Here is a 57,671-nt window from a genome sequence, read left to right as displayed (position 1 = left end):
TAAAAAATTTTATGGGGATGATCCCGAAGCTCTGGACCGAGCCTGTCGGGCTCATATTCAATTTTACAACACCACTCCGCAGATGTCTGAAATCATCATTGGCATGAATTTGGCCATTGAAGAGGAAGAAGGCATTGCCGCTCTGGAAACAGCGACTTCTCTGAAAACAGCTTTAATGGGGCCGTTTGCCGGGGTTGGCGATGTTATCTTCGGCGTCATTGCCGGAACCATTTTCGGAGCGATCGCCGGCAACATGGCAATAGCCGGCAGTCCCGTAGGCATGGGAATTTGGGTGGCTTGGAATATCGCAGTCCTCTTCATGAGAACCAAGCTTTTCGACCTGGGCTATGCTCAAGGCGCTAAGCTGATTACGACCATGAAAGATCAATTAAATGCCATAACAAATGGTGCTTCGATTCTAGGTTTGATCGTGGTTGGTGCCTTAATCCCTTCGGTTGTCAAATTGAAAATTCCATATACTTTCCAATCTGGCGAAGTCATGTTATCCGTACAGGAAAATCTGGATAAAATCATGCCTTATTTACCGCAAGTCGTCTTGGTTGTGCTGTGCTACCGGCTTTCCAAGGTAAAAGGCATGACGGCAGGAAAGCTCATCTTTGTGGTGATGATCGGTGCAATTATCCTTTCTGCGCTGAAGGTGATCGGATGATGGAACGCAATCGTTACTTTGAAACTATTGAAAATTTGCTGAAGCGATTAGAAAACAGCCAGCGGGAATCCATTCATCAGGCTGCCGCTTTCATCGCCGACGCCATCATGGCCGGCGGAATTCTGCAATCATTCGGCAGCGGTCATTCCTATGCCGCAGCGATTGAGGTTGCGGGCCGGGCCGGCGGATTATTTGCAGCAAAAGTGATTAAAGATCCGGCGATGGGCATCTATGAAGTTCTTGAAGGCTCGGGTTCTATATTAATGCGGAAAGTCGAAGTCCTGCCTGAAGATGTGGTCATCATTATTTCCAATTCTGGCCGCAATCCTTTACCGATTGAAATTGCAATGAAAGTAAAGGCGGTTGGTGCAAAACTGATCGTCGTTACTTCTCTGGATGCCTCCAAAAAACTAACCAGCCGTCATAGCAGCGGAAAGCGGTTATATGAATTCGCAGATGTAATCCTAGATAATCTGTCAGTCGAGGGTGACGCCGCTGTCGCTGTCGATGGGCTGCCGGTTAATATCTGCGGAACCTCTTCCATCGCTGCTGCTGCGTTGCTTCAGGCAACCATTTTGGAAGCTGTTGAATTGATGTTAAAGCGAGGCTATACGCCGCCGGTTCGCCTCAGCGCCAATGTTGACGGTGGTACAGAACGCAGTCTGGAGATAGAAAAGCAATATAAACAGCGCATTTATCACCTTTAAACTATTCTATTTCCAAGAAACATCCGTCAGGCTTCTGATTATCCTAACGTGCTGAGTTCCTGTTAATCAGGATTTCAGCACTTTTTATTCATTTCTTTCGATTATCTCACATTCATGAAACCGCATAAATCGATCCAATGTCCGATCTAAAGCTGTCCGCAGCGCTTGACTGTCACGGATCCGCGGCTCCCGCCAGAATTGCTTTACAATCAGTTTTTTCTCTGCCGGTTTGCTTTCCAGTGCAATTCGGCCGACAAAGCGTTCTCCCCATAACACAGGCAGTACATAACTGTCATACTTTCGCTGCGCTTTCGGTGTATAAATTTCCCATTTATACTGGAAGCCAAACAGCTGCTCGATCAGCCGACGATCCCACAAGGCATTGTCCAGCGGACCTAGAAATTCCATACGTCTTCGGTATGGAGTTTCCTCATGTGCGCTTTCCAGAAAAGGCTGCGTTTCCCTCACTGCATAAAGCGGCTGATCCCACCCTTCAATGTTAACAGGAAAAATCCGCGCTTGTTTCAATAAGAGCTCAAATGCTTTCTGCCGCTCAGCACTTTTCATTTTCTCTATTCCCAGCCAGGCGTCGGAAGGACGGTTCCAGCATAAGCCTAAGGCACGAATCCGACGTTCAATCCGCCAAGCATAATACTCTGTTTCATCAGGAAAAGGATCGGATAGTGGATCTAATCCGGGAAATCGTTTTTCTGTCAGCTGATAGTATCGAATTGTTCCCTGACGATGGTGGATCACCACCTCACCCCGATAAAGCATCATTTCCAAAGCCACAGCCGCCAGCGAAGCTGTTCTTCCCCATACCCAAACTAGGTTTTCATTCCAATTCACATCCTGAGAACAGAGGATGGGATGGGTTTGCATAAAAGTCTTAATAGCTTGAATCGCAGTTTCAATTTGTTCAGTCACACGATGATATTCCATCGCTCTTCGACGTGTTCGGGCAAATTTCGGATAATCCCTTTGCGGATAAATCGCCATGTTTTTATCAAGGGCATCAATCAGCTGACAATCCTTATATAATAATGTTTCCAGCTGCCGTTTACGGTATCCGCGAACCCTGGCATGCAGCACCAAATCAGCATTCCTTCCGCAGATATCAATCGGATCAAATTGGAGGCAGCCCAATTGATCAATCAACATCAAAATATCAGCTTGGGTATGCCAACGATAAGGTCCCGACAAGCCTTGCCACAGCACATAGAATTGACAGGCTTGCTTTTGAGTTAATGTAAAATCCATAAATTTAATCCTCATCTATTATTACTTCTAGTTAATCACAAAGCAGAATATTTTTCAAGTTAAGATAAAATAATATTTCCTTAATTCTACCTATCAAATTAACAAACTAACTGAGATTTCAGATCAAAATTTACAGATCATAAATAAGCAAGCGACTACGTTATCACTTCCATTGCGCGTATAAAAGAACCGCAAGCATCCTTGTGCGCGGTTCTTTTGTAAATTCTTATGAATATGTGTTTTTTCTAAGGATTTCCCCTAATCCGGCGTAGTAACAAAAGTAAAAGTCTGACTTCTCTGATCTTTCTGATTCACGGCAGCGATCTGCCGCTGCAAATCTTCCGGTATCTGAATCTTATCTAAACGCAAAACAAAATCTTCCAGCGCTTCTGACTCTAAGCTGTCAATCAGCTTTGCATCCGCCTTGCTGAGTTTCATCCGCTGGCCTAATACGAATTGGATTAAGGTCCGCTGTCCTTCCAATTTTCCTTCTTCCTTTCCTTTTACAATCCCTTTCCCGTAGACTCTTTGTTCATCCAATTCATCAAATTTAGCCCGCATTCTGGCGATCGCTAAACTCGCGTCCCTTAAATAATCCCTTTTCTTCTCTTCCATCATCGCAATGATTTCCTCCTTTTCAATCAATTCCTGAATGATTCTCTGCTTCTTCTGCGCATGACTGAACCGAATCATATAGTGGATTTTCTCAGATATCCGCCATTCTTCTATCGGCTTCTTTTCCAACTTCTCCAATTTATCCATTTCCACCCACAGAATCCGACATTGTTCTTCTGCCATTCGTTCCCCCTTGATTTCGTGGAAAAATCGGTGAGGATGAAGATAATCCCTGCAGCTTTCTTTTATTTGCGGGATATGGTTGGTAATCATAACCTGAACTACCGGATCAAAATCATACTGATCCCCATCGAAAGCCGATCGGCTACAATTCGCGCCAGATAGCCTTGAGAGCGCAGCGATAAGGAATCGCTCATCTGATAATTCTGAATTTCCAGATTGACCCGCTGGATCCCGCCTTCATCCTCTTCCGTTTCGATAAGCAAATCAAATCGAATCCCTTTTTCATTACTGTGATCTTTTATCGGCTCCGTATTCTTAATATCGGCTCGGATAAGCCTGCACTGAAGCAGATCGGACAGATATGCGATCCTGATTCTTCGCGATCTTTCATCTTCCGAGCCGAAGGTATACCGAAAGACATCATTTTCGCGATAATCAAGGATCCTTAAGCGCTGAGGGGTTAGTGCAGGTGTTGGTGATGAAACAGAATCTTGCTTTAGAGCTTGTTTGCGAGGATAGTTTGAGTTTTCCGCCATCTTGAAGTCCTCCTGATATTAATATTGCGGAAAATCAGAAAAAGCCCCGCTAAAAATAGAAAAAACCGAATAACTTTCTTGAGTATCCTCTTACAAGATAATATTAACTCATTTGAGAGTGATATTCAATCTTTCCTCACCCTATCCGCAAAATAAAAAAACAGCCGAATGAAAACAAAACTGTCCTTGACTGTTTCTCTGCCTACTTTTCTATTTAATCTCATTTCCTTGAAGCCTTGGTTCTTCACTCTCGATACCCAGCCCTGTTTTGCCCTGAGTATCCAAGGCGGGATAAATTTTTCCCGTTCCGCCTTTCTTGTACAGCTTAAAGAAATGAAATCCTTTTCTGCTGCTTTACCCTTTTCCTATCTTTCTTTTTGCGGTGTTTTTTTCATCAATTTTTCCATCTGAATCCGAGCTTCCGTGTAATCAATGATGCTTTTAACAATTTTATCCAGCTCCCGATTCTCGCTGTAATCCGCGGGTGCGATAAAATCTGCCCGGTGATCGGCTACAAGCTGCTGCGCTGTCGCTTTCTTTTTATCTGAACCTTTGCCGAATACCGCTATCGACTTGCCGCCATTGACTGTCACTAACTTCATACACGGAACGTCGGTTAATCCATCGCCGATATAAATCATATTGGTAAAAGGAATGTCACGCAGCTGATCCGGTGTATACCGGTTGAGATCATTGTCATTGTTTTCATCCAGCACTCCCTTGTTGATGCGGAAGATATACTGCGTTTTCGTCGTGTAATTGACAACCGTAGCCGGCCAGACTGCAACACCGCTGGCGTTGTAGCAATACTTGCAGGCATAAATCTTCTTGAATTCCTTCACTATCGCGGTCCCTTCGATGATTTCAGTCAAACCCGAAGAAATGATAAAATGCTCAACTTCAATATTATGCAGCCGGCCATATTCATTCATTCGCCCAAACCACTTTTCCACACCGGGATACAGTTTTACATTCTTGCCTAAAGCGACAAAATCACTCCGGCGAATAGGTTGTCCCATCAGATTCGCCTTGTTAATCATCATGTACATGTACGTCAGAATTCCGTCCATCTTCTGACTTTCAGCCAAAGCGGTGACTTCACTCCAGAACTGCGCCGGTTCAATGCCTAACGACGGAATAAAACTGAACTCCTGCATATCTTTCGGCGATAAGGTCTTATCAAAATCATACATTATTGCCAGCTTCGTTGTTTTCAAACGCCATCCCTCATTTCTTGCTTTTCATTGTAGCATTATTTATAATATTTCTCCATGCTCATTGATCCATAAGAAAAACGGTATTCAATGCGGCCGAAGACAACAATGTCAGCTACCGCATTGCCGATGATAATACAATTGCGTTTTATTTTTACGACTGCGTAATAAAATTTTCAGCTGCAACGAGGATTTCCTCAGGCGATTGTTTATCTTAATTTCTCAGATTTCCCTTTGTCGAAAGCGAAAAAAGAAATCTCCAATCAATGAAGATTTCTTTCAGAATGATTAAGCTTCCAGCAATTTCATCAAGGCATGAACGTAGATTTCCGCCTGCTGAAGCAAACAATCAATCCGTACAAATTCATTGGCGTCATGAATATGACAATCCTCGCCTTCAAACTCGCAGCCGAAAGCAATGCAGTTGCGGATTCCTTTGGCATAGGTTCCTCCGCCCATCGTGATCGGCTTGGATTGATAATCCCCCGTCACTTCCTGATAGGCTTCTAAGAGCCGGGAAACCAATGGGGAATCGATTGGGAAAAACAACGGTTCTGTATGACTGCGGACGGTAATTTTACCCTTTGTTTCGGTGGCCATCGTCTTTTCAATCAGTTCAATAATCGGTTGGGATTTCATCGTCACCGGAAAGCGAATATCAATCGTTCCGCGAATTACCCCGTGATCCATCTGAATCAGACCATTGCTGAAGGTCAGCGGACCATACTCATCCGCTGTTTTGCAACCGCATCCCGCGCCATCGCAGCTTATACCAATTCGGCGGTTGTAGAATTCAACAAAGTCATCCTGCATTCCGGCTTCGGCTAACGCCGCCATCAGCTCGCCTATCGCATTGATGCCCAGCTTCGGCGTGCTGGCGTGAGCCGCTGTTCCATAGACGTCCACAATCAGATCGTCCTGATCCCGCTTAACTTCAAACGTTATCGGATGCTTTTCCAGAGCCGAGCGCAGCGCCGTTTCCGCGACCGCATCCTGACTGATGGTTAACGTACAGTGATTGCAGACTACATTGGAAGCAACGCCGCCGCGGATTTCCTTGATAGCCGTTTGCGTGCTTTCAAAGTCCAGCCCCAAGGCTCCTTTTTCTCCATGAACGCCGGGGAATGTACCGTCAGGCGTAAACCCCATGTCGATATGACCTTCTTTTTCCACATAATGCGCTAAGCACTTAGAGCCGTTTTCTTCGTTTGTCCCTAGGATCAGACGAATCCGTTTGTTCAGCGGAATCTCCATGTCCTTTAGAACTTTCATCGCAATCATGGAAGCCACTACCGCGCCCTTATCGTCACTGGTGCCGCGGCCATAAACCCGATCCTGATCCCGAGTCAATACAAATGGATCGGTATTCCAGCCCTCGCCGGCCGGAACAACATCCAAATGAGCCAAAACGCCGATTACCGATTCACCCTCGCCTATCTCAGCATAACCGGCATAATGATCCACATTTTTTGTTCTGAAGCCATAACCTTCCGCGATTTCCAGCGCCTTATCCAGACAGGCAGCAGGGACTTCGCCAAACGGTGCGTTCGGTTTGGCTTCTCCCTGAACCGAATTATAGGAAACCAGCTCTGCCAGATCCTTCAGCATCGCTTCTTCATAACTTTTTACCCGTTCCTTGATATCCATGTGATCCTTTCCTCCTGTTTTCTGTTTTTTAGTTTAGCACGTTTTCCCACATTCGCCAATGTCAAAGCTTTGATCTGAAAAAGCCTTAGTCCCATGGAAGGATGTTAAGCAACATCGCTCTCGGCTGATCCGCTCTTTCCGCTGCTTATCAAGATACGACACTGCAGGGATTGACAAAAATTCAATTCTGCGATCAGAAACCATGAGAGTTCAGCCTAGTTCCTGCCCGAAGAGCTGCACTGCATCTCAGCATGACAGCAGAAATCAGACGTCTTCTTCGACAAAATGAATCTCAGCATGATCCCAGTATTTCCTATAAACTCTGTCGTTTTGTCCATCAAGATTGATCTGATACATCCGAAAAGTAACGCCTAGGTCCTTCGGCTGCCATTGTTCTTCATAGGAATATTGATATTTCATTCCGATATTTTTCATCACACCTCCGCTTCGCGGATTGTTGCGGTCATGCGTTGCCGTAAGATAGGGAATGCCGTCTTTTTTCACCTGCTCGATCACAGCTTTCCCGGCTTCCGTCATGATCCCCTGATGCCAGAATTCCTTTCTCAAACCATAACCCAAATCGTGAGGTTCATCCATATCCACGCACAGATAGCCGATCGGATAATTATCCCGTTTCAGGCAGACAGCATAGGCATAAGCTTGCGGCAAAGCATACTTGGACGCATACCGTTTCTCAAAGAAGGCGCGGGCTTCCTCCCTGCTTTTTAACGGGAAACAGGGCAGGAATTGATTGACTACCTCATCACTGTAAATCTGATATATCGCTTCCATGTCATCGGCGGTAAACTTTCTTAATCTTAACCGTTCTGTTTCAAGTGTTGGTGTATTCATTTCTTCCTCCTGTTTCCCTTAAGTCATCCTGTCTGCCTGTTCCGTTTCCCAGCTATTGTCAGCTTGCGGAAAAATAGTAAACTTTTATGCTGCAGATCAACTCAGTTCAACGCAGTGGCTTTTGATAGACCAGCCGATATAGCTGGGATGCGTCGGCATTGGGCTCACAGGCCGTTTCCCAAATCACCAAAGGACAGTCTTCCGCCTGCAGCGTTTCCTGGATCATCGGCAGGTAATATTCATTGCCTTGATCATCGCGGACAAAGGCTGAATTTTCAATTTCAGTCACTTGGACATATTGTCGGATCAGACGCTGGCCTTCAGTGCGCTCATTAAGAACTAACGTCATTGGTGCCTCGTACGGCGCTTGTTCTTCCCCCATCCCATAGGCTCCGCGGATCAGCACATAACCCTCTAGTGTATCTGCATCATAGCGAATGCCATCCTGATCAAAAGAATTCAGGGACAGCGTTCGACCCAGCAGCGCTTGGGAAGCCTCCTCCAGATCCGTGATCTGGATCACCGCCAACAGATCATCCGCTGCGGCCTGGGGAAGGTTAAGTGAGATCGTCTCATTCCCGGCGGTTGCAGCCGTGCAGCTTAAAGTCGGCGAAGATCCCTCACAGACATAGGTCTTCACCGCGGCCATCAGCGTTAACATGACGGACACATCAGCCTCTATCTGAGCTGGATCGCTAAATTCCTTGCCTAACAGAGCCGCGAAGTAAAAAGCAACCTCATCGGGCGGCAGAGTTGGATTCAACTCACCGGTATAAAGCGTATACGTTGTCGCGGAGGATTCTTCTTTAAATCCGTTTGATGCCTGCGAATAGGTTTTCTGTTCAGCATATTCGTAATCCTGTGTATTCAGATAGACTGTTCGCAGCTCAAATAATGCTTTGTCGGCTTGTTGGCGTGCTTGTTCAATCTGATCCTGCTGCAGCTTGGCGGCTTGCTGGACGGCTTTTGCTAAAGCGGGGCTGACGCGCTCATCCGGAGCCTCCACCGGCCAGCGTGTTGTTTTGGTTGAAGTCGTTACCGCAGCGGTGCACGAAGCTTGAAAACCATCGCAGATCAGTTCCAGATAAGCCTGTTTTGTTACCCCCTCTTCCTGATATTCCACGAGTTGTTGGTGAGTATAATTCACCTCCACCGTATCGTTAACCGGATCCCAGATTAAAAACGGATGATCGCGATTCTCTAGGTAGAGAACAATCTGATTTTTAACGTTGCGCCATAATTCAAAGGGTCGGGCTACGCCTAGATCATCCGTAAAAATAGCGGCCTTATCCAATCGCTGAAACATCTCAAACATCGCCGCATTCGTCAATTTTGTTCCCGCAAGACGTTCGGTTTCAGGACTTGCGGAAGGGACCACGGCGGTCTCAGCCGGGGATTGGGCACAACCCGTGAATAGAACACAAGCTGCGATGACAGCCCATAATTTATGTTTCATCCGTATTCCTCCTCGCTTCCCATCAGTCGGGAAATTCTGTTGCCTTTATTATATCAGATTCCGCTTTGGGAATGGATGCAATCCCAAGATTTGTCAGAAAGCCGAAAGAAAACGATCCGCCGTTTCCGAATTGATCAGAAACCAACGAATCGTTGATCAAATTGACGATTTTTATTTTGAAGCCAAGGTTTTCGCTACGTTGTAGCCGAAAGTGATGCAGCGGCTGTGGGAGATGCAGTTGAGATTATGCGGATAAGTTCCGTGGAACATTGAACCGGAAACGTTGCCAATCGCATACAGACCTTCGATGACGTTGAATTCCGTATCCAGTACTTCGGAGTTGGGCGTTACCTGCAGTCCCCCGGCCGTACACAAAGCGGCTGCCCCTTCCAGGTTGGCATAGAACGGCGCGGTTTTAATCGGATGCATCATGCTCGGCAGCATGTGGAAATCGCTGTCCTCACCGGCTTCGCACATTGCATTCCAATGCTCAATCGTTTCGACAAAGGCTTCCGCCGGTACGCCCATCAAACCCGCCAGTTCTTCCAGAGTATCCGCTTTTAAGGCATTCTCACTGGTTGCCGCACCGACCCAGACTTCCTTCGGTCCATAGCAGGAGGAAGACGGCGTCCACATCTTGTTGATCGCATTGGCCGCATCGCCGTCGGTAATGTACCAGTTGATGCCGCCTGGCTGATTCTGCATTGCCAGCGCCAGATGATTGTATGGTTCATATTCCGGCGTGAACCGCTTGCCCAGCTTATTGACGCGCAGATAAGGCATTAACTGAGCAGGATCGAGCATCAGCGGATGCGGATATTCATCCTCGATCGCTCCGATCGCCTTGCCCATTTCATGACCGTCGCCGGTATTGGAGGCGGTTCCGTTCATCCAGTGATTCAGAGCCAGATCCCGCGGACGGCAGCATTCCTTCAGCTTGGTTGGATTAAACTCATAACCGCCGGTCGCCAGGACAACTCCCTTAGCGCATAAATACTTGACGTAGCCTTCTGCCGTTTTGGCGATGACGCCGACGACCTTGCCGTCCTCTTTGATCAGCTGGCAGGCTGGCGTTTCCATCAGCACTTCCGCTCCCGCTTCCTTGACTTTGTTTGTCAGCAGCTCCACGATTTCATTCGGCGCCATAGGAATGTTGATCGACGTATTCCAGGAACGGCTCAGCGAGGTTTTATCATACGGATCATAGAAGTCCGGGAAATCCCCAGCCGCAAAAGTCAGCTTGAAATCGTCATCCGGCAGCGCGAACAGATCGAGAAACCAGTTGATCGCTTCTTCCTGGGTATCGATCCACCGTTGATAAATTGCCTGATTGCCGTAGAACATCGAGTTGACCATCGCGTCATCCAGCCATTCCTGGGTATCAAACTGAACGCCGTATTTTTTGTGAATTCGATCCGTCAGACCGCCGATCGTCGCCGAACGGTAAGTCCCAACCTGACCTTTTTCTAGGACAACGGTTTTCAATCCCTGTTCAGCACTGGCAATCGACGCCGCAAAACCAGCCGGCCCCATGCCGCAGACGACAACGTCCACATTCTCCGTTCTTACGATTTCCCCCTCGGCAATCGGTTCCTTGACAAAGGCAACAACGCCTTCCATCGGAACATTCGGCTCTAACGCCTCGACGGCCGGCCAGCTGTTAGTGGAAGCAGAAACCGGATCACAGGGCGGACATTCCTGTTTTTCCGGTGTGGAAGCACAACCGCCTAACAATCCGGCAGCCGCAACGCCCAATGCTCCAGCCGCAGTTCCTCTGAGGAAATCACGACGGCTGATGCCTTTGATTTTGTTTGAATTTGACATACTTTCCCTCCTGTTTGTCATTTCTTTTTCCATTATAAAAGGCTTGTTTGTGAATTGACAAACAGATAAAAGTTAGGGGATACAACTTTTTATTGTAGCCCCTATCAGTTTATGATAAGCTGAAATCAACAAAAGGAGACCCTTGTGCATGAATCCGAAACAACTGCACTGCTTCATCACGGCTGCCCAAGAAGGCAGTTTTTCCAAAGCGGCAAAAAAACTTTACCTGTCCCAACAGGCTTTAAGCAAAACCATAGATAAGCTGGAAGATGAGCTGGATGTGCCGTTATTCATTCGCGGCGTTGCCGGACTGCAGCTGACGCGCTATGGCGAAGCGCTGCGGCAGTCTGCCTTTCCTTATCTGCAGATGCATGACAACATCATTTCTGATCTTCAGGCGATGAAAAACGAAAGTCCCAAAACCCTGTCATTGGGCTATCCGACGGGCTTGTTAATCAACTTCCCCGATGATTTTCTGACCCGTTTCATCACCGCGCACCCAGACGTTGATTTTCAGATTTACAGCGCGCCGGATGATTCCTACAATCGTTCGCTGCAGTCCAGTGAAATGGATATTTATTTCTGCACGATGCTTTACAATGCCCCGATGGTGCAGGTGCAGTATCACTACCGGCATCCCGTTTTTGCGGTTTTAAGCAAGGATCATCCGCTGGCCGCCAAGCCGTCTCTGTCGCTTGCGGATTTTCGCGGACAGAAACTGATCGGTCTGAATACTGAGAATGCCTTGAATACACACATGGAACAGGTTTGTCAGAAACAGGGCTTAAAACCGACGATCATCTTATCCCCAGCGGAAATGAGCCTGGTTTTTAAGCTGATTGAAAGCACGCACTGCGTCAGCTTTTTTTGGCAGTGATTCGATTCCCCTGCCATCCTCCATTGTCAAGCGGCCGATTGACGATCTTGATTTGGATTATGAATTCCTGATCATCACCCACAAAAATGCCCCAGTTACACCGATCATGGAAGAATTCATTCGCTACACCCGCAGTTTCTTTTAGAAAAATACAATTCTTATTTTCTTTCTGAGAATATTTTAATTACAATATAATCGAGGAAATAGTTATGAAAAAAGTAACCTATACAATCAGTGATCAAACCATTCGTCATTTAGTTCCACGCCTGCATGACCCCATGACACGCTTTACCCGCGCTGAAAATTATTATTTACAGCAGATCATCGTCGACAGCCCGGATCATCAGACTGTCCATGTTTTCGGCAGCTTTAAAACCTTCTACAGTGATGTATACGCCAGTCTGACTTTAACCAAAACCCAGATCCGCTACAGCTGCAGCTGCTCGGAATGTTCGCAGCAATCCGGCTGTACCCATGTGGCAACATTGTTAAGTTGGGTTAAGAGTGAAATGAAAGAACTGGAAGTTCCTTATGTCATGCTGCCTAAGCGGATCTCTGACGACTGGCCTGCTTTTACCGAGTTATTTGTTCCCACAGATAGTTTGATTGACCATAAAGAAGAACTGATCAGAAAGAACGAAGAGAAAAACCTGCAGGCACAGCTTCAGTATGTTGCGAATATCATTCAGATTCGCAAAGAAACTCAACTTCAGCAGCTTTATCCTTCCAAAACAGTTGGATCTGTGCGAATCGAGATCATGCTGATGCTCTATCGCCGCAGTTCTTTGTCAGCCTCAAGTCATATCTATTATTTAGCTGACTTCAAGGTCGGTCGGTCCAAAATGTATGTCATCCGCAGCCTTCCGGCGTTTTTATACCGGATCGATGATGGAGAATTCTACAGCTATGGAAAACAGCTGGAATTTGATCATAGGCTGGAAAATTTCACACCCGATGCGCAGAAGATCATAATAATGCTTCAGTGTTCATTAAGTACAATGGGACGAACGACTTCCAATGAACGTTCCTGGGTTATTGATGACGAAAACTTAGATGATTTTTTTGCCACGATGTCGTCGCTGGAAGATCCATCCGCTTGTTCTGTCATTGTGGAGAGAAAAGATCTTGCCCTGTCCTTCACTTTTGAAGAAAAGACCTTGGGGCAGATAACTTATTATCAACTCAGCCGCAAAAAGGCCGAGGACATCAAAATCACCGAGCACGGGTTTTATCAAATTACAGGCCGCCGCCTGGTAGGTCTGAGCGCAGAGCATCCGGAAGTCTTGATGGAACTTTGGAATATCACTCAAACGCCGCTGATCATGGCATCGGATCAGCTTTCGGATTTTATCCAACTCTATATCGAACCGAATCTCAAGCAGCTAAAAGTCAGCGGGCTGGATATTCAGCCCTACCTGCAAAGCGCAGAACAGATTCAGTTTTATTTAGATTTAAATGAGGATTGGGAGATTACAATCATGCCGGTATTGTCTGTAAATAACCAACGAGTTTATTTATTCGATGGACAAAAGCGGACGTTATCCTTGAAAGCAGCCTCGCTTGAAGCTTGGCTGAGTCAGGAAGCCTGCCGAATCGACCTCACACAGTATCACGCAGTGATTGCCGCTGATGCTTCTGTCACTTTTGTCCGAGCCGGAATCGATCAGCTGAAAACGCTGGGCGAAGTCTTTATCTCCCAACGGCTGCGGCGCTTCCAGGAAAAACGAAAGCTGAATCTTCAGGTCGGTGTCCGCGTGGAATCTGATCTTCTGCACGTCAGCTTTAAAACGGAAGGTCTGGATGGCGATGAGCTGCGTCAGCTGCTGAGTGCTTATCATCGTAAGAAACGGTATTACAAGCTTTCTGACGGCAGTATGATCGATTTAGAAAACAATCCGGAAATGGAACAGTTGGAACAGTTGGACAGACGCCTGCATTTAGATGACTGCCGTTATATCAACGGCGAATATTGTCTGGAAACGGCTCAGGCGCTGCGGCTGGAATCGCTGCCGGAACAATTTGCCTCAATTCAGTTAGAACGGCAAGCCAGCTTTGAACAGCTGATCCGCGCCTTTCATCAGGAAGAAACCGTCGGTCTGCCCGAACATTTCACCTCAATCCTGCGCGATTATCAGAAAGCGGGTTTTTACTGGTTGAAAAAGCTGGAACAGCTGAATATGAACGGGATTTTAGCGGATGATATGGGATTGGGCAAAACCGTCCAGGTCATCGCTCTGCTGGAAAGCAGCCGTCAGAAAGGCCGTCATTCGTTGGTTGTCTGTCCTTCATCCTTAGCGCTGAATTGGCAGGCTGAGGTTGCCAAATTTGCCCACCAGCTTTCCTGCCAAGTCATTCTGGGACCGGCGGCCGTCCGGGCGGCCATGATCGCCCAGATTGATCAATATGATCTGAGTATTACAACCTATGATTATTTGAAACGGGATATTGAACTGCTTCAGAATCAGTCGTTTTATACCGTCATTCTTGATGAAGCCCAGGTAATTAAAAACCAACGGACAAAAAATGCCAGCAGCGTCAAACAGCTGCAAGCTCAGCACCGTCTGGCTCTGACCGGAACTCCGATTGAAAACAGTCTGGCTGAATTGTGGTCAATCTTTGACTTTTTGATGCCTAAATTCTTATTCAATTATCATTACTTCCAACAAACCTATGAGCGTCCGATTGTGATTGATCATAATGAAGCAGTCAGTCAGGAATTGAAGAAACTCGTTGAACCGTTCATTCTTCGCCGAACTAAAAAAGCGGTGCTGAAAGAGCTGCCGGAAAAGATCGAGACGCTGTATACGATTGAATTCAGTGAAGAAGAATGGCCGGTCTACCTCGCTAATCTGGCACAGGTCAGCACTCAACTGAAGGCCCAGCTGAAAACAGAAGGCCCGGATCGCTTTATGGTCTTAGCGATGCTGACAAAACTGCGTCAACTGTGCTGCGATCCTCGTTTAGTTTACGAAGAGTTCAAAGAACCGGGCAACAAGATGAAAGCCTGTCTTGAACTGATCGAAAGCTTAGCTGAAAGCGGAAAGAAAATCTTGTTGTTTTCTTCCTTTACCTCGATTCTCGATGCCTTAAAGACCGAACTGGATGCCAGAAGCATTGCCAGCTATACGCTGCAGGGCAGTACCGCTAAGGAAGAACGGCAGCGTTTAGTCAATATGTTTCAAAGTGATGCAACACCTGTCTTTCTGATCTCACTGAAAGCTGGGGGTTCAGGATTAAATCTGACCGCTGCCGAAGCCATCATCCACTACGACCCCTGGTGGAATCTCAGCGCCCAAAATCAGGCCACGGATCGGGCCTATCGGATCGGACAGGAAAAAGCGGTTACGGTCTACAATCTGATCATGAAGGACAGCATTGAAGAAAAAATCGTGAAGCTGCAGCAGGAAAAGAAAAAACTGTCCGATGTCTTTGTCGAGGACAGTCATGGCAGTATTGCCGGGATGTCGGCTGAAGAAATGCTGGATTTATTCGCCTTGCCGGAAAGCGCCACTTCCCAACCGAATCAATAGCGTGAAAAGGAGCGAACAAGAAGAAAGATTCTTCCGATCGCTCCTTTACTTTGAATTAAAAGTCAATTTCAATGCCGACCGGGCAATGGTCAGAACCCAGAATATGACCATAGATCACACTGTCTTTCACCTGTTTCATCAACGCTTGGGAAACGATGAAGTAGTCGATCCGCCACCCGACATTCTTAGTCCGGGCTTGAAAGCGGTAAGACCACCAGGAATATTCGATTTTTTCAGGATATAAGGTGCGGAAAGTATCCGCAAATCCCAGGCCTAACAAATCCCGCATCTTCTGTCGTTCCTGATCGGAAAAGCCCGGATTGAAATGATTGGTTTTGGGATTCTTCAAGTCAATCTCCTCCACCGCTGAAATATACAGATGAAATTTTGGGGAAAAGTGGAAGATAAACGCCTCATTGATGATAAGACAAGTCAACTCCTGATGCAAAGATACGGAGTCTACCTATTGAAAATAGTGATTGACTGATACATCATCTACACCAGCACTAGGGACGTTAGGAAGATGAACAGAACCCTTTTCTCCATCGGCCTCGAAATAATGGCAAAGAATTCCATCGCAGAAGGCTACGCTTATCACGCGGATATCCTAGAGATACAGGAAAGGCTGGAGCAGATATGGTAGATACAAAGACACATGCTATCAAATCGACGCTGGAAAAGAAAATTGACAATACGGGAAGTCGTTTCCGCCTATGGCTGTATAGCTGAGACCGCATAACGAAAGAGTTTCCCCGCTTTTTGTCATTTTGAACAATATCAAAGGCATTCAAAGAGCCAGATTCGCGCATTGGACGGTTCTGAACAATCTGAAACAGATCACTAGAGTCATGTTTTTCCTAGCCAAACACAAGATTGACAGTAATGGCTAGTTGGAGGATCGACTATCGGTATTCACCAAATGGAAGGATCCCGTCTACGCCAAGATAAAGAATATATAGGCAAAAAGTGCAGAGCCTACCCTTATGATAAAACATGACCCCACCTGTCAAAAGCTAAACCCACTCTACGACCAATACAAGCTGGCTGAAGATAAAGAGAAATTCCTACGACGACACGAAAGTTTAATTACCCTGATTTGAAGCTATTGCCTAGGAACTGAAACACCTAGGCATCGTTCTGCTACCGACAGCCGAGAAAACAAATGCAGAGATCGCAGTCCCGAACACAAGGAAGGAAATAATGCCATTAAGCAGAATACAAATATACTGTCTGCCGTACCTATAGCAGAAATCACAAGAATTCATTTTAAAATGTGATTATTTTCAATCCTGTTATTGTAATTGTTGACAAGCTTGTATATAATAATATCAATATCGTTATTAGAATTAGCAACTAGGGGGATGCAATTATGTCTGATATAAATATTTTACTAGAAAACGCTGTAAATGAAACCGCAAAATTAAGCGATGGAGAAGTTTTTTTACTCCGTGATCTTTTTAAGGGATATGAGTGGAATCGTATATCAAGAAGTAACCGTTTATTATTAGGCACTTTGTTTTTGAACAAAATAAGCAGTGAGAATCTTGAAATTATAGCAAGTACAAAAACATCATCTGGACAACAAAAATACCTGATTATAAGGAGTAATCCCCATGCCTAACTATCTGGATATTTTTGCTGGAGCTGGTGGGTTATCGGAAGGATTTATACGAGCTGGCTATGAGCCTATAGCACATATTGAAATGGATAAGGCGGCTTGTTATACATTAAAAACGAGATTAGCGTATACATGGTTATCAGAACACCAAGAATCCGCAACATACATGCAATATTTGAAGAAAGATATAACTCGCAAAGAATTATATGATACGATTCCCGAAAGACTGCTAAAAAGCGTATTAAACTATGAGATTTCAAACGATAATCTGAAAGAGATTTTTCAAAAGGTCGATCGACTCCTTAACGGGGTAACCTTAGACTTAATTGTGGGTGGTCCTCCTTGCCAAGCATACTCTTTGGTCGGACGAGCTCGTGATGAAAATGGAATGGTCGGAGATTCAAGAAACTATTTATATATTTTGTATGCAGAGTTTTTGCGAAAATATCGTCCTAGGTATTTCGTTTTCGAAAATGTTACCGGCCTTCTTTCGGCTAAAGATACTGATGGTGAGCTTTACTTTGATAAAATGCGTCGATTGTTTAAAGAATGTGGGTACTCTATTGAATACAAACAATTAAACGCTAAAGATTACGGAGTTCTTCAAAACAGAACGAGAATTATACTCATCGGTAAATACGGTCAGCATGAAGGATTCTATCCCAATATACCTAAAGTTACGAACGACTATACAGTAGAAGAAATTTTTAAAGATTTACCTAAAATTAAAGCAGGAAAAGGAACATATGGTTTAATGCCGACGCTACATTATAATGGCAAATACTTATTTGATGCAAAAATCAAAGAACAGGATTTAGCGTCAGTTACCTTACATTGTGCACGTCCGCATACATCTCAAGATTTAAAAATTTATAAAAAAGTTGTTCAACTTTGGAACAAAGAAAAAAAACGGCTCAATTACACTGATTTGCCTAAGAAACTGCAATCTCAAAAAAATTTAGATTCATTTTTGGATCGCTTCAAAGTGGTTGCTTCAGATCTACCTTACTCTCAGACGGTTGTTGCTCACATCGCCAAAGATGGCCATTATTTTATTCATCCTGACCTTAAGCAAAACCGCTCCCTTACTCCTAGAGAAGTTGCAAGATTACAAACTTTTCCTGACAACTACTACTTTGAGTCTGCATCTGGGCGTCCTTCGCGAACAGCCGCCTTTAAACAAATTGGAAATGCAGTTCCAGTTCTTTTAGCTGAAAAAATCGCTACTGCTTTACTGGAGGTCTGGTAATGGAAACTCAGAAAAAAACAAACATTACTGAAATCGAAAAACGCCTTGAAGAGTTACGGACTGAAAAAGAGGAATTACTGCAAGCTGCTTCTGAAATTGAAGGAGCTTATCTGAGTTCCTATGAGATTCGACCTGCTGGTCGGCATGTTCTCACGATTGGTGAGGATCTTATTCAAGATCAATATGCTGCTATTGTTGAACTTGTTAAAAATTGTTATGATGCTGATTCTCCGGATGCTCTGATTGTTTTTCGTGGTATTCCTGAAGAAGATTGCCTAGAAATACGTGTTGAAGATCACGGTCATGGTATGTCTACAAAAGATATTATCAATAAATGGCTTGTGCCTTCTACAGATTACAAACTGAGCTCACGCAAAAGCCCTCTTGGACGCACAATGCAGGGGCGCAAAGGCATAGGGCGATATGCAGCAAGCATATTAGGTGATGATTTAAAACTTCAAACAGTAGATGTTTCTGGTGTTGAAACCATTCTGTACATTCAGTGGCAACAGCTAGCACAGTATCAGTATTTAGATCAAATTCAAGTTCCTATAATGACGAAACTAACAGACAGAAAACCAGGGACCATTTTAACTATACATTCTCGGTTGAGTAAAAATGATTATTGGACTGAAAAATCCTTTAAGAAGTTGCGTTTTGAATTAAAAAAGTTAATTCCTCCTAAAGCGGATGGCACGTTTGATACTAGTTTTGAGATTACTCTTTCGTTTGATAACTTCTTCTTAAACGAAGATGATAATGGAAGCGAAACTATAAAACCGTATCCTATTTTAGATTTTTATGATTATCGCATCAGTGGGGATATTTCTTTTGATGGTTCTGGCACATTGAGATATGAAAACAAAAAAATTAAGAATGGTGCTGTCGAGCACATTTCGTTTGATTACGGTCTTACTGGTTGTGGGGCACTTACGATTGATATCCGTGTCTACGATCGTGATAAAGATGCAATCGATCAGTTAATTTCAAGAGGACTCCAAGATGAAAGTGGGGATTATGTAAGCAAGCAGCAAGCACGTCAATTGCTTAATGACGTAAACGGCATTGGTGTATATAGAAATGGTTTTAGAATTCGGCCATTAGGAGATGCAGATTTTGACTGGCTTAAGTTAAATGAGCAACGTGTTCAAAATCCATCCATGAAAATTGGTAGTAATCAAGTAGTTGGTTATGTACACGTTGAATCTGAAGAAGACTCCGGCCTTGAAGAAAAAAGTGCACGAGATGGATTAAAAAATAATGCTGCATACGATGCGTTGAAAAAAATAACTTGTGCAGTCATTATGGAACTCGAACAGCGGCGCTTTATATTTAGAAGAAAGTTAGGATTATCGAATCCTACCAAAAAGCTGGAGCGACAATTAGAGGGGTTATATGATTATGCTCCTTTGAAAAAATCCGTGTCAACAACGCTAGAAAAAGCGGGAATGCCTGTTCCTATTATTGAAGAAATCACAGATATCATTTCCAAAGAAGAACATAAGAAGAATGAAGCCATTGAAGAAATTAAGCGTGCAGTTGCAGTATATCAAGGTCAAGCGACTCTTGGTAAAATTATTAACATTATCCTACATGAAGGCCGTCGTCCTCTTAATTATTTTAAGAATCAAATTCCAAATCTTCGCTACTATGGAGAGCGATTTGCGCTGAAGAAGGATGAAGACTCTTATAGTGAGATTGTCCGTCTTACTAGTGGTATCTCGGATAATGCTGGAATTTTTGTAAATTTGTTTGGACGATTAGATCCTCTTTCTGCGAAGCGTCGCGAGACCAAAAGCGAGTTTTTGCTGCATGACGCTTTATGTGGCGCAGTGGCCGTATTTGACAAAGAATGCCAAGATAAAGGAATTCAAATTGATCTTGATTGTCCCAGCGATATCAAACTTATCGGTTGGAAACAAGATATCTACACTATTATGGTAAATCTGCTTGATAATAGTTTATTTTGGATTGTTGAAAAAGAGTGTGATGAACGTAGTATAAACATTGTAGTAAGAAAAGCAAATGCAGGTTTTACTCTTGACTATACTGATTCTGGTCCTGGCATTAGTGATGACCTTCTGGAAAGTGGAGTAATTTTTGATCCAGAGTTTACAACTAAACCTCATGGAACTGGGTTGGGTCTGTCGATTGCGGGAGAGGCTGCAACAAGAAATAGTTTGACACTTACTGCTGTACATAGAGATAACGGTGCCCATTTTATTCTGGGCACCAACGAGTGAGGTAATGGGAATGTACAATTTTTTACTTATTGAAGACTCGATTGAAGATTCGAACTCTTTTCAGGATACCATAAAGCGTTTAAACACTGCGGCTGATGAAGAACTCTATCATTTAGAAGTAGCAGAGACATATGCAGCCGGCATGGAAAAAGTTTCTGAAAAAATCAATGGTATTATTGTGGATATCAAATTGGATGGAGATCATAGCGGAAATGATCTTATAAGAGAAATAGTAGAAAAATTTCGTGTACCTGTAGCTATATTTACAGGCACGCCCGATACAGAGCAAGATTCTAGCTCTCCAATCCAGATATATAAAAAGGGGGAATCGAGCCACGAAGAGATTCTCCATGAATTATGTACTGTTTTAGATACAGGCCTGTTCAATGTCCTTGGTGGGACAGGCATCATTGAGAATGTCATGACTAAAATCTTTTGGAAAAATCTCTATCCTCAAATCAGTCTTTGGAAAGAAAAACGGGCACAGGGAATTGAAACTGAAAAAGTATTGCTTCGATATGCAGTATCTCATATTCAAGAGCTAATTGATAACGAAGTTCCTGCATACGTTACAGAAGAAATGTATATAAAACCGCCGATTTCACAAGATATTAAAACGGGTTCAATTTTCCAATCCACAAAGGATGGTTTGTATTGTATTGTGCTATCACCCCCTTGTGACTTAGCAAAGCATGGTGGAAACTTTAAGACGGATCGAATTCTTGTTTGTGAAATCGACAACCACGATACCGTAAATACTGCTATCACCGACAAAGCAACAAAAAGAAAAGATAAAAAAGCAGATATACAGAATGCAATAAAAAATAATTCCACTGACTATTATCATTGGTTGCCACAAAACACCTTGTTTGTAGGTGGATACATAAACTTTCGGAAGGTCATTACATACCCCCCTGAGGCATTCATTAAAGAATATGGTCTACCTAAAGTGAAAGTTCAAGAATATTTCGTAAAAAATATTTTAAATCGTTTCTCTGCATATTATGCTCGTCAAGGTCAACCAGATTTTGATTTCAAATCGGAAGCAAACACCATAATTGATAAAATTATGCCAATCGAAGCAACATAAAGAACGTGAGTACAGCCATCGGACAGACCGAAAAGCTGTACTTACACTTTTGTGTTATAGGAAGTTAAGGAAAACAGATCTTTTTTACTTTCTGTCAGCAGACCGACAGGCACGAAAAAAATCTTAAAGAATCCATGGTGAATAGGCGATATAGGAGATTATTCTTCTAGACCTTTATCCACGATTTTTGGAACGTTTGGATAGGTTTTGAAGACTGACGAGTAAAATCACCTAAAAACAATGTTTACAGTGCACATTTGCTGATTTTTGCACTGATCATTACGTGACAATGGCTTTGCCGACTACTTCTTCCTGCATTTACTCAGCCCCTTCGCCTATCCCTGTACATGCCGTACTATACTAGGGTGGAATAATAGCTGCTGATGTTGGCAAGGGTAATGTAGAACACCATTTCATGATATCGCTGACATAGGTGATATTGTCCTTCATGCAGTACATCACATACTGCACATGTGGACTGTCCAGCTTCAAAAAACGGAATTTTACCCACTTCGGCCAGGTAATCATCCCCGGCTATGCGGATCGTCTTTCGCGAAGAACAAGCCGTATCTAAAATCAGTCTTTCGATCTCGTCCAACATTTCACGGTCAATGTGGCTGCCCTAGCTAGATAGATACTCATAGCTGATATTCTCACAACGGACTTCACAGTATATTTCTCTTTCTCTCGTCCCATCCTTTTCTATCCTACTCTTGCGGAGGATAGGGGGATTTGATTGGATAGAGATTTGATATATCTTCAATTATTTGTGTGAGATCTTCCTGTATAAGCGTTTCCTATTCAAGTTCCAGTGATTTACCCAAACTGCCCTTTCCTGTTTCGGATACGCACACGGATAAAATAGCCGTGTGCCTCCAACTCACGGATGCCATCGCTGATACTGTCTATCCTGTCCTTGCAGATACGGTAGAAGATCTTAATCGTGTAATCCCAATTTTGAGTGAGTGAGAGCATGCGGGAAAGCCGCCCTTCTCTTTCAACGACAGAGATATATCCCAAAAAGGGTAATTTGACATAGCCGGATAATTTCGGATCATTTCGATACAGTAAACTGCCATGCCTAGTACCTCCTTCTTGTATATTTAAAAAGTGTTGATTTTTGGCATTCTGGTCACCTGTCCCCCTCTGATATCTACCGCATGGAAAACACCGACGCCACTTATGAACAGAAGGCACAGATAACAGGAAAAGGGGGCTGTTATTTACGTATCAGCGCCCTAAATGCCTGTCAGTATTTGATTATTTTGACTTCACACCGTGTTTGCACCTAAAAAAACATAGATATCACTGACTTTTCAATGTTTTCTTATTTGGCACTACCTAAAGAATCCTTTTTCCTGTTCACTCCTTTACTTTGAATTAAAGGTCAATTGCGATGCCGACCGGGCAATGGTCAGAACCCAGAATATGACCGTAGATCACACTGTCTTTCACCTGATTCATCAACGCTTGGGAAACGATGAAGTAGTCAATCCGCCACCCGACATTCTTAGTCCGGGCTTGAAAGCGGTAAGACCACCAGGAATATTCGATTTTTTCAGGATATAAGGTGCGGAAAGTATCCGCAAATCCCAGGCCTAACAAATCCCGCATCTTCTGTCGTTCCTGATCGGAAAAGCCCGGATTGAAATGATTGGTTTTGGGATTCTTCAAGTCAATCTCCTCCACCGCGACATTCAGATCACCTGTATAAATCACCGGTTTACTTTGATTCAGCTTCGTCAGATGCCGCTGCATCGCATCCTCCCACGTCATCCGGTAATCCAAACGAGTTAATTCTTCCTTGGAGTTTGGCACATACGCAGTCACAAAATAGAACTTTTCAAATTCCAGCGTAATCACACGGCCTTCCTTCGGATGTTCCCCTTCCGCCTCATCAAAATCATATTGAACTGACAGCGGTTCCTGTTTGGTAAAAACAGCTGTACCGGAATAACCCTTGCGTTCAGCGCTGTTCCAAAATTGATGATAACCCGGCAGCTCCAGTTCGATCTGGTGGGGCTGCAGCTTGGTTTCCTGCAGCGCGAATATATCGGCGTCCTGTTCATTAAAAAAATCTAAAAATCCCTTCTGCAAGCAGGCGCGAAGCCCATTTACATTCCATGATATCAATTTCATAAAGCACCTCATTTTTTCTGCTTTCATTTAACCAGATTTCGACAAATTTATCTACTGATTTGATTTCATTTCTGTTTCCAATACGTCTGGGATCCGCGATAATAGGATTGATTGACAAAGGATTACTGCAGAAGTTTCGAGTTGAACTAATTACTGCTGGGAAGTCCCTGGCTCTGAATGAACTTGTCTTTTCAGATATTTCCGATAAAACAAAAAATATGAGGTAAAAATGATGAAACAATTAAAATTGATCGTCTTGCTTGTTCTGCTTGCTTCATGCAGCGGATCACCGGAACAAAAGGCTTCATCTCTGACTTTAGAACTGAATGAAACTTTCTGGATGAGTGACAATTTGCAAGAAACTGAGTGTGAATTTGATCCTGATCAAATTGTGGGTGCCTGGATTATGCCACATTCTCCCTCCCCAGAAATGTATACCGAGTATTATCTTGATAATGGACTCTATGTCATGTATGGAAAAATTTGATGGATGAGACGAATCACTATTTCTATCCCTTTCGCTTAGGCAGCTATTTCTTTATTGACTGCCATTTAGTAACAGTGACCCGGTGATCCCTTTACCAGCCGGAGCCCCTCTTTTCAACATCGATCCGCAGAATCAGTAAATTATCAGATGAAGAACTTCACACGGATGACTACGCAAAGTATACGCGCATTATGCCTGATCCTAATACCCGCTTGAACGGTGAATGGACCCTTCCCAGAACCAATCAGGATTATACAATTGATATCAATAAAAATGAACTTATACTTTCCGGCAGAATCCCCGAAACGATTTCAATTCAGCAGCTCTCTGAAGATGTGATTGTCATCAACTCTTCATTCATCAGTGAAATCGGTTTATATCGTTATGAATTAGATCAGGATCATCTTTTACTTTATCCGTTGTATCGAGATAATCCTGAGAAAGGTTATATCACCGTAATCAGACCTGAAAGCGAATAAATAGATACGCTTAAAAAAAGTAAAATTAATAGAGAGCAGAAGAAAACACAGCTTCCAAACCAGCTGTGTTTTCTGTTGATACGATTTATATGATTAAGCTTTTATTCTTCGCCCGCAATGACCTTAACGGCCTTGATCGCAAAGGTCAGCGTTCGTCCGCAGGCCAGACCTGGGAACAGCTCAGGATAGTTATTCGCAAAGAAGCTGCCGGAAGCGTTGCCGATCGCATACAGCCCCGGAATAACCTGTTTCTCTTTGTCCAATACCTGCATTTTGTTGTTGATCTTTAAGCCATCGCCCGTGCACAACAAGCTTGCGCCCAGCCATACGCCATAGAACGGGGCTTTTCGCAGCTGCGATAAATAATGACTGGACTTGAAGAATTCATCATCTTCCCCTTTGTCGTAGATCGCGTTATACCGGTCGCACTGAGCCAGAAACGCCTCTTTCGCAGATCCTTCAAAACCCAGCTTATCCGCCAGTTCTTCCAGCGTATCGGCTTTCATGATGATGCCGTCGGCGACATTTTTTTCCATCTGCTCCGCCATCATATCCGGCAAAACACGAGTCAGTGATGAACAGCCTAACGTGTGGAACTTCTGCCAGTCTTCTTTAAAATCCGCATCATAAACCTGACAGTAGACTCCGCCTTTCTGATTGGCAGCCGCAAAGACGATGTCGTTATATGGACAGCCTTCATTCGCAAAACGAATGCCGTCGCGGTTGACTTTCATGAACGGCTGCGTCCCTGGATTCCATTGCGAGATGGTTCCCGGGAAGTGCTTTGCGCCATTGGAAGCAACGACATAGCCGGCATCCACGCCCGGGGCTACCGCGCCGCGGTCAAATAACATAGGTGCTGCTTCCTTGTCCATATCGGCACCAATCCACAGTCCGGCTTTAATGCCGTCGCCATGGTTTGTGGCAAAGTAGCTGCTTGCGGTCGTACAGGAAACTGCCAGCGGCGAGAGGGCTTCCATCATCTGGGCATTGCCTTCATAACCGCCAGTCGCGATAATCACGCCTTGTGGTGCTAAAACTTTGATGTAATCACCTGCGCCATTCTGAACAATTGCGCCTTTGACCGCGCCTTCTTCACGAATCAGCTCGACTAAAGTATGTTCAAAATCAACATGATAACCTTTTTTCTCGATATAATCGACAAACAGCTTGTTGCGCGGCGTGTCCTTCCATTCGCTGTCCGGACGGGCATTGTAATTGTGCTGCGTCGGGGCATGATAGTAATCGGTGCCCTCTTCCGCCATGCCGGTATCCGCTTCAAAGTAACAATCGTAGCCATAGGAATCCATGATCGCTTTGACATAATCATGCATTGCCGCTGATTCATCCAGCCAGACCTTGACGACACTCTGATCCAGTTTGCCCGATGCATAACGCGATAATTCGCTCATTGCGCGTTGGCGGTCAATCGGTTTTCCCGCCGCTAAAGCGTCGACGGAATCCGCTGCTGCATACCAGTTCCGTGTGTCGCAGACAAACGTGTTCTGTTCAATAATCCGAAAATCCAGACCCGCATCGGCGGCCTTCACCGCTGCCATCATGCCGCCGTTGCCGGCTCCGACAATCAGAACGCCGGTATTCCAGGTTTCTTTGATCTCGCTGTCCTGGATCTGCGGCTGCTGACCAAGCCAGTCCTGCGAGGATGAGCCTGCTTCTGGGGTTGGGGCCGTCGTTGTCGGCGTGCTTCCGTTATTCCCACAAGCGCTTAACAGGCCCATGGCCGCTAGCGATACAGCGCCGGCCGCACTGCCCTTCAGGAACTCCCGTCTTGAAATTCCAGTTTTCTTCATCTTTCTTCCCTCCTGTTTGTGTAAATCCACACAATCACATTATAAAAGAAAAGAAAGCTTCTGCTTATTTCATTAACGGATGGGCTTATGCTCATTTCAAATATCGAAGCAGCTTCTTTAACGCAATGTTCTGAGAATCCCGGCGATAGACTAAACCCAGACGGATCAGCTCCGGCTGATCGGCTTGGATCGGTACCGCTTTGATCAGCGGACTATCCGCCAGGATTCCGCCCTCCGGCGCCAAGATGACGCCCTGGTTTAACTCCAGCAGCCGTCGGGATGCCGGAACATCCTTGACCGGTGTTAAAACAATGTTCTCCCGCAATTCCGGACTGAACTTTTCCAGATAGGCGGCATACCGCAATGGATTGCGACGGGCAAAGAGGATCTGCGGCATGGAGGCCAATTCATCAAAAGTCACGCTCTCCCGTTTAGCCAAAGGATGATGAACATGTAGGTAAGCCTGGGTTTCTCCACAGAACATTTCCAGATATTCCAGCCGTTCCAGATTGACATCCTGCGGCCACATCATGCAGCAGTCAATTTCCCCGGTTTCCACCTGATTCAGTTCCGAAACAAAATCCACCGGAATCATTTCCAGCCGAACTGAAGCCTCATCCCGAGTCAGCTGTTCCAGTGCCTTCATCAGCCGGGCCTCCGCAAAACCAATGACGCCGACTTTGAGCGAAAGTCCGGCCTGACTGGCCTTGCGGGCTTCCTCAACCGCCGCCTGGTATTCACATAAAAGCTGACGGGCATGAGAATAAAAGATCTCCCCGGCTTTCGTCAGCACGACCTGATTTCGATTGCGTTCAAACAGATCAAAGCCCAGCTCCTGTTCCAACAGGTGAATAATCCGGCTGATCGAGGGCTGTGATAAATGTAAGACCTCGGCACTTTTAGAAAAATTCAGCGTCTTGGCAACCTGCACAAAACAATCCAGACGATCGACTTTCATCGCGGTTCTCCTTTCTGTTCTTTCTATTGATTTGATTCTTTGCAAGAAACAGAGCGATTACAAAACCAACCGGCGCAGAGCTTCGCCTACACCGTCCTCCTCATTGCTCAGCGTGATATAATCGGCCTGTGCTTTCACCTGATCGGCGGCATTCGCCATCGCAACGCGCAGACCACAGCCTTCAAACATCGGCAGATCATTGATGCTGTCACCAATGCCCAAAATCCGTGCCGGATCCATCCCAAGCTGCTTCGCCGCCTGCCGAATAGCCCTCCCTTTATCCGCCTTGGCGCTGATCACTTCGATATCGCCATAAGGGTAGACAAACAGCCGCACGCCTTCAACATTGCGCAGCTGGTCGGCAATCTGCTCTGTTTTGCCTTGAGCCCGAATCAGCAGTTTATAGACAGGCTTTTGAGTCTGGGCAACAACCGCTTCCAGGTCCTGATTTGGATAATAACTCAGCCGGTGTTCCGCAGGCAGATCTGCCGTATAGGCGACATAATCCGTGGTCAGCTGATCGGCATGACTGCACCAAATCGTGTTCAGCTGCTTCATGAAGGTGCAACAGTTCTCCGCTTTCAGCCGCTTCAGCATCATCATCAAGGCCCCTTGGGGAATCGCTTCCCCCTCCGACTGGCCGCGGAAATGACGGTAAGCGCCGACAAAGCCGATCACTGCGACCCGCGGGTCAATCAGCTGAGCTGTCTTGTAGGCAAATTGAAAGGCCCGGCCAGACACAACAGCCACCTCAATTCCCTGATCCAGACACCGTTGGATCTGGCGGCGGCTCAGCTGGCCGATCTGCTTGCTGCGGTTGAATAAAGTTCCATCCAGATCCAGACAAACCATCGCCACCGGCTGAGGCTGAACGCTCTCCCTGCTTAAATCGACCGCGCAGCGTCTTTCAGCCATGCGGCTTCCTCGGTTGTCAAATAGGGTGTCAGAGCCTTGCGTACCCGTTGATGATACCGGTTCAGGGCTTCCCGTGCAGAAGGCGTCAGGATCTCTGGATCGACGGCGTCCAGATCAATCGGCGCCAGCGTTGTCGTTTCAAATTCCATAAACTGGCCATAGAAATTCTTCTCACCCAACTTGACGATCAGCTCGTTTTCTATCCGAATACCGTATTGTCCTTCAACATAAACACCCGGTTCATCCGTGACGACCATTCCGGCTTCCAGCTGCTGCATCTCGCTTAAGGCCGCTGTCCGCTTCCAGCGAATGCCATGCGGCCCTTCGTGCACGTTAAGCAGATAACCTACGCCATGGCCGGTGCCGCATTGATAATCCAGATTCAGCTGCCACACCGGCCCCCGTGCCAGAATATCCAGATTGATGCCGCTGCAGCCATATAAAAACCGCGCTTCTGACAGGTTCAGCATCCCCTGCAGCACCGTCGTATACACTTTCTTGATTTCCGAAGAAATCGGCCCCAGCGCAAAAGTTCGGGTGATGTCGGTCGTTCCTTCCCAATACTGACCACCGGAGTCAATCAAAAGCAGACCGTCGGCTTCCACCGGCACATCCTGCTCAGGATCAGCACTGTAATGCATCATCGCGGCATTGGCCTTGTAAGCGCAGATCGTGCCGAAGCTTTCTTCTAAAAAGCCTTCCTGCTGAGCGCGCAGCTGATGCAGCTTTTCCTGAATTGAACATTCGCTCATCGCTTCCTTGCCGACACGGGTCTTCAGCCAGTACATCAGCTTGGTCACCGCGATTCCGTCTTTTAGATGTGAAGCGCGCAGATTTTCTATTTCAATTGAATTCTTAATCGCTTTTTTTAGACTGATCGGGCTGGTCTTTTCAATCCTGTTGCAGGATTGAGGAATAGCCCGGATAATCGCATCATTGAGCTTCTGCGGATCGGCCCATACGTTTTGATCCTTCAGCTCAGCCACATCCAAATAAAAAGTCTCATATGCACGGATTTCAATGTTCTGCTTCTGCAGCTGCAGCTTATCCGGATCCGACAGCTTGCGGGTGTCAAGATACAGCACGGCCTGATCCTGCGTCAGCCAGCCGTAGGCCAGAACAACAGGATTATACTGCACATCTGTGCCGCGCAGATTAAACAGCCAGGCAATGTCATCCAAGGCCGAGATCAACAAGACCTGCGCTCCTTCCGCTTTCATAATCGCACGGATTTCTGTTAACTTCTCCGTTGTTGACTGACCACTGTAACGCTCATCTAAAAGCACGGCTTGAGCCTCTGACAGTGCTGGACGATCTTTCCAGATCAGATCCACCAGATCCTCATTGACAATCCGCGCCTGCTTTTTTTGCCAAGGCCGCTTCCAGTTCACGCCCCAATGTCGCGCTGACCATGCGGCCATCGTAAGCCAGACAGCCGCCCTGCGGCATTTGATCCACGATGAACTGAGGAAAATCGATAACGCCTTCCTGTCCCATTTTATATAAGGTAATCCCGGATCCAGCCAACTGCCGCTCTGCCTGAATAAAGTAACGGCCGTCGGTCCACAACCCAGCCTGATCCCGAGTCACGACTAAAGTTCCCGCTGAACCGGTAAAACCAGACATCCAGGCTCGGGCTTTAAAATAATCGCCGATGTATTCGCTGCCATGAAAATCGGATGACGGAATCAGGACGAGATCGACTTGTTTCTGTTCCATCACCTGCCGAAGCTGTACTAATGTTTCTTTCATATCCACTCTCCTCAATGATCCTTATTGTAGCTCAAAAGCTGGAAAAATGCAGCCTGCCCGCTGTCAACTTCTGCTTTTTACAAAAGTTTCCCCATCTTTGAAAGTTCCTTTTTTCGGCTTTGGCCAGCCCTGCCATTTTCTCGGCGTGTGAATTATGATATAGTGAGGATAAGCTTCAGGAGGTTTTCATGAAAAAAATCATCGCTGTTTTATTATTCAGCTGTCTGATTCTGGGCGGCTGTTCGTCAAAAATCGATCAGTTTACAGAACCGGAAGGGACACCGCGTCCAAGTATTGAGCCGCTGCCGATAGATACTTCCTTTGCCGGGGAAGAATGGTACGATCAGATGGAAGTCTGGCAGCTTCACCGTGAACCTGCCCGCGCTTCGCTGACACCTTATCCTACCCCACAACAGGCGCAATCAGCGGAAAGCAGTGCCCTGGATGAGCTGGACGCTTCCGCTTCTGAGCGGATTCAGTCGCTCAACGGAACCTGGGCATTCTATTATGCCGCCAAACCGACCGACCGCTTAAAAAATCTGGTCGGCTACGATGCCCAATGGTATTGGGAGGATTGGGATACTTCGGATTGGGATACAATGGAAGTCCCGTCCAATATTCAGACGCAGTGGGATGAAGACGGCCAATTTCGCTATGAACCACCGATCTATGTCAATCAGATCTATCCATGGCTGAACTATGAAGCCATCCAATATGGAGCGCAGGGGCAGCCGGTCGCCGCCACCGCCTTCAACAGCGTCGGTCATTACAAACGGGAGTTTACCCTCGATGAAGGCCTGCGGAACAAACATGTCTTTCTGCGTTTTGAAGGTGTGGAGTCGGCGTTTTACGTCTATATCAACGGCCAACAGATCGGTTACAGCGAGGACAGCTATACGCCGGCAGAATTTAACATTACGCCGTATTTAAAAGACGGAACCAATACGATCGCGGTTGAGGTTTACCGCTGGTCGGACGGCAGTTATTTTGAAAATCAGGATTTTATCCGCTTGTCCGGCATTTTCCGCGATGTGACGCTGATCGGCCGGGAGGATGTGGAAATCCGCGATCTCTTTGTCCAGAGCGAGCTGTCCGAAAATTACGATCAGGCGCAGGTGCAGGTTGACGTCGATCTGCGTAATCTGTCAGCCGAGATCCAATCCGGCTGGATGCTGGAGCTCAACCTGCTGGATCAGGGAACATCCATTCTGGATCAGCCGTTAGTTCTGAACAGTCCGGATTTATCCGTGTTGGAAACCACAGAGAATCAAACCGGAACCCAGCTTTCAGCAAGCTTCAGCGTTGATCGTCCAAAATTGTGGTCACCGGATAAGCCGCAGCTGTTTCAGCTGATCGCCACGCTGAAAAATCCCGAAGGTGAAATAGTGGAAAGTGTCTGTCAGCGGATCGGCTTCCGCAAGATTCAGATTGAAACCCTAGATGGGGTTCAACAGATTCTGCTGAATGGAAAATCACTCATGCTGAAAGGCGTCAACCGTCATGAAACCGATCCGGTCAAAGGCCGGGCATTGAGCGCGCAGGAGATCGCAGCGGATCTGAAATTGATGAAAGCTTACAACATCAATGCCTTCCGCACTTCCCATTATCCGAATCATCCGCTGACCTATGACATAGCGGATGAACTGGGACTGATCGTCGTCGATGAAGCCAACATTGAATCCCACATCGGCGAGAAAGAACTGGGTGTTCCGGGCAACAATCCGCTGTATAACGGTTTGATTATGGATCGGACTGTCAGTATGGTGGAACGGGATAAAAATCATGCCAGCGTGCTGTTCTGGTCGCTGGGCAACGAATCCACCTATAAGGAATATGAAATGAACGAAAACTATCCGTTCTACAACACCTCGATGTGGATTTTGCAGCGGGATCCGAGTCGGCTGCGAGTTTATGAGCGCGATAACCGGATTGGCCAGACCCGCGAAACGTCGATGGTTGACGTCGCCAGCAGTCAATACTGGACGCTGGATCAGCTCAAAGATTACGCCCGGAAAAACAAGAACGCTTTTTTCCAGTCCGAATACATCCACGCGATGGGCAACGGCGTCGCTAACCTGGAGGAATACTTTGAAGTATTCCGTACTTATCCGCACCTGCAGGGTGGCTTTATCTGGGATTTTATCGATCAGACCATCCTGACCGGCGATCCAGCGACAGGCCAGTTTTTCTACGGTTACGGCAGCGATTGGCAAACACCGCTGAACGACGGGGATTTCTGCGGCAATGGGCTGGTAAACGCGGACCGTACACCGAGCGCCGAGCTGCAGGAAGTCAAGAAAGTCCAGCAGGACGTGCGGTTTCTCTATGAGGCTTCCACTTCTCAGTTAACGCTCATCAATGATTTTTTGGCAACGAATCTCGATGAATTCGTCGCGGAACTGAACTTTTATCAAAATGGCCAGTTGTTTCATCAGGTGCTGTTGAGTGATGCAGAAAAGAAAATTGCCCCGGCTGACTCCAAAACACTGAAGGTTGAGCTTCCAAAATGGGATGAAAACGCTGAAATTGTATTGGAAGTTCTTGTCAAGTATCAACAGGATCAGCTTTGGGCGAATGCTTACGGCGGCCGGCAGGGTGATAGTTTAGCCTTTGAGCAATGGGTTCTGCAGAAAGCGAAACCGCTGACTTCCCCTGCTTCCCCCTCAGCTTTAAGCATAACGGAGGAAAATGATAAACTTGTCCTCAAAGGACAAAGCGATCAGAATCAGAGCTTTGAAATCCTTCTGAATCCTTCCACGATGGAAATTGAATCCTATCGCCTTGATCAAAAATCCTTTCTCACAGGTGGTCCGCAGCCTTCGTTCTACCGGGCCGAAACTTCCGGGGATCCGCAGTTTTCTGAAGCGGTAAAACAGGCCGGAAAAGCCGTCGTATACAAGACACCCTCGATTCAGCAAACGGAAGAAAACGGGGCAGTGAGCCAGCTTACGCTCACAGCTGAGGGCACGATCAATGAGTTTGATACCCCAGTGGAAACGAAAATCGTGATTGATGGAAACGGAACAATCAGCGTATCCATGACGATGAAAGTCCCTTCGGAGAAAAAGATCGGTCCTGTCGCCCGCGCAGGTCTGACCTTAAACCTGGATTCTTCTGTCGAACAAATTCGTTATGTTGGAAAAGGCCCGGAAGAAAACTACGTTGACCGATACACCGGTTCCCGCCTGGGTCAATGGACACAAAAGATCGCAGACTTCTATAATGATCAATTGTTAAAGCCGCAGGACAGCGGCAACCGCACGGATGTCCGCAGTCTGACTCTGCTTGGTGAAAAAGATACATTGAAGCTCACGTTCAGTGAACCGGTGGGCATGAACATTCTGACCTGGGATGAACTGTCACTGTCCCAAGCCGCTCATCTCAAGGACGCCAAAGCGTTAACCCAGCCGCTGCTTCATCTGGATGCCGTTCAGCGGGGCTTGGGGAATGGCAGCTGGGGCGCTGAACCCTTAAAACAATACCAGATCCAACAGAATCAATCCTATACGGTTTCCTTCACCCTTGAACCCGGCAGTCACTAACCTCATCCATCTCCGTGATGAATTGGAAACTCGTTCTCCCGTCAAGGATTGTTCCCTGTTATAAAGCGATAGCCCTGCAAAAAGCCATCCGGTTTAAAACCGGATGGCTTTTTTACAGCTGAATTGAGCGATGAATAAGCGCTTGCTTCTTGATCAATTGATGTTTACATAAATAGGATTTTCGTGGATCATTTCTCGTAGAAAACCAAGGTCATACGCGAATTGACCACCCGTGTTTTTCCGGTTTTCTTGTATCCCATTTTTTCATAAAGATAGGCAAGCTTCTCTTCCTGTAAAATGGTATCCAATTCCCAACCCTGTTCGCCATAGATCTTTTCAATCTGGCGAATTGCTTCCTGAGCATATCCATGACCCTGAAACTGAGGCAAAACAAAAATCGGCGACAACCGTTTCAGACTTCCGTCTTTCCTGTCCGTCACGCTGAGGACACCTACATGAATGTCGTTGACATCAATAAAATAATACTTGCGATCCTTCTGTGAACATCGCTGCTGCATTTGTTCCAACGTTTGATTGGCTGGACTGGTATCATAATCCTGATAACGTTGAAGCATATCACGGAAAGCGATTTTCTGCAGGGCCAAAATTTCAGCAGCCTCTGTCTGTTTGGCTAATTTTAATTCAACTTGCATGTCTGCTCTCCCTGGAATTCATTTGGAATTCATACTTAATCTGATCTGATTCATACTTTTTCCGGCATTTCTTTATTTGTAACCAAAACTCTGAAATCATGGAATCAAAAGATCCGCTTCATCTCTCGGACGATTTTGGAAAAACATCACAAAGTAAATGGGCAGATAAGTAATCTTCCCTTTGTGCGTAATCTGCCTTTGATTACAAAGCACAAAAGCCTTTTCAATGTGATAATCTTTGTTAGTCACCAACGTATTTAAAGCACTATGAATCGTGTAGTCTTTTCCTGACTTCACCTCAATCGGAACCGCGGACAAACTGGCAAAATCATCAATCAGGTAATCGACTTCCCCTTTACTGCGGTTATCATAGTAGAATAACTTATATCCATGGGCGATCAATTCGCTGGCTACAACGCTTTCGTAAACTGAGCCTAGATTAATCGAACAGTTATCATCTAAGATTGCCCGAATATTATTCCCATACAGAATTCCCGATAAAATTCCAACATCATTCAAATACAGTTTCAACAGATTTTTCTCCTGAGATTCGATCAGAGGAAAATGCGGATCCGAAATGGCCTGCACATTCAGAACAATCCCTGCGCTGATCAGATATTCAAATTCATCTTGATAGTCTGAGAAGGTCTTGCCCTTCTTCTCTTCAATGCGTTTAGCCACAATTCGTTTTTTCTTATTTTTCATATTAGAAGGTATTAAATCGTAGATACGCCGAATCTTCAGCTTTCGTTCTTGATCATATCGAGATGCATCCGCTGCATAATATTCATGGATCTCAGACTGAATATCTCGAACACGTTGAATATTCTGTGTTTCTAAATAAGCATTCACCGCATCCGGCAGTCCGCCTACAAGTAGATACTTCCGAAAGAAATCCATCATTTTGTTATGCATATTCTCATCTAACGACTCTCGCTTCTCAAATTTAGAACGTAAAGAATCGATAACAAATTGATTCATGCCATTCGCATAAAGAAATTCTTCAAAGTCTAAAGGAAACATTCGTACTTTACGGATACTTCCCATTGGAATTGAAAGCGTATGGGATAAAGTAACCCCCAGCAAAGAACCGCTGGCGATATAGGTGAATCTGTCATCCTGAGCTAAAAACTTCAACATTGTTAACAGATGAGGATAGGCCTGTATTTCATCAATAAATATTAAAGTATTCTCCTTTTTACCCATCTTTCTTCCGGCAATCATACTGACCTGCAAATAGAAATCCTCTACCGTTTTCACTTTCGCAAATAATTGATCACCCAGAGAATCTTCAGCCATATTGATCTCAATGAAATTTTCAAACAACTGTTGTCCAACATAACGAATAATAAAAGTTTTTCCCACTTGCCGGGCACCATCAATCAATAAAATCCTTTTCGAATCTGTACGCAGATGTTCTTTAATCAACACTTCAATTTTACGATAAAGCATAGAATCCACCTCTGACTTTTCAAGATTATTATAAAGTTAATTAACTGACTTTTCAATGATTTTAAATCAGATTAAATATGACTTTTCAATTATATTTCCGCTCTAATCTGACCACTTTTCAAAAAAATTTTTTTACATTGAAAAAATCTCTCCTTTTCCAACAGCGATTTACCGCTGCGTGCTTAAGAGAGATGGATTTCAATTTAAAGATTTTTCTGTCCGTTTACTGCCACCGTCCGCGTGGATCGTAATCCTGCGGCTCTTTGCTTGAAGCATTAATGCATTCCTTTTTATTGACCTTATACGTCGGCTTCATTTCCAGTTCTCCATCCAAAATGGGATCGTGCGTCCGAAGCTGGAATTCCCGAAGTTTTTTGCGCATTTCTTCCAGAATTTCCTGATACCGCAAGTCCTGTACCAGATTCTGACGTTCATCCGGATCATAGTAACAGTCATACAGGGCTTCCATCGGCTTCTGCTGCTGAGCTAAATCGTGACGCATATAGAAATCCTTGGAAAGGGAAGAATCCATGTTCGACAGATTCAGCTTTGTCCAGCTTTCATCATAATACCGAATGTATTTATACCGGCGTGTACGCACGCAGCGGATCGGCTCATAGCTGGTGTGAAAATTCACTTCGGCAAAAATCTCAGAAATCGGCTCAGCACTCACATCATCAAACACTTTCGCAAACGAGGTGCCTTCCAGATAGTCCGGTTTTTCCAACTTTAACAGATCGCATAAGGTCGGCAGCACATCGACGTGCGAAACCAGAGCGTCGATCACTTGTCCATTCGCCACAGCGTGAGGGACGCGCATGATCAGCGAAACCCCGATGCCGCTATCCGTCAAATTGCATTTATTAAACGGCAGCGCGACGCCATGATCCGTCGTAAACAGCACAATCGTCTTTTCCAGTAAGCCGCTTGCCTTTAACTGGGCAATCACCTTGCCGAAATTCTGATCCATGTAATAGGCAGAAGTCAGAAACTGCGCCTGATCATGCCGTGTTTCCTCATTGTCATCAATGGGAAACGGCGGGCGCACATAGCGTTCATCCACCGCCTCACAAATCTCAAGCGGATACGGCCGATGCGTGCTGTGCATGCCATAGCTTAGGAAGAACGGTTCCTCCGGATTGGCCTGTTTCAGCCATTGGCATACGCGATCCGCATTTTCCCCGTCCCACCGATGCAGTTCTTCCTTTTTATAGGCATCCGCGGACGCGGTCAGCACTTCATGATAGCCCAGTTTCCCCGGTGCCTCCCCATCCAGATACCAGCCGGATTCATGCTGAATCCCGCACAGGACGGTGTGATAGCCGTTCCGGCCCAGAAACTGCGCCAGATGACGTTGGTAATCATTTAATCCAAAGCCCCGCTGCGCCAGGCCCAGCATCCCGTTCTGATGCGGATAGGTGCCCGTCAACAAGGCTGCCCGGCTTGGCGAACAGGTCGGTCCGGCACAGTAAGCCTGCGTGAACACCGCCGCCTCCTTCGCAAAGGCCAGTAAGTTGTCCGTCGGCGCCGCAGCCCCATAAGGACTTAACATCCGTCCGCTGTCATGCGTATGGATATACAGAATATTCATGCCTATTCTCCCTTCTTTTCAACAAAGACCGGGCTTGTCCAGGCGCATCCTCCGTTTCTTTCCCAGATCCGTAAGCGCAGATTCTGGACCTCGCTCAAATCCAGTGTTCTTTCCAGCTGCACATGGTAGCCGCTCTCCGGCACAGCCTGACCAATTTTGAATTTATACGCATTATGCCACCATGGGTCGGTTCGATAATAGTCTGTGAACTGGAAGCGGTCTTTAACCAACTGACGGGCTTCTTCTTCCAGTTCGACAACCCGCGAAGTCTTAAGCAGATCTGCCGCGGCTAACGGATATTCCACGCCGTCGACAGTCAGGATTACAACCCCATCCTTTTGCGTTTCGACTTCAAAGATAAAGCCTTCCGTCGTGACTGCCGAAGGACCCATCCACTTGCCGGTCGCCGTTGTCTTGTAGGTCGTTAAATCAAATTCGCAGCGGTTGTCCGTCACATCATGCAGATCCTGGCCAAAGTTGCTCCAGCACTTTTCAATGCTCAGCAGCTTGCCTTGCGGCACTTCCAACGCTCCCTGCCATTGACGGGAAGCGATATCCGGGAAAATCCGGCGGTCAGGACCCCAGCCGAATTCCACTTTGAACTTAAAGCGGATTGTATCGCCCAGCGGCAGGCGTTCCCAGGTCGAGGTGTGCGGAATCATTTCCACGACCTGATTGTCTTCGATCACTTCGATGCGGTCAATCGCATCGCTGCCGATCACATCCAGAGATAGCTTGGCTTCCTGATTCGACTCGATGACATCGCCCATCATCTTACCGTCGACCTGCATCCGAATCTCAATTTTATCCTTGGATACGCCATAGGTATGACGTTTCTGCATCGCATCCCAAATCGCTTCCTTTGAGTTGTTTTCAGCTAAGCAGGCCATGTAGCCGAAGCCGTAGACACACGGAGCGGAATGATTGTCGCCGGAAGCGATAACGCCGAATTTATATCCCTTTTCCCAGCCGCGTTCAACACAGGTTTCTCCCGTCCGCGGCCCCATGTGGACATGCCGGGTCATTTCAATTGGACCGTTGTCATTTTCACTGCTGCCATGGGAGGAATAAATTTCCACAAACGGCGAGAAGCTTTCATTATGCGTTGCCCAGTTCTTGCCGCGATTATCTAACTGATAAGCCAGATGATGCGGAATGCCGATCACGTCTTTGCCGGCATAGGCTTTGACTAAATCCGCATAGCGCAGCGGATATTCCATGCTCTGCAAATTGTCCTTAAAGAAGACATTGTGATCGCCATCCTGACCTGCCCCCTGCCATTCATAGCCCATAAACATCGGGAAGCCTTCGGCATTGACCTGATTGGTAAATTCGCGCAGAATTTCCCAGTCCTTTTCAATCACATCCAGCGGATACCGGTCTTCCACACCCAAGCCTGTTTCATCCCTGCGCATTGTATAAGGATAATAGGCAATCGGCCAGAAATCCATTGTCTTTTGTACCTGATCAAACCACTGCGGCAGTTCGTTCATCTGTTTATGATGAATGTTGCTGTGCATATCCGTCCAAAGAATCTTATAAGCCATGCGTTTTTTCCTCCCATTTCTTCGTATCGCTTTTATTTTACTTCTGTTTCATCAGAGAATGAACCGTCATTTTCTGATGAAACAGACAGGCGTATTCACGCCTGACTGTTTTCAATTACATAATGCCTAACAGAACCATGACGGCAGCCAGACCCAGGATGCCCAGAATCAGCTTGTTGCTGTTCCAGCCTTTGCGGTCAGCCAGCAGCCAGCAGCCCACGGTGACCAGCATCGGTACCAGTGTCGGCATGATCTTGTTCAGGATTTCCTGAATGGAAACGGTCATTTCGCCCGCGGTGAAGACAAATTTAATCGGAGCCGCAACGGTTGTGGAAGCGACGCCGCCGATAACGATCAGACCGACCATCGTCAGCGCGGTCGTAATCTTATCTTTGATTTCCTTATTCATTAACAGCTTGACGGCATCCATACCTAAGTCATAGCCCTTCATGAACATGAAATATTTTAATGGAATGACCGTACCCAGCCAAGCGATGACAAAGAAGATCGCGCCGATTGGGGAACCGCCGGTTGACAGACCAATTGCGATGGAAAGCAGGATTGGGCTGTACGTCCCCATTAAGATCGAGTCGCCGATACCGGCAAACGGACCCATCAAGGCATTTTTAGTACCCATGATCAGTTCAGCATCGACTTCTCCGCCATTGGCTCTGGCTTCTTCCAAGGCGATGGTGATGCCTGGAATAACGCTGCCTAACTGCGGTTCTGTGTTGAAGAATTGCATATGCCGAGTCAATGCGGCTTTTAGTTCTTCCGGATTATCCCCATATAATTTTTCCAAAGGTTTCGACATCGTATGGCAGAAGGCTAAACCCTGCATACGTTCAAAGTTCTGCGCGCAGTGGTGGAAGAACATCCACGTCCATGCGGCGTTCTTAACGTCCTTGCGGTCCAGTTTCTTACTCATCGTAATCTCCTCCTTCATCTGTGGAAGCGCCAGCGCCGGCTCCGTTATATTTTGCCATAACAAACAGCAGCGCAACGCCGACAGCCATGATGGTCAGTGCCGTTGTGGTCATGCCTGTAGCCTGGGTAATGATCCAGCCCATTAAGAACAGAACGATCATCCACTTTTCGGCAACGATCTGCTTCAGCAGCAGCGCGAAGCCCAAGGCTGGAAGCATCTTGCCGGCAACCTGCAGGAATTGCAGAACGATTGGCGGCAGAGCATTTAAGATCGCTTCCGCAGCCGGAGCGCCGAAGTAGCAGGCAATGGTGACAACCGTAACCCGTTCAGCCAAATGCAGAATTGTACCGCACAGGTTGTTGCGGGCAATACCCGAAACATTGCCCTGTTCCGCACACTTGTCACCCTGGTGTACCCAGTACGAGTTGACCGTCATCGTGAAGTTATGCATTGCGGTTCCCAAAGCGCCTAATGGGATCGCCAGGGCAATCGCCGCTTCCGCGCCGCCGCCGGCCACCATCGCTAACGGAATACCGATGAACGCCGCATAGTTAACATCCGACGGCATCGCACCGCCGGCAACAATCTGACCCAGATACATTGCCTGAACGGCTACGCCGCACAATACGCCGGTGGTGACATCCCCCAAAATCAAACCGACGATGGCGCCAGCCACCAGAGGTCTGCCAACACAGTAGAATCCGCCAGTCGTGCCAAACAGCCACGGTACCTGGTTTCGGCCGAGATAAGCAAAGATGCCTATCAGAAGTGCCTGAATTAAAGACATAAGTTTTTCCTCCCTATTTCTCATAAACCGCTTTCGGTTTATTGCCGTTATCATTGTATTATCATTATTTTAATTTATCAATACAAATTTTGTATTTTTTGGAGAAATTAAGCATATTTTATGAATTTGTATTAGATTAAACCCCTTTCTTTCTTGATATAGTAATACAAATATGCTATGATTGATCCAGAAGGTGAAATTCATGGCAGGAAAAAAACAAACACGCATCCCCCGTTACAAACAAATTGAGAACGATTTAATTGATAAAATCAACAGCGGCGTTTATGTTACGGATGATCTGCTTCCCACCGAAGCCGAGTTATCCAAGGAATACAACGTATCGCGCGTTACTGTCCGTCAGGCTTTGGGCAATCTGACTGCCAAAGGTTATATTTACCGCAACCAGGGCAGCGGTTCCTTTGTGGCTAAACCCAACGTCATTCAGCGCACTCCGCTGATCAAAAGCTTCAGCGATGATATGCGGGATATGGGCAGAATTCCAAGTTCCATTGTCAATACCTTTTCTGTCACCACGGCAGGGAAAACCGTAGCGCGGATTTTGGGTATCCGGCCGGAAGACCGCATATATTATATTGAACGGACGCGCATGGCGGACGATGTACCGATTATGTTTGAGCGCACCTATATGGCTGTCGATCTGCATCCGGATATGTCGATCAAGATTCTGGAATCCTCAAAATATGACTATGCTGAAAAAAAAGGTTATGACATCGACTGCGATTACCAGAATATCTCAGCGATCTTCCCCCCCGAATACATTGCGGAAATCCTGCGCTGTGATCCAAAAATGCCGATCATCAAAATTGCCAATACCGTTTACATGAAAAGCGGACAAATCTTTGACTTCGATGAACTGTATCTGCACCCTGAGCTGTACCAGCTGAACATTGTTAAACGCCGGGAATAATCTCGGCGTTTTCTTTTCGTATAAGATTTTGAATGACAGAATTTCTGAATATCTGTTCCTTGGCTTTCTTGAATGATTTCTTCAAAAATCGTTGAAAAAGAGTGAATTTTCAGCTGATCATTCATTTTCGGTTTTACTAGTCATAATCATGATATAATATTGGTCATTTTCAAAGAAAATTTTGAACGATTTGATTAAAAAGCACCCGTAAACCGTGAAATTTAGATTTATCTTTCATTTTCAAATTTTCTCGTTATATTATGCTATAATAATTAATTTCATACAATGACAGCTATTCTATAAACGTTATATCTCTTATCCAGGAACTGAAACATAAATGTGATAATGAACATTCAATTTCTTTAAATAATTATGAGATTATATTGCAGTCGGAAGAGGAACGATTCATTCCAGGAGGTATCGAAGGCAGAATGCCGAAAATCAGAAATGACTGAATCGTCCCTCTGTTATTAATATTGCGCAAAATTGAAAAAAACCCCGCAAGTTTTTTAAATTATTGCAAAATTTTTTAAATTTCCTCAGTATCAGCATGATTTATTCTAAGAATTTCATGTTTTTCTCTGCCAAATCCCTTACAATGAAATCAAGCTTACAAATAAGTAGGAGGGTTCAGTGATGGAATTAGAAGAAGTGATCCGACAGCGCAGAAGCATTCGTAAATTTAAATCAACACCCATTGAAGAAGCAAAACTGGAAAAGTTAATTGAAGCCGCAAGGCTGTGTCCATCCGCCAAGAATCGTCAGCCATGGCGGTTCATGATTTTAAAAGCTGAAATCAAAGATCAGATTGCGGACATCATGCTTCAATTATTTGAATCCCATGATGAGAAACTGCCTGGCTATGTCAACAGCTCTCGATACACAGCCGAAATCATCAAAACAGCCCCAGTGTTAATCCTAGTCTTAAGAGAAGCGGATGAACTGTGGACAACTGGTGATTTGTTATCCATCGGCGCAGCGATTGAACATATCGGATTAGCCGCGGTTGACCTCGGTTTGGGTTCATTATGGATTCGGGATACCGAATATACAGAGAAGGAAATTACAGAATTGATCGGCTATCCAGAACTGCAGCTGGTCTCCGCCATCGCTCTGGGTTATCCGGCAGAACACCCTGAACCCCGCCCGCGCAAACCGCAGGAAGCGCTATTGCTTCACTATCGCAAACATTAAGCAACAATGCTGATTTACTTTTATAAAACGACTGAATGAATTATCCGTTTCGTTTCATCCTAATAAAGAGCTTTATGGAAAAGCGCCAAAAAAAGAGAAGGCATCATCATTGACAGAAAAAGCGATGTGCGATATTCTAAAGCTGCACACCCCCTAGGGGTGGGGTATGAGAGGTGATGGAATGAAAAAAACCTACGATGTGACAGGGATGAGCTGTTCTGCCTGCAGCGCCGCTATTGAGCGCAGTGTACGCAAGCTGGATGGGTTAGAACAATGCGATGTTAATTTATTAGCCAATAAGATGACCGTCAGCTTTGATGAAAATCAGCTCAGCAGTGAAACGATTATGCAGACTGTGGAACAGGCGGGATATCACGCGGAAGAACATGGCGCTCCGACAGCTCCCGTTAAAGCGGCGGCAGCAGAGAATCCGATGGAAAAACAGATGAAAACGATGAAGAACCATCTGATCATCTCGGTTGTCTTTATGCTTCCCCTGTTTTACCTGTCGATGGGTCACATGATGGGATGGCCGCTGCCGTCCTTCTTCCTCGGCCATGCGAATACGATGAACTTTGCGCTGACGCAGTTCTTGTTATGCTTGCCGATCGTGATCGTGAACGGGCATTATTTTACCCATGGTTTTAAAAATTTATGGCGGCGTTCGCCGAACATGGATTCGCTGATCGCCATTGGCTCCGCCGCAGCGATCATCTACGGCATCATTGCTCTGTATGAAATCGGCATGGGTCTGGGGACAATGGATATGACCAAAGTTCACAGCTGGGCGATGGATATGTACTTTGAAACGTCCGCGATGATTCTGACTTTGATCACATTGGGCAAATATCTGGAAACACGCTCTAAAGGCAAGACTTCAGAAGCGATTGCCAAGCTGATCGATTTAGCGCCGAAGACCGCCTGGGTTCGCCGCGGTGAAGACTTCACGGAAATTCCGGTAGAAGAGGTTCGGCCAGGGGACCATATCCGTGTTAAACCAGGTCAAAGCGTGCCGGTCGACGGTGTTATCGTACAGGGCAGCGCCGCTTTTGATGAATCGGCGATCACCGGTGAAAGCATTCCGGTGGAGCGCACGATCGGCGAAAAAATCATCGGCGCCACCGTCAATAAAAGCGGTGTCGTGGAGATGGAAGCCACATTAGTCGGGGAAGATACGACCTTGTCGCAGATCATTCGTTTAGTCGAAGAAGCGTCCTCTTCCAAAGCACCGATTGCCAAGCTGGCGGATAAGGTCAGCGGCGTCTTCGTACCGGTCGTCATCACGATTGCCATCGCGGCCGCTGTGATCTGGCTGGCATTGGGAGAATCAATCAGCTTTGCGGTTTCAATCGGGATCGCTGTGCTGGTGATTTCTTGTCCTTGTGCTTTGGGCTTAGCCACGCCGACGGCGATTATGGTGGGAACGGGCAAAGGGGCAGAGAACGGAATTCTGATCAAATCCGGCGAAGCACTGGAAACCGCCCATTCCCTTCAGACCGTGATCCTGGACAAAACCGGTACGGTCACGACCGGCAAGCCGGAAGTTGTCGAGGTCGTCGTCTTAGGTGAAAGCGAGAGTGCCTTACTGAACACTGCGCTGTCCCTGGAAATTGTTTCTGAGCATCCGCTGGCGGAAGCCATCGTTCGCTATGCGAAGCAGCAAAATGCCTCTGCCAAACCAATCGAACAGTTTGAAAACATTGCTGGGCAGGGCGTTTCTGCAACGATCGACAATCAGCCTGCCGCTGCCGGCAATCTTAAAATGATGCAAGCGATGGGGCTGGCCGATGCGCAGATCGAAGAACTGCATCACCAAGCCGCCAGTCAGGGCCGAACGCCGTTGTTCATTGTCCAAAACGGTGCAATTCTAGGCATGATCGCGGTTGCGGATACCATCAAACCAACCAGTCGGGCAGCCGTAGCGGAACTGAAACGCATGGGGATCGACGTCGTGTTGTTAACCGGCGATAATCCGCAGGTCGCTCAGGCGATTGCCCAACAGGCTGGAATTGACAAGGTGATCGCTGAAGTCCTGCCTTCCGATAAGCAGCAGGTCGTCAGTCAGGTTCAGGCCGAGGGCCGCAAGGTTGCGATGATCGGCGACGGCATCAACGATGCTCCGGCACTGGCACAGGCCGATGTCGGAATTGCGATCGGCGCGGGTACTGACGTCGCGATTGAATCCGCGGATATCGTCTTGATGAAAAGCGATCTGTGGGATGCAGTCACGGCGATCAAATTATCCAAAGCGGTTCTGCGCAATATCAAGCAGAATCTGTTCTGGGCTTTGATCTACAACAGCATCGGCATACCGCTGGCCGCCGGCGTCTTCATTCCGATGTTAGGCTGGAAGCTGAATCCGATGTTTGGCGCGGCGGCGATGAGCTTAAGCTCCGTCAGCGTCGTTTCCAATGCCTTGCGGCTGAAATTGTTCTCCAGTCCGCGGCCGACTGAACAAGATGCAGCAACACCGGCGCCGGTCAAACAGGCAGCCGTCAAAAAAATTGAAACCATAACAAAAGGAGAAAAGAACATGACAAAAACAATGATGATCAACGGAATGGCCTGCGCTCATTGCAAGGCCCGCGTCGAAGCCGCACTGAAAGCGGTGGCCGGCGTCGACAATGCGGAAGTAACTTTGGAAGAAAAGAAAGCCGTCGTTTCCTGCAGTCAGCCTGTCGAAGACAGCGCATTGATTCAAGCGGTCACGGATGCCGGCTACGAAGTCGTTTCCGTTGCGTAGATGAAAGCTGATGCTGCACGCACCCTGCAGCTGTTAAAAACAGCCCGGGGTCAGATTGACGGCGTGATCCGAATGGTTGAAGACGACCGTTACTGCATCGACATTTCCAACCAGATTCAGGCTGCTTCGGCCATTTTAGCCAAGGTCAATCAGGAGATCCTAAGCGCCCACATTCACGGCTGCGTCAAAGAAGCGATGCAGGAACAGCCGGAACAGGCGGAAGCCAAGATTGAAGAAGTGCTGGCCATTCTGGATCGTTGCTTATGAAATGAACTTACCGATGAAACGTAAACCCGGGCAATTCCGGGTTTTTCAATGCGGCCGGTTTTAAAGATAAGTCTTTTGATCACACAACACTGCTAGAGCAGCCTTGATATAAGATAATGATGCCTCTGCTGAATTAAGCCGAACCGCCACAATCGGCAGCGGATTCATATCATGCTCTTTCATCAAAGGCTGTTGAAGGAAGCCGCAAAAACAGGTTAAACAAATCAAAGTACATAACCTCCCAAAAGGTACTTGCTGACAAGCGATCTAAAGCAAAGTAAGGGAGGAATGATTCCTCCTTGTCAAACGCTTGAAAAGCCTTGCCTTCTTTTTTAAATAAGTACGTTACGATTTTGCCTTATTCAATTCAACGATCCAGCGCCCCTTGATTTTCATCGTCATTTCCCTATCCATGCTGCTTAGGAGCCGTGGCGCAGGCTGACGATCTGAACAGTCAAACAAAAAAACGGAAGTACCGCTGAGTTCCAGCTGCTTCCGCTTTCGTTTTGCCTTTTGCTTTATTGAAAGTCTAAATGATTCAAGTTACTTTTTATCATAGCTGACAACTTCAGCTGTTTTCTGATCAAAATCAATAAAAATCTGAAACGCGTAGTTATCTTCATCGGTATCCCAGATCTCTACAAACTTCGGCGTAACCTCGATCAAAATCTCATCTTCTTCATGCGAATACGCGTTGTAGCTGCCCCACAGGTACTGCTTATACAGCGTTTCAAACGTTCGCCCCGGCTCGTCAATCACCAGGCCTTTGTTGAGAGCAATCCCCTCCACCTGAACCCCGCCGCAGCACAGCGCAACCCGCGGATTTTGAAACAACTGCTGTGTCTTGCGGAAGTTTTTGTCGGTCTTAAAATAAATCTTCTCGTTATAGAACAGACAGCTGACATTGCGGACCATAACATAATCGTTAACGCTGCTGCCCAAGGCCATAATTTTCCACTGCCCTAGCTGATTAAAAAACCGCTGTTTTGCTTCTTTCAATTCCATTTTTTTCTCTCCTTTAACGTTGATCATAGAGCTGATAAATCATCGAATGGGTGAGGAAATCTGAAATGCCCGTCACTGTTCATCCTCATCCCAGATCTGTACGAATTCCGGCGTGCCCGCACTCAGAATCTCATTTTCCTCATGCAAATACGCAGGGTAACTCTGCCGCAAAGTTTGCTTATACATAGGTTGAAACATCCGTCCCGGACATTGATCATGAATCCTCTGTTTTCCGCTTTGCCTTCTATTGCACGTACATACGGCTATATGCGGATTGCGGAGCAGCTGCCGGGTCTTGCGAAAATTCTTATCCGTTTTGAAAAATATCTTTTCGTTATAGAACAGACAGCTGACATAGCGTACGGCTGGTTGTCCATGCAGTTAGGCCGCGCTATAATTTTCCGTTGATTCAACTTTGCCCACAAAATCCGTTTATTTCTTCAAGGACCATGCTTTATTTTTCCATAGACCTTGCCTCCTTAAATCCATCCCTGCAGGGCCAATGTCACGCAGATTGCGGTCAAAGCGATGAAAAATCCCAACAACACCATGCCCCGGCTGCGTTTTTCCTCATACACTTTTTTCTCAGCCAGACTGGAGCGGCGCAGAATCGTCGCAACCGGCTTATATAGAAATAAGACCAAGCCAGCGTTTAAACTGCTTTTCAGCAAATTGAACGGCAGATATCCCGGCAGCAGCATCATCGCGACCGTTTCGCGGGGAATCTGAAAATAAATTGGGGTGATGATATAATTCCACAAAAGCATACTGGCCGTTGAAGCGATCACACCGGCAGCCAGTCCGAATACCGCGCCGTTTTTCGTCCGGTTATGCTTGTAGATCCAAGCCGCTGTGCAGGCGAACGCGCATGTTGAAATCATGTTCATTACCACGTCCAGCGGCGTGCCGCCGCGATAGAAGATCTCCAGCCCGGAACAGACTGCGCTCATGATCAGCGATGTCATCGGTCCATACATCAGACCGCCGATCACGATTACAACATCCTTCGGATCGTAATTTAAAAAGGAAACGGTCGGAATCATCGGAAACCGGATGACCAGATTGAGCGCCAGCGCCATCGCGCAAAGTACCCCCACGGTCGTCATTTTCTTTGTACTCATGTTATCCCTCCTGTCAACAAAGAAAAACGTGCCTAAAATATCATTCAGGTACGTTTTTTTGCTTTCAATAAGGATAAAACAAAAAATGTGCTTCTTTATCCAGACTTTAACTGTTGCTACCGGAATTGCACCGGTTCGGCCCGAAGGTTCGCGGAGTATACCGCCAGTAGAGAATTTCACTCGACCCCTGAAGTTTTTATTCTATGCACATTTATCATACACCTCGCTTCTAAGTGCTGTAAAGACTTTAACGCTTAATTTGTCAACTTTTTCTCATACCCAAGCACCCGGCTTAATCCCGAGCAAACCAAAACTGTCAATAAAATACTGCCGCCCTTGATCTGCGATGTTTATTCAAAATCCATCATCACGATGGACACAGTTTTCCTTGCTGACTGTAAAAGACTTGAACAATCCCTGAAAGTGAAATACAATTTTCTTATGAAATCGATTATTCTTGGCGCCCTGGCGCACGTCGACGCCGGCAAGACCACTCTGTCGGAAAGTCTTCTTTATCTATCCCATCAAATTCGTAAGCGCGGCCGCGTGGATCATCAGGATACCGTTCTGGATTATGACCGGCAGGAACGCAGCCGGGGGATTACCATCTTTTTAAAGCAAGCCCGTTTCCCCTGGAAAGAGACCGAATTCACACTCCTCGATACTCCCGGCCATATTGACTTCAGTGCCGAAATGGAACGCACGCTGCAGGTGCTCGATTACGCGGTCGTTCTGATCAGCGGCATGGACGGCGTTCAGGCGCACACGCACACGATCTGGAAGCTGTTGGAAACCTATCATGTTCCAGCGTTTGTGTTTGTCAACAAGATGGATATCGCCTATACGGATGCCGCGGCGTTCATAACGGCACTGCAGAAACAGTTGGATCCGCGGATCTTGGATTTTACGCATGTGGAAGAACAGATGGAAAACATCGCGATGCAGCGGGATGATCTGCTGGAAAGCTACCTGGAAAACGGAACGTTATCCGTCAAACAGATCCAGAGCGCCGTGGCCGACCGATCCCTGTTTCCCTGTTATTTTGGTTCCGCGCTTAAAGGCGAGGGGGTTGAAGCCTTGCTGGACGGACTCGATGCCTACACACAGGAAAAAATTTATCCCGAAGCCTTTGGAGCCCGTGTCTTTAAAGTGTCCCGTGACCGTCAGGGTACGCGGTTAACCCAAGTCAAAATCACCGGCGGGACCCTCAAAGCCAAGCAGGTGCTGGACAATGGGGAAAAGGTCGATCAGCTGCGGCTGTATTCAGGTGAACAGTTCACCATGGTCAATGAAGTGTCAGCCGGTCATGTCTGTTGTCTGAAAGGCCCGATGAAGCTGGGAATTCATGATGGCCTGGGTTTTGAGCAGCCCGCCCGTTCCCCGATTCTTTCGGCCTGTCTGAGCTACAGTCTGATTCCGCCGCAGGGCTGCGATCCCTTTGCCCTGTACCGCCAGCTGAAACAGCTGGAGGAAGAGGATCCCCAGCTGCACCTGCAGTTTCATGCCCCAACTCAGGAAATTCACATTCAGATGATGGGCAATGTCCAGATTGAAATTCTAAAACAGCTGATCAGTGATCGCTTCCATCTGGATGTAGAGCTGGATGAAGGCAAGATCAACTATAAAGAAACGATTCTGGAGCCGGTGGAAGGCGTTGGTCATTATGAACCGCTGCGCCATTATGCGGAAGTTCATCTGTTGTTAGAACCGCTGCCGCCCGGCTCCGGGATTCAGATTACTTCGGATTGCCCGGTTGACTTCTTAGCTCTGCCATGGCAGAAAATGGTACTCAACTGTCTGGATGAAATGGAAGTGCCGGGGGTTTTAACCGGATCGCCGATCACCGATATCAAAATCACCTTGATCGCCGGCAAAGCTCATATCAAGCATACTGAAGGCGGCGATTTCCGCCAGGCAACCCTGCGTGCTCTGCGTCAGGGACTGCGCTCCGTTTCCTGTCAGCTGCTGGAGCCCATCTATCAATTTCGGATGGAACTGCCTTCGGGTCAGCTTAGCCGGGCAATGTTTGATTTGGAAAGAATGCAGGCCCAATCGTCCATCGCACAAACGCGGGAAGAAACCGTAATTCTTGAAGGAACGGCTCCAGTAGCCAAAATGCGCAATTACCAGGCGGAACTGACCGCTTACACCCATGGCTTAGGCCGCTTAACCTGTACCTTTGATGGTTATCAGCCCTGCGCTGATCAGGAGGCTGTAATCGAAGCCATCGGTTATGACTGCGACGGCGATCTGGATTTTCCTGCCGATTCGATTTTCTGCAGCCACGGCGCCGGCTTCCTTGTCCGGTATGATGAAGTCAGCGAACACATGCATCTGGAAGCCCAGTGGCATCCGAAGACCCCTCTCAGCAGCGATTCCGGTTATCATCATAACCGTTATACGGTTGATGACGCCGAACTGAAACGGGTCATGGAGCGAACGCACAAGCCGAAAGAAAAAGCTGCCGTTCACTCACCAGTCCGGCGCAAGGAAATGCCGGAGCATGTTGAAATTCTGCAGCAGCAGCCCAAGACAAAATGTTTGTTAGTGGACGGCTACAACATGATTCATTCCTGGAGTGAACTCATTCCCCTGGCTGAGGCAGATCTTTCGGCAGCCCGTGAACAGCTGATCCAGCGGCTTTCCAGCTTCCAGGGAACTCGAACGGGAATCCTGATCATCGTCTTTGATGCCTATCAGGTTAAAGACAATCCCGGCTCCATTCAAAAGCTGCATAATCTTTATGTTGTCTATACGAAAACGTCTCAGACCGCGGATTCCTATATCGAAAAAGCAACGCATAAGCTTGCCGATCAATTTGAAGTGACCGTCGCGACGTCCGACGGCATGGAACAGCTGATCATTCTGGGGCAGGGCGCAATGCGGCTCAGTTCCCGTGAACTGGAAGCACAGGTCAATCAGCTGCGTCATCAACATCGCCTGCAGGAACAAAGAAATTTGGAGCCTCACCGGCCGTTAAAAGAACTAAAAACCCTGCTTCCCGATCCCGATGAGGATCAATAACGCTCTTTCCTGACTTCAAATTGAAGGAACAGAGTCTAAAAAGCGCAGATCCAACAGCTTTGTCGGCTTCCGATCTGCGTTTTCATTTTTTATTGATTGAAAGTAATAAAACCGCTTAACCGTCTACGGACGTTTTTGCGGGGCGCTCCGCTAACCCGTATGAAATCAAGATTTGCCCATATGCCCTAAAAAAACGCTACGCTTTGCAACGTATGCTTGTAAAGTTGGACGGCAGAAAAGTAAAATCGGCAAGCCCTTGTCCAGCTTGCCGACAAGCCCCACAACAAATTCCCCTCAAATCAACTCTCGAAAAGCGAATGATGAGTTTCATACCCGGATCGAAAAGAGCCTGCAATAAAACTTTAGATCATTAAATTTCCTGATAGAAGCGCCTTTTTGAAGTCAAGCCGTGAGAGGTGAAAACAGCCAGATAGCCTAGTGCGGCATATACCAATAATGCATAGGTATGCCTACTTTGTAAAAACACCGCAAATCGTTTCGTCATTGTCCGATAATGGCTTTCCCGCAACGTCACCATAGAATTCAAAACTGCTGAAGCCTACGGTTTGAATTTCCGATAACAACTTTTCTTTGGTGAAGAAATGATCCCATATATTGTAGCACTTTATTGATTCGTCGGTCACAACAACACATTGGCGCAGCTCTGTGGCATCCTCATCATCATACTGGTATACAGCCTCCAGACAAATATGCGGCTTTTCACACCAAAAACCGCCTTCCTCGTGGCATTGCCAAGTACGGCTTTCTTTTTTTCTCATTTTTGGCGTAAAAACATCAACAATAAACTTTCCGTTTTGTCTTAACGCCTTATATATCTTATTTAATAAAAGAAGCCTGTCCGCTTTCGGCAACACGGCATAATCGCAGTAGATCAACGTGACGACATCAAATTGATTTTTGTAATCTATTGTCAGATAATTCTGATAATGGTACTCAATAGGACTGTTTTGCTGTATCGCTTGTTCTTTTGCATAGGCGATTGAACGGCTGGAAAAATCCACGCCTGCGACGCGATATCCAGCCTTGTGAAACCGCTGTGCATAAAGGCCGGGACCGCAGCCCAGATCCAGTAAGGACTTATATTGGGCTGGCGGCGCAATTTTAGAAATCCATTGAACCGACCGGTCAAGAAATTCATGCTTTCGAGTTGCCGCATCCTCCTGCGGATTGAGATGTGCCGCCAGCATCCCTTTGGATATATGTTCGTCGTTCCAGAACTCTCCAGTGCTAGAAGCATATAATTGCGGCTTTATAAGAAAACCGCTTAATTGTCGAATCATTAATATTCTCCTTTTGGTCTATGTCAAACTGCTTATGCTATTTAATCAAGACGCGTCCATGTTATGTTTTGATAAGTAAAATTACTGACTACCTTTCCCCGCCTAAGGTGAATTCATTTTCATTCTAAAGCTCTGCTTTATAAAAGTCAAATTCAGAGCGTCGCTGTTAAAAATCGTTGCTTGTTTCTACAACCCTTGATCATGCTTTTGTAAAGATGGGCGGCATTGGACAATGGCCAATATATAAACTGATCCTTTCGGCAAAAACCCAGTAGCGCTGGTTTTCCAGCTTATTGAGAAGTCTGAATTAGCTGAGAAAACATCTATTTTCTATAACTCATATCACAAAGCGTTATTCCACGCTGTTCATCCAAAGCCTGAATCCGCTGATCTGCGCCTGTTCTTCCGCTTCAGTTAACACCTTTGAACTGTACCGATCTTCGATTCTATGCGTCTTGATGATTTTCGCTCCCTGTTTATAGTGAACCGATGGAAATTTCGTAATGGAATACCGTTCCATCAACGCAATAAAGTCCAATGCGGCCTGTTCCTGTTTTGCCGACGCGTTCATCAGCGCCTCTGTGTCCAGAAAATAGTAAGCGCTGGCTTGATGAAGTTTCAGCGTTTGCGTATCCTGAATAATCGCCTGACAGGTGATGTCTTTAGCACCGCAGTACAGAATAAAATAGTTCTCATCGGTGTCCATCAAACTTTCCAGTTCATCCTCAGTAATCGTCTGCATCTGCGGCGAACGGCTGATCTCAGCGCCTAAGCTGGATCTCTTTACCGCGGTGCAGCTGATTAAAAACAGGCAAACCGCGGCCATAACTATTGTTTTTCTCATAAAATTCATCCTCTGTTTCTATAAAACCTGCGGCGATGTTTAAAATAATTTGAAAATCTGAAATAAAAGACGAAGTGCCCTGATGGACCTGCTTCGTCTTCTCTATTTATTTCATTGGCTGAGAATGCAGCGTTATCAATTCAAGCTAAGCCTGAATTGGAAGCCTCGCTTCTTCTCTTTTTGATATAGTAATAAAACCAAAGACCTGATTTATTCGCTTCGCCCTTCCTCATCCTTGTCCATTGGTATGTCCTCTCCAGACTCACTTTCTATTCATTCAGAAATGAAAACCGGCTCCGGTAAGGATTAAATAAATGATTACTCCGACAATGAAGCCATAAATGAATATTTTCTTATTTACTTTCATCGGTAGATACAAAAGTAATATTCCTGAGAATATGGAGGATAATAGTCACATGTAATTGTAGTTGAACCGGTATAAGGCTTATTTAAAACATTTTCGATCGCTTGCGCAACCCAGAATGCCCCTGATTCTCCTGTTACCGCAATCACTATCCCATCTATAACAGTACTTGTTAAATATCCAACTATGGCTCCTCCCAAAAATACTGCAATTGTCGAAACCGATCTTGGTTCAGCTGTCAAAGAATCTCCGTCCGGTATTTCCATTCTGACAATATTGTTATTTTTATCAACAATATATGTTAAAGATTGTCCTTTATAAGGCGAATCAACGCCTGTCTCGTAGGCTAATAAGTCTAGGCTTTCTTCTGAAAATTCCTCATTATTCTTCCACAAACTTGCATTGACAGAATTAGCACCTACATTGGTAATAGAAACGGAGAATAGTAAAAACATTAATAAAATTTTCTTCATATTTACCCCGCTCTCTAATTTCAAAATCATTTTTATAACCTTCTGTAACGTGCATGTACTTCTGATCTTAATTATCCTTGTCCATTGGTATGCCCTCTCCAGACTCACTTTCTATTCATGATTCAATTTAAGTATTTTCTTTTCAGTTTCCTCTCCCCGTTCTGGTAACGAAGAAGGAAACGACTTAAAATTCGAGCAGCACCTTTTTCATGAGAACCTCCTGTGAGATCGATCGGATCTTTCTGCTTGATCCTCATCTCTTTCTTTATCTATATCATAAACGATTATGAATTAGAAAACAGTCTGTTTTTTTAAATTTTTCTTGTATAATTAAAGTATTGAGGGCAAAGAAAATCTTATTTATATAATCTTTAAACAAACAGAATACTCGCTTTTGAGTATCCTGTTTTGATTACAATCAATAAATTTATTGTACAAAATATTTCAGCTGATATTTCCCAATTTCATTTTCGAGGATAATATAATGTTCGCCTACTTCATTTGGAAAACGCTCTATTGCTCGGCCGTTCTCATAGGCAGTAAAACCCTCTGAAATAAAGTCATAATCCTTTATAGAATTATAGGATGGTATCCACCCATCATAATATTCTCCTGTTATTGTATAATTTTCATTCTCAATAAGTAGCGGCACTAGGCTAAAAACACCACTGTTATTCTTAAATATAACTAATACTCCGTCAAAATACTGATGCATAGCGGATCCTATAATTGGGTCTTGACTTGGAAGATAACCATATAAAATAGAATCACCGTTTACTTTCATTTCAATCGTACAATCACTCGTAACTTCTTTATAAAAGTATTGTTCATTTTCGTCATTAGTAATCATCATAATAGTATTATAGCCTCCGGCACCATGAACAATTTCATAATCCGTACTCATTTTATGATTTTGAATTAACTCTATAAATTGCTTTGCGGCTTGCTTATTAAGGGTCACAAAGACATGAGATCCAATATCACTTTGTTGCAAAGTAAGCGCCACAACATTATTGGGAATTAAGTCTTTAAAAATGATATTCCCCTTTGGGAAAGCATATGGAGTTTTATCAGTAATTGAAGGCATAGGAGTAATCCTAGGTTCAGCTGAAATAGAGGGTTGTATTTCAGCAGGCTTTTCACATCCTGTTAATAAAATTAGACATAGTATCCAAAGTATCCGTTTTAACATATTTGATAATTCTCTCTATTCTCAAAATCATTTTTATGATCTTCTGCAACGTGCATAAACTTCTGGTCTTAATTATCCTTGTCCATTGGTATGCCCTCTTTAGACTCACTTTCTATTTATGATTCAATTCAAGTGTTTTCTTTTTAATTTCCTTTCCCTACTCTGAGAACGAAGAAGGAAACGGCTTAAAATTCGAGCAGCACCTTTTTCATGAGAATCTCCTGTGAGATCGAGCGGATCTTTCTGCTTGATCCTCTTCGCTTTCTTTATATATCATAAACGATTAGTCTGGTTTTTCTTAAAATTTTTTCCCGTAGAATTAAAGTATCGAGGGCAGCGAAGCAGGCTGCCTTTTATTGTCGGTTCTTCCTTAACATCCGTCCAGCCGCCGTCTGCGTATGGTGCTTATGATCAATCGTCACAACGCCGTTGACCAGAACATAATCAATGCCTTCCGGATATTGAAAGACATCTGCATCCCGATCATAGCTGTGCAGCTGTTCCCGATCCAGAATCACAATATCTGCATAAGCGCCGGTTTCAAGCACTCCCCGTTTTTCAATACCAAAACGTTCGGCTGGTTTCTGCGTGATTCTGCGTATCAATTCTTCCAGCGGCAGCTGCTTCTGATAACGCGTCAAATAACGGATGATAAAGCTGAAATTCATCGGATTCGGGGTCATCTGAATATCTTCATTTAATCCAAAGTTCATGGTTTTATCTCCGGTAAAGCCATCTGAGCAAGGCATCGCAAGACGGTGCATGCACAGGATATCATTGGATTCGACAGCTCCCGGCATCGCCATTTCAGCCCCCATATCGCAGTCTTCCGCAAACAAATCCATCACCAGATCCAGCGGATTCTGCTTTCGTTCTTCGGCATAAGCATAGAGATTCTTTCCGATGTGCGCAGCGTTTTCATGCCGAGAAATCGTCAGGATCGGATATATACTGCTCATCAGATTCCGATGATCCAAAAATGGATAATGACCGGCTTCCACGACGGTGTGGATCATTTTGCGGAAATCCGGAACTTTGAAATTTTCTGCCAGATGCTGACGGCTGCCGCTCATTAAGACAAACGGTCGCAGAAATGTCGCAAAATAGGGTACAGTCATATCCATGCTGTAAGGGGAAGGAATCACATCATAGCTGAGATCACAGCCCTGCTTTTCCATCTCTTCAAAATAAGCCAGTGTTTTCCGCGCCGCTTCTGCATTTGTCTTTTCATCAACACCCATGCCCAGCGTATGCACATGCGAAACATTGGCGCGCACGCCGGCAGCCATGGCCTGTTTCAGCATATCCTCATAACCGCCCATGCGGTCAGGTTTGCCCTCACTGTCAGTGTTGCGGGTGTGCGAAGCAAATATCCCGTCATATTCCTTGACTATTTTCAGCATTCTGACCGTTTCATCAAATGTCGCAAACGGTCCTGGGACATATTGCGGATCCGTTCCGGTTGATAAACCGAAAGCTCCGTCTTCCAAACATTGACGAGTTAATTCTTCCATTTTTACGATTTCTTCTTCCGTGGCCTCTCGGCAGCAGTCCATACCCATAACTGTTCCGCGGATCGCACTGTAACCCGCTAAAGAAGCGATGTTGCCATCCAGCGGCTGCTCATCACATTTGTCCAGATATTCCTTGAATGAATGCCAGTCCATATCAATGCCATATTGTTCTTTTAAGGCCTTCACCGCTTTTTCTTTCGGCAAAAGCAGCGCTGTCATTGTAAAATAGGAAGGTTCTGCCTGAAAAGCCACCTTGGGATCAATAATCGCGCTGCGGTACAGCTCATCCCCCACCGGACCATACGAATGTCCGCAGTTGCCTCCCACCACGGTCGTCACGCCTTGCATCAGATAATTCGTCATCGACGGCTGAAATAAAACAGATAAATCAGAATGAGAATGCGGATCAATAAAACCCGGTGTGATCACTTTGCCTTCTGCCAGAATTTCCTGCTTTGCGGACTCCTGGCTCAGATCTCCGATCGCACAGATCCGATCTCCAACTATCCCTACATCACCAATTCTGCCTGGCTTCCCTGTTCCATCGACGATCAATCCGCCGCGGATAAGAATATCAAACATAACTAATCCCTCCCTTTTTCCTTCATTATAGACCGGAACTTCCGGAATCCAAAGCAAATTCATCAACTTCATCAACGAAAAAAGAGAACAGCTTCAGATCGCCATTCTCTCTCATCATTTAACTTTTCGTTTCTAATTTCTCTAAGCTTTTCCTTGGACAGCGGACATAACTTAAAGTGAAATTCTAACTTCATTTTCTGAATCTGTTATTTCTTTTAGAAACTGATTTTTTTCATTCCTGTGATCTTCAAAATCTAGCTTATCACCTTCTTTTGAAATTCAAGTTATGAAAATCTATTTTTTCTTGTCCATTGGTCTGTCCTCTCCAGACTCACTTTCTATTTTTAATTCTTTGTTTTTGCAATTTGAGATTCAGTTCCCTCTCCTTGTTCTGGTAACAAAGAAGGGAACGGCTTAATATTCGAGAAGTACCTTCTTCATGAGAACCTCCTTTTGAGACCACGGGATCTTACTACTTGATCCTCATCTCTTTCTACACCCATATAA

The 57,671-nt window shown here is 45.8% G+C and carries 44 protein-coding genes, 1 pseudogene and 1 riboswitch (1 of these 46 only partly in view); of the genes and pseudogenes, 16 read left to right on the top strand and 29 right to left on the bottom strand.

All coding sequences use genetic code 11. The features are described 5' to 3' along the window. Together BN162_RS13050 and BN162_RS13045 are read left to right on the top strand one after the other, a co-directional pair. Nucleotides 1-670, top strand: the 3' portion of a protein-coding gene (locus BN162_RS13050; RefSeq protein WP_020225571.1) for a PTS system mannose/fructose/sorbose family transporter subunit IID. The gene continues 128 nt to the left of window position 1, outside the view; only the last 670 of its 798 coding nucleotides appear in the window; its start codon lies beyond the left edge, outside the window; the stop codon is at nucleotides 668-670. Continuing rightward, nucleotides 670-1,377 carry an SIS domain-containing protein gene (locus BN162_RS13045; RefSeq protein WP_020225570.1) on the top strand — a complete coding sequence of 236 codons (708 nt, stop codon included), beginning with the start codon at nucleotides 670-672 and terminating at the stop codon, nucleotides 1,375-1,377. Before BN162_RS13050 ends, BN162_RS13045 begins: the two co-directional genes overlap by 1 nt. Before the next feature lie 84 nt (nucleotides 1,378-1,461). On the opposite strand, the gene BN162_RS13040 is transcribed toward BN162_RS13045, so the two are convergent. The 8 genes from BN162_RS13040 to BN162_RS13005 form a co-directional block, all read right to left on the bottom strand. Next, nucleotides 1,462-2,637: a DNA glycosylase AlkZ-like family protein gene (locus BN162_RS13040; RefSeq protein WP_020225569.1), complete on the bottom strand. Its 1,176-nt coding sequence runs from the start codon at nucleotides 2,635-2,637 to the stop codon at nucleotides 1,462-1,464. A gap of 258 nt (nucleotides 2,638-2,895) precedes the next feature. After that, complete coding sequence (locus BN162_RS13035; protein ID WP_020225568.1) at nucleotides 2,896-3,435, bottom strand: hypothetical protein; 540 nt, start codon at nucleotides 3,433-3,435, stop codon at nucleotides 2,896-2,898. Nucleotides 3,436-3,533: 98 nt separating this feature from the next. Beyond that, nucleotides 3,534-3,971, bottom strand: coding sequence for a PD-(D/E)XK nuclease family transposase (locus tag BN162_RS13030; protein WP_020225567.1), 438 nt, complete (start codon nucleotides 3,969-3,971; stop codon nucleotides 3,534-3,536). Between the two features lie 365 nt (nucleotides 3,972-4,336). Continuing rightward, entirely contained in the window at nucleotides 4,337-5,188 is an 852-nt protein-coding gene (locus BN162_RS13025; protein WP_020225566.1) for an HAD family hydrolase, read from the bottom strand. 285 nt (nucleotides 5,189-5,473) lie between these two features. Continuing rightward, nucleotides 5,474-6,832 (bottom strand): Sapep family Mn(2+)-dependent dipeptidase, encoded by a 1,359-nt coding sequence (locus BN162_RS13020; protein WP_020225565.1) that lies wholly within the window; start codon nucleotides 6,830-6,832, stop codon nucleotides 5,474-5,476. A gap of 264 nt (nucleotides 6,833-7,096) precedes the next feature. Further along, on the bottom strand, nucleotides 7,097-7,684 hold the full coding sequence (locus BN162_RS13015; protein ID WP_020225564.1) for a GNAT family N-acetyltransferase: 588 nt from the start codon (nucleotides 7,682-7,684) through the stop codon (nucleotides 7,097-7,099). A gap of 106 nt (nucleotides 7,685-7,790) precedes the next feature. Then, complete coding sequence (locus BN162_RS13010; RefSeq protein ID WP_020225563.1) at nucleotides 7,791-9,140, bottom strand: hypothetical protein; 1,350 nt, start codon at nucleotides 9,138-9,140, stop codon at nucleotides 7,791-7,793. A 171-nt stretch (nucleotides 9,141-9,311) separates the two neighbouring features. After that, nucleotides 9,312-10,964 (bottom strand): FAD-dependent oxidoreductase, encoded by a 1,653-nt coding sequence (locus BN162_RS13005; RefSeq protein ID WP_020225561.1) that lies wholly within the window; start codon nucleotides 10,962-10,964, stop codon nucleotides 9,312-9,314. Between the two features lie 148 nt (nucleotides 10,965-11,112). Between BN162_RS13005 and BN162_RS13000 the strand changes: the two genes are divergently transcribed. Both BN162_RS13000 and BN162_RS12995 read left to right on the top strand, forming a co-directional pair. Further along, on the top strand, nucleotides 11,113-11,841 hold the full coding sequence (locus tag BN162_RS13000) for a LysR family transcriptional regulator (RefSeq protein ID WP_020225560.1): 729 nt from the start codon (nucleotides 11,113-11,115) through the stop codon (nucleotides 11,839-11,841). 209 nt (nucleotides 11,842-12,050) lie between these two features. After that, on the top strand, nucleotides 12,051-15,371 hold the full coding sequence (locus BN162_RS12995) for a DEAD/DEAH box helicase (RefSeq protein WP_020225559.1): 3,321 nt from the start codon (nucleotides 12,051-12,053) through the stop codon (nucleotides 15,369-15,371). Between the two features lie 55 nt (nucleotides 15,372-15,426). Here the strand turns inward: BN162_RS12995 and BN162_RS12990 are convergent. Next, a pseudogene (locus BN162_RS12990) lies at nucleotides 15,427-15,738 on the bottom strand (exodeoxyribonuclease III); the annotation flags it as partial. A gap of 1,002 nt (nucleotides 15,739-16,740) precedes the next feature. Between BN162_RS12990 and BN162_RS12985 the strand changes: the two are divergent. From BN162_RS12985 to BN162_RS12970, 4 genes are read left to right on the top strand one after another with little or no spacing between them, the layout of a single operon-like run. Continuing rightward, nucleotides 16,741-16,992 carry a single-stranded DNA-binding protein gene (locus BN162_RS12985; protein WP_020225556.1) on the top strand — a complete coding sequence of 84 codons (252 nt, stop codon included), beginning with the start codon at nucleotides 16,741-16,743 and terminating at the stop codon, nucleotides 16,990-16,992. Then, complete coding sequence (locus tag BN162_RS12980; protein ID WP_020225555.1) at nucleotides 16,985-18,238, top strand: DNA cytosine methyltransferase; 1,254 nt, start codon at nucleotides 16,985-16,987, stop codon at nucleotides 18,236-18,238. Before BN162_RS12985 ends, BN162_RS12980 begins: the two co-directional genes overlap by 8 nt. Beyond that, nucleotides 18,238-20,481, top strand: a complete 2,244-nt coding sequence (locus tag BN162_RS12975; protein ID WP_020225554.1) for a sensor histidine kinase — start codon at nucleotides 18,238-18,240, stop codon at nucleotides 20,479-20,481. Before BN162_RS12980 ends, BN162_RS12975 begins: the two co-directional genes overlap by 1 nt. Nucleotides 20,482-20,491: 10 nt before the next feature. Then, nucleotides 20,492-21,571, top strand: coding sequence for a response regulator (locus BN162_RS12970; RefSeq protein WP_020225553.1), 1,080 nt, complete (start codon nucleotides 20,492-20,494; stop codon nucleotides 21,569-21,571). 355 nt (nucleotides 21,572-21,926) lie between these two features. Here BN162_RS12970 and BN162_RS18965 read toward each other — a convergent pair whose 3' ends face one another. Both BN162_RS18965 and BN162_RS12965 read right to left on the bottom strand, forming a co-directional pair. Continuing rightward, entirely contained in the window at nucleotides 21,927-22,172 is a 246-nt protein-coding gene (locus BN162_RS18965; protein WP_208854764.1) for a DUF6017 domain-containing protein, read from the bottom strand. 779 nt (nucleotides 22,173-22,951) lie between these two features. Beyond that, on the bottom strand, nucleotides 22,952-23,710 hold the full coding sequence (locus BN162_RS12965; protein ID WP_020225552.1) for an exodeoxyribonuclease III: 759 nt from the start codon (nucleotides 23,708-23,710) through the stop codon (nucleotides 22,952-22,954). Between the two features lie 229 nt (nucleotides 23,711-23,939). On the opposite strand from BN162_RS12965, the gene BN162_RS12960 reads away from it, so the two are divergent. Together BN162_RS12960 and BN162_RS12955 are read left to right on the top strand one after the other, a co-directional pair. Continuing rightward, the gene (locus BN162_RS12960) at nucleotides 23,940-24,197 is read left to right on the top strand and encodes a hypothetical protein (protein ID WP_208854763.1); all 258 of its coding nucleotides are present in this window, start codon (nucleotides 23,940-23,942) and stop codon (nucleotides 24,195-24,197) included. A 191-nt stretch (nucleotides 24,198-24,388) separates the two neighbouring features. Beyond that, nucleotides 24,389-24,676: a hypothetical protein gene (locus BN162_RS12955; RefSeq protein ID WP_020225550.1), complete on the top strand. Its 288-nt coding sequence runs from the start codon at nucleotides 24,389-24,391 to the stop codon at nucleotides 24,674-24,676. Between the two features lie 101 nt (nucleotides 24,677-24,777). Here BN162_RS12955 and BN162_RS12950 read toward each other — a convergent pair whose 3' ends face one another. From BN162_RS12950 to BN162_RS19095, 5 genes are all read right to left on the bottom strand, one after another. After that, complete coding sequence (locus tag BN162_RS12950; RefSeq protein WP_020225549.1) at nucleotides 24,778-26,487, bottom strand: FAD-dependent oxidoreductase; 1,710 nt, start codon at nucleotides 26,485-26,487, stop codon at nucleotides 24,778-24,780. A 91-nt stretch (nucleotides 26,488-26,578) separates the two neighbouring features. Further along, on the bottom strand, nucleotides 26,579-27,445 hold the full coding sequence (locus tag BN162_RS18060) for a LysR family transcriptional regulator (RefSeq protein WP_020225548.1): 867 nt from the start codon (nucleotides 27,443-27,445) through the stop codon (nucleotides 26,579-26,581). A gap of 57 nt (nucleotides 27,446-27,502) precedes the next feature. Continuing rightward, nucleotides 27,503-28,360 (bottom strand): HAD family hydrolase, encoded by an 858-nt coding sequence (locus BN162_RS18055; protein ID WP_020225547.1) that lies wholly within the window; start codon nucleotides 28,358-28,360, stop codon nucleotides 27,503-27,505. Then, entirely contained in the window at nucleotides 28,330-29,781 is a 1,452-nt protein-coding gene (locus BN162_RS12935; RefSeq protein ID WP_244264200.1) for an aminopeptidase family protein P, read from the bottom strand. The genes BN162_RS18055 and BN162_RS12935 overlap by 31 nt, the downstream gene beginning before the upstream one ends. Beyond that, nucleotides 29,702-30,112, bottom strand: a complete 411-nt coding sequence (locus tag BN162_RS19095) for an aminopeptidase P family N-terminal domain-containing protein (protein WP_244264199.1) — start codon at nucleotides 30,110-30,112, stop codon at nucleotides 29,702-29,704. Before BN162_RS19095 ends, BN162_RS12935 begins: the two co-directional genes overlap by 80 nt. A gap of 188 nt (nucleotides 30,113-30,300) precedes the next feature. On the opposite strand from BN162_RS19095, the gene BN162_RS12930 reads away from it, so the two are divergent. Further along, a complete protein-coding gene (locus BN162_RS12930; RefSeq protein WP_020225546.1) occupies nucleotides 30,301-33,654 on the top strand; it encodes a glycoside hydrolase family 2 in 3,354 nt (1,117 codons plus the stop codon). 188 nt (nucleotides 33,655-33,842) lie between these two features. On the opposite strand, the gene BN162_RS12925 is transcribed toward BN162_RS12930, so the two are convergent. From BN162_RS12925 to BN162_RS12900, 6 genes are all read right to left on the bottom strand, one after another. Continuing rightward, nucleotides 33,843-34,307, bottom strand: coding sequence for a GNAT family N-acetyltransferase (locus BN162_RS12925; protein ID WP_020225545.1), 465 nt, complete (start codon nucleotides 34,305-34,307; stop codon nucleotides 33,843-33,845). A 96-nt stretch (nucleotides 34,308-34,403) separates the two neighbouring features. Next, nucleotides 34,404-35,759, bottom strand: coding sequence for an ATP-binding protein (locus tag BN162_RS12920; RefSeq protein ID WP_020225544.1), 1,356 nt, complete (start codon nucleotides 35,757-35,759; stop codon nucleotides 34,404-34,406). Between the two features lie 223 nt (nucleotides 35,760-35,982). Beyond that, complete coding sequence (locus tag BN162_RS12915; protein ID WP_020225543.1) at nucleotides 35,983-37,350, bottom strand: sulfatase family protein; 1,368 nt, start codon at nucleotides 37,348-37,350, stop codon at nucleotides 35,983-35,985. Nucleotides 37,351-37,352: 2 nt separating this feature from the next. Further along, complete coding sequence (locus BN162_RS12910) at nucleotides 37,353-38,897, bottom strand: DUF3604 domain-containing protein (RefSeq protein ID WP_020225542.1); 1,545 nt, start codon at nucleotides 38,895-38,897, stop codon at nucleotides 37,353-37,355. A 115-nt stretch (nucleotides 38,898-39,012) separates the two neighbouring features. Beyond that, nucleotides 39,013-39,825 carry a PTS system mannose/fructose/sorbose family transporter subunit IID gene (locus tag BN162_RS12905; protein ID WP_020225541.1) on the bottom strand — a complete coding sequence of 271 codons (813 nt, stop codon included), beginning with the start codon at nucleotides 39,823-39,825 and terminating at the stop codon, nucleotides 39,013-39,015. After that, nucleotides 39,818-40,612: a PTS mannose/fructose/sorbose/N-acetylgalactosamine transporter subunit IIC gene (locus BN162_RS12900; RefSeq protein WP_020225540.1), complete on the bottom strand. Its 795-nt coding sequence runs from the start codon at nucleotides 40,610-40,612 to the stop codon at nucleotides 39,818-39,820. Before BN162_RS12900 ends, BN162_RS12905 begins: the two co-directional genes overlap by 8 nt. Before the next feature lie 202 nt (nucleotides 40,613-40,814). Here BN162_RS12900 and BN162_RS12895 point away from each other — a divergent pair, with 202 nt between their 5' ends. The 4 genes from BN162_RS12895 (at nucleotide 40,815) to BN162_RS12880 (ending at nucleotide 45,744) form a co-directional block, all read left to right on the top strand. After that, nucleotides 40,815-41,540 carry a GntR family transcriptional regulator gene (locus BN162_RS12895; protein ID WP_020225539.1) on the top strand — a complete coding sequence of 242 codons (726 nt, stop codon included), beginning with the start codon at nucleotides 40,815-40,817 and terminating at the stop codon, nucleotides 41,538-41,540. A 636-nt stretch (nucleotides 41,541-42,176) separates the two neighbouring features. Continuing rightward, on the top strand, nucleotides 42,177-42,734 hold the full coding sequence (locus BN162_RS12890) for a nitroreductase family protein (RefSeq protein WP_020225538.1): 558 nt from the start codon (nucleotides 42,177-42,179) through the stop codon (nucleotides 42,732-42,734). Nucleotides 42,735-42,915: 181 nt separating this feature from the next. Beyond that, complete coding sequence (locus tag BN162_RS12885) at nucleotides 42,916-45,477, top strand: heavy metal translocating P-type ATPase (RefSeq protein WP_020225537.1); 2,562 nt, start codon at nucleotides 42,916-42,918, stop codon at nucleotides 45,475-45,477. After that, complete coding sequence (locus BN162_RS12880; protein WP_020225536.1) at nucleotides 45,478-45,744, top strand: metal-sensing transcriptional repressor; 267 nt, start codon at nucleotides 45,478-45,480, stop codon at nucleotides 45,742-45,744. Nucleotides 45,745-46,287: 543 nt separating this feature from the next. Here the strand turns inward: BN162_RS12880 and BN162_RS12875 are convergent. Both BN162_RS12875 and BN162_RS12865 read right to left on the bottom strand, forming a co-directional pair. Continuing rightward, nucleotides 46,288-46,749, bottom strand: a complete 462-nt coding sequence (locus tag BN162_RS12875; RefSeq protein ID WP_020225534.1) for a pyridoxamine 5'-phosphate oxidase family protein — start codon at nucleotides 46,747-46,749, stop codon at nucleotides 46,288-46,290. Between the two features lie 479 nt (nucleotides 46,750-47,228). Further along, nucleotides 47,229-47,870 carry an ECF transporter S component gene (locus BN162_RS12865; protein WP_020225531.1) on the bottom strand — a complete coding sequence of 214 codons (642 nt, stop codon included), beginning with the start codon at nucleotides 47,868-47,870 and terminating at the stop codon, nucleotides 47,229-47,231. Nucleotides 47,871-47,955: 85 nt separating this feature from the next. Beyond that, nucleotides 47,956-48,068, bottom strand: a riboswitch (FMN riboswitch). A 243-nt stretch (nucleotides 48,069-48,311) separates the two neighbouring features. Here BN162_RS12865 and BN162_RS12860 point away from each other — a divergent pair. Beyond that, the gene (locus tag BN162_RS12860) at nucleotides 48,312-50,894 is read left to right on the top strand and encodes an NYN domain-containing protein (protein ID WP_020225530.1); all 2,583 of its coding nucleotides are present in this window, start codon (nucleotides 48,312-48,314) and stop codon (nucleotides 50,892-50,894) included. 470 nt (nucleotides 50,895-51,364) lie between these two features. Here BN162_RS12860 and BN162_RS12855 read toward each other — a convergent pair whose 3' ends face one another. The 5 genes from BN162_RS12855 to BN162_RS12835 form a co-directional block, all read right to left on the bottom strand. Next, on the bottom strand, nucleotides 51,365-52,195 hold the full coding sequence (locus tag BN162_RS12855) for a class I SAM-dependent methyltransferase (RefSeq protein ID WP_040452092.1): 831 nt from the start codon (nucleotides 52,193-52,195) through the stop codon (nucleotides 51,365-51,367). Nucleotides 52,196-52,547: 352 nt separating this feature from the next. Next, entirely contained in the window at nucleotides 52,548-53,039 is a 492-nt protein-coding gene (locus tag BN162_RS12850; RefSeq protein ID WP_147612195.1) for a hypothetical protein, read from the bottom strand. 363 nt (nucleotides 53,040-53,402) lie between these two features. After that, nucleotides 53,403-53,906, bottom strand: a complete 504-nt coding sequence (locus BN162_RS12845) for a hypothetical protein (protein WP_020225527.1) — start codon at nucleotides 53,904-53,906, stop codon at nucleotides 53,403-53,405. A gap of 397 nt (nucleotides 53,907-54,303) precedes the next feature. Beyond that, the gene (locus BN162_RS12840; RefSeq protein ID WP_020225526.1) at nucleotides 54,304-55,068 is read right to left on the bottom strand and encodes a hypothetical protein; all 765 of its coding nucleotides are present in this window, start codon (nucleotides 55,066-55,068) and stop codon (nucleotides 54,304-54,306) included. Nucleotides 55,069-55,421: 353 nt separating this feature from the next. Next, complete coding sequence (locus BN162_RS12835) at nucleotides 55,422-57,164, bottom strand: N-acyl-D-amino-acid deacylase family protein (RefSeq protein WP_020225525.1); 1,743 nt, start codon at nucleotides 57,162-57,164, stop codon at nucleotides 55,422-55,424. Between the last annotated feature and the right edge of the window lie 507 nt (nucleotides 57,165-57,671).

This window comes from Holdemania massiliensis AP2, from assembly GCF_000327285.1.
In the GTDB taxonomy this organism is placed as follows: Bacteria; Bacillota_I; Bacilli_A; order Erysipelotrichales; family Erysipelotrichaceae; genus Holdemania; species Holdemania massiliensis.
This window is presented reverse-complemented; position numbering and strand designations above follow the sequence as displayed.

Bases quoted from the DNA above. Each gene is read 5' to 3' on its own strand.
- BN162_RS12860 (WP_020225530.1), top strand. From the start codon at position 48,312: ATGAAATCGATTATTCTTGGCGCCCTGGCGCACGTCGACGCCGGCAAG.
- BN162_RS12840 (WP_020225526.1), bottom strand. From the start codon at position 55,068: ATGTTAAAACGGATACTTTGGATACTATGTCTAATTTTATTAACAGGA.
- BN162_RS12895 (WP_020225539.1), top strand. From the start codon at position 40,815: ATGGCAGGAAAAAAACAAACACGCATCCCCCGTTACAAACAAATTGAG.
- BN162_RS12980 (WP_020225555.1), top strand. From the start codon at position 16,985: ATGCCTAACTATCTGGATATTTTTGCTGGAGCTGGTGGGTTATCGGAA.
- BN162_RS12995 (WP_020225559.1), top strand. From the start codon at position 12,051: ATGAAAAAAGTAACCTATACAATCAGTGATCAAACCATTCGTCATTTA.
- BN162_RS12835 (WP_020225525.1), bottom strand. From the start codon at position 57,164: ATGTTTGATATTCTTATCCGCGGCGGATTGATCGTCGATGGAACAGGG.
- BN162_RS13015 (WP_020225564.1), bottom strand. From the start codon at position 7,684: ATGAATACACCAACACTTGAAACAGAACGGTTAAGATTAAGAAAGTTT.
- BN162_RS12905 (WP_020225541.1), bottom strand. From the start codon at position 39,825: ATGAGTAAGAAACTGGACCGCAAGGACGTTAAGAACGCCGCATGGACG.
- BN162_RS19095 (WP_244264199.1), bottom strand. From the start codon at position 30,112: ATGAAAGAAACATTAGTACAGCTTCGGCAGGTGATGGAACAGAAACAA.
- BN162_RS12975 (WP_020225554.1), top strand. From the start codon at position 18,238: ATGGAAACTCAGAAAAAAACAAACATTACTGAAATCGAAAAACGCCTT.
- BN162_RS12935 (WP_244264200.1), bottom strand. From the start codon at position 29,781: ATGGCCGCATGGTCAGCGCGACATTGGGGCGTGAACTGGAAGCGGCCT.
- BN162_RS12920 (WP_020225544.1), bottom strand. From the start codon at position 35,759: ATGCTTTATCGTAAAATTGAAGTGTTGATTAAAGAACATCTGCGTACA.
- BN162_RS12900 (WP_020225540.1), bottom strand. From the start codon at position 40,612: ATGTCTTTAATTCAGGCACTTCTGATAGGCATCTTTGCTTATCTCGGC.
- BN162_RS13005 (WP_020225561.1), bottom strand. From the start codon at position 10,964: ATGTCAAATTCAAACAAAATCAAAGGCATCAGCCGTCGTGATTTCCTC.
- BN162_RS18055 (WP_020225547.1), bottom strand. From the start codon at position 28,360: ATGGCTGAAAGACGCTGCGCGGTCGATTTAAGCAGGGAGAGCGTTCAG.
- BN162_RS13040 (WP_020225569.1), bottom strand. From the start codon at position 2,637: ATGGATTTTACATTAACTCAAAAGCAAGCCTGTCAATTCTATGTGCTG.
- BN162_RS12960 (WP_208854763.1), top strand. From the start codon at position 23,940: ATGATGAAACAATTAAAATTGATCGTCTTGCTTGTTCTGCTTGCTTCA.
- BN162_RS12865 (WP_020225531.1), bottom strand. From the start codon at position 47,870: ATGAGTACAAAGAAAATGACGACCGTGGGGGTACTTTGCGCGATGGCG.
- BN162_RS12890 (WP_020225538.1), top strand. From the start codon at position 42,177: ATGGAATTAGAAGAAGTGATCCGACAGCGCAGAAGCATTCGTAAATTT.
- BN162_RS13000 (WP_020225560.1), top strand. From the start codon at position 11,113: ATGAATCCGAAACAACTGCACTGCTTCATCACGGCTGCCCAAGAAGGC.
- BN162_RS12855 (WP_040452092.1), bottom strand. From the start codon at position 52,195: ATGATTCGACAATTAAGCGGTTTTCTTATAAAGCCGCAATTATATGCT.
- BN162_RS12845 (WP_020225527.1), bottom strand. From the start codon at position 53,906: ATGATTTTGAAATTAGAGAGCGGGGTAAATATGAAGAAAATTTTATTA.
- BN162_RS13020 (WP_020225565.1), bottom strand. From the start codon at position 6,832: ATGGATATCAAGGAACGGGTAAAAAGTTATGAAGAAGCGATGCTGAAG.
- BN162_RS12885 (WP_020225537.1), top strand. From the start codon at position 42,916: ATGAAAAAAACCTACGATGTGACAGGGATGAGCTGTTCTGCCTGCAGC.
- BN162_RS13045 (WP_020225570.1), top strand. From the start codon at position 670: ATGGAACGCAATCGTTACTTTGAAACTATTGAAAATTTGCTGAAGCGA.
- BN162_RS12985 (WP_020225556.1), top strand. From the start codon at position 16,741: ATGTCTGATATAAATATTTTACTAGAAAACGCTGTAAATGAAACCGCA.
- BN162_RS12955 (WP_020225550.1), top strand. From the start codon at position 24,389: ATGCCTGATCCTAATACCCGCTTGAACGGTGAATGGACCCTTCCCAGA.
- BN162_RS12925 (WP_020225545.1), bottom strand. From the start codon at position 34,307: ATGCAAGTTGAATTAAAATTAGCCAAACAGACAGAGGCTGCTGAAATT.
- BN162_RS12950 (WP_020225549.1), bottom strand. From the start codon at position 26,487: ATGAAGAAAACTGGAATTTCAAGACGGGAGTTCCTGAAGGGCAGTGCG.
- BN162_RS18965 (WP_208854764.1), bottom strand. From the start codon at position 22,172: ATGTTGGACGAGATCGAAAGACTGATTTTAGATACGGCTTGTTCTTCG.
- BN162_RS12970 (WP_020225553.1), top strand. From the start codon at position 20,492: ATGTACAATTTTTTACTTATTGAAGACTCGATTGAAGATTCGAACTCT.
- BN162_RS12910 (WP_020225542.1), bottom strand. From the start codon at position 38,897: ATGGCTTATAAGATTCTTTGGACGGATATGCACAGCAACATTCATCAT.
- BN162_RS12930 (WP_020225546.1), top strand. From the start codon at position 30,301: ATGAAAAAAATCATCGCTGTTTTATTATTCAGCTGTCTGATTCTGGGC.
- BN162_RS13035 (WP_020225568.1), bottom strand. From the start codon at position 3,435: ATGGCAGAAGAACAATGTCGGATTCTGTGGGTGGAAATGGATAAATTG.
- BN162_RS12875 (WP_020225534.1), bottom strand. From the start codon at position 46,749: ATGGAATTGAAAGAAGCAAAACAGCGGTTTTTTAATCAGCTAGGGCAG.
- BN162_RS12850 (WP_147612195.1), bottom strand. From the start codon at position 53,039: ATGAGAAAAACAATAGTTATGGCCGCGGTTTGCCTGTTTTTAATCAGC.
- BN162_RS12880 (WP_020225536.1), top strand. From the start codon at position 45,478: ATGAAAGCTGATGCTGCACGCACCCTGCAGCTGTTAAAAACAGCCCGG.
- BN162_RS13030 (WP_020225567.1), bottom strand. From the start codon at position 3,971: ATGGCGGAAAACTCAAACTATCCTCGCAAACAAGCTCTAAAGCAAGAT.
- BN162_RS13010 (WP_020225563.1), bottom strand. From the start codon at position 9,140: ATGAAACATAAATTATGGGCTGTCATCGCAGCTTGTGTTCTATTCACG.
- BN162_RS12915 (WP_020225543.1), bottom strand. From the start codon at position 37,350: ATGAATATTCTGTATATCCATACGCATGACAGCGGACGGATGTTAAGT.
- BN162_RS18060 (WP_020225548.1), bottom strand. From the start codon at position 27,445: ATGAAAGTCGATCGTCTGGATTGTTTTGTGCAGGTTGCCAAGACGCTG.
- BN162_RS12965 (WP_020225552.1), bottom strand. From the start codon at position 23,710: ATGAAATTGATATCATGGAATGTAAATGGGCTTCGCGCCTGCTTGCAG.